Source organism: Amycolatopsis sp. H20-H5, from assembly GCF_035828755.1.
In the GTDB taxonomy this organism is placed as follows: Bacteria; Actinomycetota; Actinomycetes; order Mycobacteriales; family Pseudonocardiaceae; genus Amycolatopsis.
Genome location: NZ_JAYMZS010000058.1, coordinates 1 through 53,475 on the forward strand (window position 1 = coordinate 1; position 53,475 = coordinate 53,475).

The following is a 53,475-nucleotide window of genomic DNA, read 5'->3' on the forward strand; positions in this document are numbered from 1 at the left end:
CCTTGAGGAGTACTGGGCCTACCACCTGCTCAAAGAACATTATCGCCGCCACGAAACCCGCTACACCCACCAGCAAAACGACTACATCCTCGCTGGGTGAGCCCCTCCCTCAAAACGAACCACACCCGTCGAAGAACGCGGTGGCCTCTTCCTCGGACACATCGCCCTCGACCACAGCTGAAATAGCCGCGGCGCCGAGCAGGGCGCTGAACGTGGCCAGGTGAACCCCGGTCGACAGCAGGGGGTCGAGAAAGCAGGCGGCGTCACCGATCATCAGGTATCCCGGGCCGCTGAAGCTCTCCGACGTGTAGGAGTAGTCCTGCTCGACCTTGAAGTCGGTCAGCCGCTTGGCACCTTCGACCATGCCGGCGACCCGTGGGCACTGCGCGAGCGCGTCGAAGTACACCTTGTCGATGCCACCGAGCCGGTCCCGTTCCTCGACGAACGTCGTCCGTTTGGCGACCAGCCCGACGGAATGCGTCCCGTCGTGCAAGGGAATGGCCCAGAACCAGCCGTAGGGCACCGAGCACACCGCGATAGCACCTTCCGGGCCCCGGTCGAGCGGGGCGACCCCGCGCCAGTAGGACCACACCGCGATGTTGCGGAATGCCTCCTGATAGCGCCGGTTCTTGAGGTACTTCGTGGCCATGACGCCACCCCGGCCGGAAGCATCGATCAGGAAGTCGAAGCTGATCTCCCCGGTAACCGCGCGATCCGCAGTCCTGACCCAGCTGGCCGAAACTGGCCTGCCCTGGTCGAATGCGATGTCGGTGACCTTCACGCTCTGACGGACGTCCACGCCGAGTTCGGCCGCGTTGTCGAGCAGGATGCGGTCGAACTCGGATCGAACCACCTGGTAGCTGTACCCACCGGCACCGGTGAGGTGGTTGAAGTTGAGGTCCCAGTTCTCGGGCCCCCATTCGAAATACGCGCCGTTCTTCCGTACGAAACCGTAGTTGTCGATCTTCTCCCGGACGCCGAGCAGATCGAGCACCGGAAGCACCGAGGGCAAGATCGACTCACCAATGTGGTAGCGCGGAAAGGTGGCACTCTCCAGCAGGGTCACCTGCATGCCCTGTTTCGCCAGCAGTCCGGCGGCCGTGCTGCCGGCAGGCCCGCCACCGATCACCAGTACCTGAGTACTCTCCCCCATCAGCGATTCCTCATCTCCGGTCAGCGCTCAACATCGGACGCGACGAACGCTAGATATCGGGAGTCGCCGCCCGCAACCACCGGAAGTGGATGGCCACATTCGGCAAGCTGCGAACGGCCTGCTACTGCAGTGGCCGATTGTGGTCAGCCGCCTCCGGCGATTGCGACGGGTTGCTCCTGATACCTAGTGTCGTGTCCAGCGACGACCCGGTGCCGGGAAATTCGCTTCTGAAGGGGGATCGGCATTGACCGCACACGAAAGCGGGACTGAGCAGTCCTTGGTGACCACTGCTTCGGGCGTAGTCGCTGGCAGGGTCAACGAGGGCGTCTTTTCGTACAAGGGAATCCCACACGCGGCAGATCCGTTTGGCAGCAACCGGTTCGAACCTCCTCGCCCGCCGCAGGCATGGGACGGAGTGCGTGAGGCCTTCGAATTCGGCCCGGCAGCACCGCAGCCCGACACCTTCTCGCTCGTGGACGCCACGCCCCTCTACCCGTGGGGAACCGACTGCCTGACCCTCAACGTCTACACCCCCGATCCAGGGGCAGCCCGGCTGCCGGTCATGGTTTGGGTGCACGCCGGCGGTTATATCTCCGGCAGTGCCTCCACCCCCCGCGCGGACGGGTCGGTCTTCGCGCGCGAAGGTGTCGTCGTGGTCGCGATGAACTATCGCCTCGGTGTGGACGGGTTCTTGTCCGTGCAGGGAGGCACCACGAACGCGGGAATGCGCGACGTCGTCTCCGCACTGCGCTGGGTGCGCGACAACATCGCGCGCTTCGGCGGCGACCCGGATGCCGTGACAGCCTTCGGCAACTCCTCCGGCAGCGCCATCATCTCGGCGATCGCCAAGACCGCCGCCGCAGAGGGGCTCATCCACCGGGCCATCCTGCAGAGCCCGTGCTTAACAGTGGTCGCCGAGGCAGCAGAGGGGCACGCGCTCGCCAAGCGCATCCTCACCGATCTGAAAGCCGAGACCGACCTGCGCGAGCTCCCGCTCCGGCAACTGCTGGGCCGTCGCCAGCGCGGTTTGGACGTCCGCTTCCGCGACGCTCGCCTCTGGCACCCGTACACCTATTGGTTCAGCCCGTACATGCCGGTAGTGGACGGCACCCTGTTTCTCGAATCCACGCTGAGCGAACGCATCCCGTCGTCGGTCGACCTGCTGATCGGCACCAACCGCGACGAGTCCCGCTACTTCTTGATGCGCAACGGGCAGTTCCACTCGGCCACCGAGCAGGACCTCCTCGATGCCCGGAACGCCTACGCCCTGCCTGAGGCGTGCCGCACGGCCGCCGATTTCCTCTACGGGCACCTCTCCCCCGGTGAGCAACTCACCGAAGCGGTCACCAACTGGATCTTCCGCGGCCCCGCCGTCGAGCTCGCCCACTTGCACGCCGCGTCCGGCGGAAACACCTTCGCCTACGAATTCACGTGGCAACAGTCCCCAGCTTTCGACGGCCACTACGGTGCGGCCCACTTCCTCGAGGTGCCTTTCCTCTTCGACCAGCTCACCGATCCCGCTTTCGCGCCCCAGGTCGGCCCCGAGGCTCCCATCGACCTCGGCCGAACACTGCGTCGCAGCTGGGTCGAATTCGCGACGACCGGCGATCCAGGCTGGCCTCGATACGACGAAGACCGCTCGGTCATGATCTTCGACACCGTCTGCCGGGTCGAGCCCGACCCCCGCGAACACCATCGTGCCGCCTGGGACGCCCGATTCGCCGTGTCAACCCGTAGCTGACCATGCCCACGCCGAAGTCCGACGTCCCGTCCGGGGGTATCCCGATGCGTAGCCTGATCATCGACAATTACGACTCGTACACGTTCAATCTCTTCCAGCTGATCGCCGACGTGAACGGTTGCGAGCCGACCGTTCTGAAGAACGATGATCTAGTACTGGCGACCCTGGACCTGACGCAGTTCGACAATATTGTGATCTCACCTGGGCCTGGCAGCCCGCAGACTCCGCGTGACCTGGGATATGTAGGGGCCATACTGGCCAGAGCGGAACTGCCGGTGCTCGGAGTCTGCCTCGGTCACCAGGCGATCGCTCACGCCGCCGGAGCAACGGTCGACCGCGCTCCCCAGCCGCGACACGGTCATCTCACCAAGGTCCGACACAACGGCGGCGCGCTGTTCAGCGGCATCCCGCAGGATTTCACCGCCGTCCGCTACCACTCGTTGTGCATCGACAATCCGCTGCCCGAGGAGATCGAAGCCACGGCGTGGGCGGAAGACGGTGTTGTCATGGCGATCCGGCACCGCACCCGCCCTCAATGGGGGGTGCAGTTCCACCCCGAATCCATCGCGTCGGAATACGGCCGCGAGATCATCGCGAATTTCCGGGCAGTCACCGCCGCGGCATGCAACACCGGAGGCGGGACTCGTGACCGGGCGCCGGCCCAGCCGGCAGCTACCGATCCAGAGCCGCCGACCGGCTCGTCCCGCGATGCTTACCAGCTTCTCGAACTCACGGTCCCGGGTGTTGTGGACACCGAGGCGGCGTACACCGAGCTATTCGGGCAGTCGCAGTTCGCCTTCTGGCTCGACAGCAGTCGTGTCGAGGCGGGATTGTCCCGGTTCTCGTTCCTCGGCGACGCCTCCGGACCGCTCAGCGAGGTACTCACCTACCGGCTCGCCGACCACGCCGTGCTGGTGCGGGATGCGGCGGGCGTTCACGCGGAGAGCGGCACCATCTTCGACGTGCTGGACGGTCGACTCGCCGAACGCCGATTGACCGACCCGGGGCTGCCGTTCGACTTCACGAGCGGCTACGTCGGCTATTTCGGCTACGAGCTGAAAGGCGACCTCGGCGCCAGGCGACGGTACAACGCCGAAACACCGGATGCCGCCTGGATATTCGCCGATCGCCTGATCGCCTTCGACCATGAACTCGGAGTCACCTACGTCGTCGCGCTGCACCGCGGTAACCCGGAGACCAGGAAGTCCGCGCAGGAGTGGATCGACGGCACGGCCGCCACCCTGGTCTCGCTGCTCGGCCGGGCCGACACCGCCGAGGAAATCGACGAAGCGACCGCGGCCGAGGAGGCCGACGACACGGTCGATCCGCGCCCATCACTGGTCAGGGATGCCGAGGGGTACGTCCGTGACATCGAAGAATGCCAGCGCCAGCTCGTCGCCGGCGAAAGCTACGAAATATGCCTGACGAACAAGGTCAGGGTCCCCTTCGACTGCGACGACCTGACGTACTACCGCAGGCTGCGCGCGTCCAACCCGGCGCCTTATGCGGCGCTGCTGCGGCTTGGTGAGGTAACGGTCTTCAGTTCCTCTCCGGAGCGATTCCTGAAGATCGACGCCGACCGCGCGGTGGAGACAAAGCCCATCAAGGGAACAGCACCACGCAGCACCGATCCTGTCCGCGACGCCCACTTGGCCGCCGAACTCGCGAGCAGCGTGAAGACACGGGCAGAGAACCTCATGATCGTCGATTTACTGCGCAACGATCTGGGCCGCGTCTGCGAAATCGGTAGCGTCAGCGTCCCAAGCTTTATGGCGGTCGAGTCCTACGCCACTGTGCACCAGCTGGTATCCACCGTGAGGGGCGTCCTGCGCCCGGAGATCAGCACAGTGGACTGCGTACGCCATTGCTTTCCCGGCGGATCGATGACCGGCGCGCCGAAACTGCGCACCGTCGAGATCATCGACGGACTCGAGACAGAGGCCCGCGGGATCTATTCGGGCAGCCTCGGCTACCTCGGGTTGACCGGCACGGCCGATCTCAACATCGTGATTCGCACCGCCGTCCGGTTCCGCAACGAGCTGAGCGTCGGTGCCGGCGGGGCAATCGTCCTCGATTCCAGTCCCGCCGGCGAACTCGACGAAATGCTCCTCAAAGCCAAAGCCTCGCTGCGGGCACTGCCGTCGCTCGCCTCACAGAGCACCGGGCGTCCGCTGTGACCGAAGGCCAACGCTGGTGCTGGTCCGAATCCAGCGGCAGGTTCTCCACCGTGCCGCCTGACCTACGAGTGGACGTCATCGACTCCTGGCTGGTCACCGACGGTCGGGTCGTCTCGCTCGAAGCGCATATCGACCGTTTCAGCACGGCCTGCGCCTCCACGTTCTCCGTACCGCAAGAACGCACCACCACTTTTCTACGCGCCGCCCTGCGCCGCATCCCCACCGTCGGCCGTTGGTTCCCCCGGCTGGAGCTCGCCATCGTCGACGACGAGCCGAATTTCCACCTGTGGCTCCGGCCGGCGCCACTTCGGACCTCTACCATCCGGCTCCGGGTGCATCACGGCCCCGACCAGCGGCGGCATCCGTCTGTGAAGGGGCCCGACCTGTGTTGGCTGGCTGGCGTGCGTTCGGCGGCCCAGCGTCAGGGCGCCGACGAAGCGGTCATCCTTTCCGAGGACGGCAGGCTGATTGAGGGGACGACGACCAGCCTGCTTTGGTGGCGTGACGACACCCTGTACGCGCCCGATTCCGACCGCCTGGACCTGCTGCCCAGCGTCACACGAATGACCCTCCTGCGACTCGCGGCCGACTCCCGAATTCGTGTTGCTTACGCGTGTCCCCGGCCATCGGACCTCGCCGGCCTCGAAACGTGGGCGGTCAACGCACTGCACGGTGTTCGACCGGTGCTGGAATGGGTCGGCTCCACGACTGCAGCCGGGCCGGCGCCGCGCGCGCACAGCTGGCAGACACGTCTGGACGCACTGGCGTCCGCCTCAGCGTCAATCGCCTGCTCCTAGGTCAACTCGGCCGTGCAGCCCGACGACCACCATGGTCCGACAATCCCGAACTATCGCATCATCTGGTACCCTCGTAGTCATGCGACTACTGCCCGAACCCGCGCCTGAGTCGCTGACGCTTCCGTCCGTGTTGTACGCACTCGGTGATCCGGTGCGCTTGGAACTGGTACAGCGAGCGCTCGCCAGTCCGGGGCTGACCTGTGCGGTCGAAGGCATGGACGTGCCAAAATCGACGCTGACCAGTCACTGGCGGGTGCTGCGCGAGGCCGGGGTGGTCAGGATGGCCGTCGACGGCCGGTGTCGGCGGATCTGGTTACGCACCGACGAGTTGAACGACCGCTTCCCGGGGTTACTCGATTCGATCTTGCGCCTCAGCGCCGACGAGCCCTCGTTGACCTGGACGCCGAACTGAGGGGACACATGCCCACCGCGGGACGACAGCACTGAGGGGAGCGTCGTGCGCATCGGAGAAATGCCGGAACGATCCGGGGCATGCCCGCTGTCCAGCAGGAACTATGAACCGATCGGCCCGCCGTCGTCGTGCCGGGAGAGTGATTGCCGCTGGCGGTTCAGTGCGGAACCTGTCGAGCAGGTCGCACGAACGAAGCTGTCTCGCCGCATACGCTATAGATACGGCCGCCGTCATTGTCCTACCCGCGCACGCGAGAACCCTTGGAAGCCTGCCCTACAGTCGAGCCAAACAGCCGACCGATACACAAATCGTACATACCGGCTATTAGTAGCAATTGCCGGCGCCGGTGAAGTTGAGCTGGGCAGTGGTAACCCGGCGGCCATATTTGTTGATAACCTTCGTCCGGCTCGCAGACCTTACTCGTTCGAGGTACCTGATTCTAGAGTAACTGGTTCCGCAGCGGCAGACTTGTACTATGCGGAACGAAACACGCACAGTTCAGCCGAACTCGTATCCAATGTGCACTGAAGGTCGATCGTCACCGCGGTGGGCCGCAAGAGGAGGATCCACGGGGCTTGGCAAGCTGACCACAATCTTCGATTAATCGCAAATCGCTTGCCGTGGAGTTCTCGAACCTTCGGACACGTCCGATCGGTTTTGCCGTACGATCTGACGCACGTGCGATCGCGGTACGTCCGGGCTTGTTCATGTTTTCCCTGGGGGGGCAATGAGTTATAGCGGATTCGCGACCACGTACATGCGTGACTATCAGCCGGATTGGCGAGCGGAATCAGAGGTGCGCCGGGCCCGCGGCACGCTGGCCCGTGCCGCACCGCTGGTGCCGGACTCAAATATTCGCGAGTTACATGCCCGGCTGGCGGAACCGGCCTTCCTAGTCCACGCTGGAGATTGCGCCGAAACTTTCCGTGACAACACACAGCGGTCGGTCGCGAAGCGTGTGTCGCTACTGCGCACGACATCCGATGTGATCTCGGCGAAGTGCGGCCGCTCGGTAGTGACCGTCGGACGGATCGCTGGGCAGTACGCGAAGCCTCGATCTGCACCGCTGGAGCGTCGGGCAGGGATCACCATGCCGTCCTACTTCGGCGACGCCGTGAACGACGCGGACTTCTCGTCGGCCAAACGGACCCCCGATCCATGGAATCTGGTTCGCGCATATGAACATTCCGGTAAAACACTCTCCTACTTGGATGGCTCAGGTGTGTTCACCTCACACGAGGCGCTCCTGCTCGACTACGAGGAGCCGCAGACACGCCACAGCGCCGACGACGGCCGACTTTACGACCATTCTGCGCACCTGCTCTGGATCGGCGAGCGCACGCGATCGCCGGCCGGACCCCACATCGCCTTCGCCGCCGAGATAGCCAACCCGATCGCGGTGAAGATCGGGCCGACCGCCACCCTGGCGGAACTGCTGTCCCTACATGCCGTGCTCAATCCGGACAACATCCCGGGCCGGCTGGCCTTCATCTTCCGGATGGGTCGTGAACGGGCATACGACCTCAGCCACGCCCTGCTGACCTGCATTGCCGCCGAGGGTTTAGTGGATCGGGTCCTTTGTGACCCGATGCACGGCAATACCGTCGTCAGCCCGGCAGGCGTGAAAACACGTGTTGTCGCCGAGATCGAAGAGGAATTGCGGGCATTCTTCAGTGCCTGCAACGACACGGGAGTCGTCCCGGGGGGACTACACCTGGAGGTGTGCAGCGACGATGTCAGCGAGTGCGTCGAGACCAACGTCGACGATACCTATCTTGCCACGAATTACTGCAGTGTATGTGATCCTCGACTGAATCCGGAACAGACGTTACATCTTGCCCAGGTGGCGGGCAGCCTCATGGCACCACAGCGACACTTCAGCTCATGGCTTGAAGCGACATCAATTTCTACGGCCCGTGCCGGAACGTGAGCGTCGCTCACCGCGGGATTAATAGATATTGGTATACCAGAAAGGATCGCTCGTGCCAACACAAACTCAATCCAACCGGGCAATAGTGCTCACCATGACCTGCCTGGGGCAGTTCATGGTGCTGCTCGACAGCACCATCGTCGGTGTGGCGCTTCCCGACATGCAGCAGAAATTGCACACCGACTTAGCCGGCCTGCAATGGATTGTCGATGCATATGTGTTGCTGGTCGCTATGCTCTTGCTGTCAGGTGGCGTCTTCGCCGACCGCTTCGGCCGCAAGCGGGTGTTCCTGTTCGGCGTGGTGGTGTTCACCATCGCATCCGTGCTGTGCGCCCTCGCCCCGTCGCTCGGCTGGCTGATCGCCGGACGGGTGTTGCAGGGCATCGGAGCCGCGGCACTGAGCCCCGCTTCGCTGGCCTTGCTCGCCGCCGCTCACCCAATTCCGCAGGAACGAGTCAAAGCGATTGGGCTGTGGGCCGGTCTCAGCGGAATCGGTCTCGCGGCGGGACCACTGGCCGGCGGCATCCTGGTGGACGCTTTCGGCTGGCCCTCCATTTTCCTGGTCAACGTGCCGATCGGCGTGGTACTGGTGCTCGCCGCTCTGCCCTCCCTGCGCGAGTCTCGCAACCCCCACGCAAAGGCCATCGACGTCCCGGGAACGGTGCTGTCCATCCTGGGTGTCGGCGCACTGACCTACGGGCTGATCGAAGGCGGCTCCCGGGGCTGGACCTCGCCGATCATCCTGGGAAGCTTCGCCGCCGCGATCGTGATCCTCGCCGCGTTCATCGCCGTCCAAGGACGCAGTGCGGCGCCGATGCTGCCGCTGCGGCTGTTCCGGCAGCGGTTGTTCGCTGTGTCCAACACGGCCATGGTCGTAGTCGGTTTCGCGCTCATGGGTTCGGTCTTTTTCTTCTCGCAGTTCTTCGTCGCCGTGCAAGGCAGTTCAATTCTGGGTGCCGGATTGAAGACCTTGCCCATTTCGCTCGCCATGGTGATCGTCAGCCCGTATGCGGGTCGACTGGCCGCCAGGCATGGCTTCCGGATCGTGATCACCATAGGCATGGCACTGGCCGGGCTGGGGCTGCTGACGCTGGGTGTCGTGGGTGCGGACACTGCCTACTGGGACGTGGCGTGGCGGTTGGTGATCGCCGGCACCGGTTTCGCATTGACCATGTCGCCGTTGACAGGCGCCGCCATTCAGTCAGTCAACCCGCAAGACGGCGGTCTTGCGTCGGGCATCAGCAGCACCTCCCGACAGATCGGTGCTGTGCTCGGGGTGGCGGTGCTCGGCGCCATCGTCCACACCCAGGAATCCGGCGGGGCGTCCTTCGAGTCCGGTCTCAACAGCGCCTTTATCGCCGCCGGTGTAGTCACCTTAGTCACGGCTGCCTTCACTGGCCTGTGGCTGGTGAAGTCCAAGCCTGCGGAAGTTCCCGTTCCACAGACACAACCGACCGAATGACGACACCGTACTAATAACTCTCTGCTCACACCCGCCTGGTGGGGCGGCGGCCTTGTCACCCCAAGGCCGCCGCCCGAAGGCCCTATGGACCACCCCGGGTTCCTTGGAGGCCGTTGGTTCTGGGAAGGATCAGGGCATGGCAGCAGCTAAGAAGTACCCGGTGGAGTTGCAGGAGCGCGCGGTGGGGATGGTGCGTGAGGAGGAGCGGGAGATCGGGCGGGAGCGTGGGGCGATCGCTCGGGTGGCGGCGCAGCTGGGCCTGAATCCGGAGACGCTGCGGGCCTGGGTGGGTCGGGACGAGCGGGTGGCGGGTTCCTCAGGTGAGCGTGTGGTGGAGTCGGAGTCGGCTAAGGATGCGCGGATCGTGGGTATGGAGCGTGAGCTGCGTGAGCTTCGGCGGGCGAATGAGATTCTGCGGCTGGCGGCGGCTTTTTCGCGAAGGAAGTGGACCTTCGACCACCGCGTTGACGAAGTTTGTTGATGAGTATCGCGACCAGTTCGGGGTGGAAATGATCTGCTCGACGATCGGGTTTGCGGTGTCGACGTACTACGCGGCGAAGAAGCGGGGAGGCGCACCCTCTGATCGTGCGATTCGGGATGGGGAGTTGATTCCATTGGTTCGGGAGGCGTGGGCGAACGAGAAGAAGGGAAATCGTTTGTATGGCTCGAGGAAGGTGTGGAAACAGTTGTGTCGCGACGGTGTGAAGGTGGCGCGGTGCACGGTTGAGCGACTGATGCGCGCCGAGGGTCTGGAGGGGGCGACGGCGCGGCGTCGGCGGCCGCGGACGACGATGCCCGGCGATGAGTCTCGGCGGCCTCGTGACCTGGTGGAGCGTGATTTCCATGCGCCTGCGCCGAACCAGCTGTGGGTCACCGACATCACCTACGTCGAGCTGACTGGTGGCGGGTTCTGTTATGCCGCGTTTGTCATTGATGTGTTCTCTCGTGCGATCGCCGGGTGGCAGGTTCTGGATACCTTGAAAACCGAACTCGCCTTGGCTGCCCTGGAAATGGCGTTATGGGCGCGGAAAGATCGACTCGGTGCGGCATTGGTGCATCACGGCGACCGAGGTGTTCAATACACATCTATTCGTTATGGTCAACGGCTTGTTGATTTTGGAATTGAACGTTCCGTCGGCCGTAAAGGTGATTCCTATGATAACGCATTGGCGGAGTCCGCCAATCCTCTCTACAAGAAAGAGGTAGTTGTCCGTGAAGACTCCTGGAATGATGCGGCGGAGGTCAGGTTAGCGACATCGCGATGGGTTTCTGGTATAGTAATGAGAGGTTGCACTCCTGGTGCGGTGATGTTCCGCCGATGGAGTTCGAGAAAACCTTCTGGGGAGGCGGCCTCGCGCAGCCTCCGGCAGCAGTATGAGACCACAGATGATCAGGTCTCCATCAAAGCCCGGGCGGTCCACTATGACCGAGGGCGATATGACGACACTCTGCTCGATGGAGTGTCATGCCCCTTCCGATCGGAGAGACCGGTGCCGGTACGTGCACGGAAAATCATGATGAACAATAGGAGCACGCGCACAAGCGTGCGTTTCCCGAAAGGTCCCCGTCATGCCAGAGAATCCCGCTCCCAGCTGCATACCGACCACGTCCGGTCAGGTCCGCCCCCCGTACATCGCCCACGGGGTAGACGACGAACTGGTCGTCCACGTCTACGAATACACGCTGACACAAGGACCCGCAACCATATCCCAAGCAGCGGACGTATTGCGGCTACCACCGGACGACGTCAAGCAGGCTATGGGCCTGCTCCGTGACCTGCGACTGCTGCAGTATTCCGAAGCATACGACTGCTTCCAGGCCATGAGTCCGGATGCCGCGCAGAACGAACTGGTCATTCCGCTGCAGCAAGCGGTCAACGACAAGCGACGTGAACTTGCGAGCATCCACGAGCGGTTGAACACTCTTTCGGATATCTTCAGCACCCTGCGCCGATCTCATCAGAACACGGACAAAGTGGTCTCCCTGCTCGACCCGCAACAGGCGTGGCTCCACATGACCGACGTCCTGCACAATTCCTCCTCGGAGGTCCTGGCCATGCAGTCGTTCGACCGCAGGCCGAGCGAGAGTTTCCTGCCGACCGAGTTGCCGATGCCACTGAGCGGGATGCCGATCCGCCTGGTTTGCGCGCACTCGGCCCGTGCCAGCACCATCACCCGAGCCCGCCTGCGCCGGATGACCGACTTGGGTGCTCAGGTCCGCACGTCCAACCACATCTTCGACAACCTGGTTCTGGTCGGCGACGACGTGGCGTTCCTGCCCCATCAGGCATCGGACGAGGACATTCCCAGCGTCATCGCCGTCTACGAGCCAATGATCATTGCCCTGCTGCACAGGCTGTACGAGTACGTCTGGCAGTCCGGCACGGACTTCGCAACCGATGCCGTTTCCTACGGGGAGACCCTGACCGATCTCAAGGCCGGCATCCTCAATCTACTGGCCCGGGGGCTGAAGGACGATGTAGTCGCCCGCCGCGTCGGCGTGTGCTCGAGAACTTTACGCCGCCACATTTCCACCATCATGGACGAGCTGGGCGCCGCCAACCGGTTCCAAGCTGGGGTCGCCGCAGCCAGGGCCGGACTCATCGAGAGCTGACCGATCTCGGGTTCGAGGCGAGCACTGCGAAGCGTGGACGATCGCCGGGGCCGGCGTCAGCGGGCCAAGGCTCGGATGGTTTGCAGCTGTCGGATGGGGTCCGTCGATAGAGTGGCTAGCCGCTGCAGGGTCGTCGGCACTTGCTCGGCGGTCCGGCGCAGATCGATCTCCCAGGTGTGAGCGTGATCTGGGATTTGGTGGCCACTAGGTCATCTTGGGGATGAGTCTTGACTGGGGCTGGGGGACATCGTGGATCCGGCAGGATGGGTGGGAACCCGCCGCCGATGGGGACATCGCCGACAGGTTCCCACCGACGGCCGGCGCGGGGGGCATACGAAAAATCGCCGCGGCGAACCGGGCTCGGCCGTGTTTCAAAGGTCAGGTCCGGTAATCTGTCGTGCTTGTCATCGTGACGACGTCTCGTTGGTCAGGCGCGTGAGCGCTCCGGTCGAGCGATATCCACCCAGAAAGGGCTCTGCACCTCCGGAAGCCTCATGGCAGCGCAGCGATGTCGGATCCGGCTGGGCGTTGACAGCCCCGTAGGCTGAGGTTCCCCCCGGGAACCGGGCACCGGGGTTTGTGCCGCGTGGGCGATGTTGTGACGATAGCTCATGCGGGTTTCGTGGGGTGTTCGGTAGTCGAGTGTCGAATGTAGATGGTCGTGGTTGTAGTAGCCGAGGTAGGCGAATACTGCGCGGCGGGCGTCGTCGCGGGTAGCCCAGACTTGGGTCCCGATCTCGGTTTTAAGGGTGGCGAAGAACGACTCCGCGACGGCGTTGTCGTAGCAGGACCCGACCCGCCCCATTGATGGGCCGGTGCAGCGGTGGTGTCCTGCTTGGTCAGCGACCGACGTCGCCGGCGGCTGAGTCCGGCGATCTGACGTTCGCGCATGATCCGTTCAACGCGTCTGTGGTTGACCACGTGGCCGCGGCGGCGGAGTTCGATGGTGACCCGCGGGCAGCCGTAGCGCTTGCGGTGCTCGGTGTGGACCTGCGCGATCTCGGTGGCTAGTTCCTCCTCGGCCGCGGCGTGCGCGGCTCTGACGACAGGCGCGGCCGCGATCCATTCGTAGAACCCAGGACGGCGCACAGCCAAGACCCCGCACAGCAGTGCGACGCCAAACGCGGCGCGGTGTTCGGAGATAAACCGGTAGCTGCAGGTCAACGACCCATCACCTTGGCGAAATAGGCGGCTGCCTTCCGCAGAATCTCCTTCTCCACCTCCAGTTCCGCCACCCGCTTACGCAGCGTCCGCAACTCATCCTGATCGGCACCGCCCGACGCGGCGGACGGCCAGCTTCTCGGCGGTCGTGACCCAGGCGCGCAAGGTCTCGTGGTTCACGCCCAGGTCGCGGGCGACCTGACGCAGCGGACGATCCGAGGTGCGAACCAACTCGACCGCGTCCTTGCGGAACTGCTCGGGATACTTCGACAAGCGTGGCACCAGGACATCCTTCCCTAGACCACTGTCTGGGCTCAGAGTGTCCGGCCCGAAGGGGGAACCTCAAATGATCGCGCGTGACCTGCTTGAGTATGGCGAGAATAACGTATCTGCATGGATTCACACTACCTCCGAAGACGAATTCTTGCGCATTTGCGGTGTCGCTGACTGGCTGACACTTTACGGGCCTACCACGTCCTCGGGTACAAGCATGACACTGGGCAAGGCATCCGCGCTTGCCTCCGTTTTCATCCGAGAAGGCATTCCTCGTGAACTCGCCAAAAAACGCCGGAAGCCCTTGCCTGCCTTGCACCCACAGGAGCAGCATCAAATCTCAGCAGATGGCCGACCTGACCTGAATCTGCAAATGAAGAAAGGGGCTTTCTACGGAATCACAGAGAAGGCCAAACAGTACTGGACAGGTGGCACGTAGAGTACTGTTTTCGGTATGCCGCCCAATCCCGACCTCTCGCATGATGTCAAGTAGATCTTGCTGCGGGTTTTTTGAGCTCGCCGCAGGGGGGCTCGGGCTACTGCTCCGGTTCTTTCGGTTACAAGAGGCAGGGTTGTCCGGGCCAGGTGACGGCGGCGCGGATTCTGAGCCAGTCTGCTGCGGCAGCGTCGACCTGTTTCCAGTTTTTCGATGCGGAACCGAGTTTGCCGGGCGCCATGAATGGTTCGGGCGCCGATGTGCAGTACGAGGTGGCGAAAGGTGCCGATTTCGGCGCGGGCCAGTGTGCAGACAGGCGGTGTTCTCGACGAACACACGCCAGGGCAGGTTCCGCAGCCCGCTGGCTTTGGCCTCCCGAATACAGTCTTCCGCACGAGCGTGCCGACGATGGTTGAGCTCCGCCCAGCGCTCTGTCCAGGGATGACGCCGTGAGAAAGTCGGGGATGATCGCATCGCGGTTCAGGCGTGTCCTGTCATGTCAGCGCCGATATCTACGAACAGCGACGCGATCACTATGAATTCACCAGGTCACCGCGGGGACGCCTTGACAACATTTACCCAAGCAACATTGTCACACCCGTCCGGTAGACGAGGGAATACGATGTCGCCACTGGCATTGGGGGTAGCGGCTGCTAGCTTAGCTGCACATCTGCCATCTGCCCTGGCCAGAAGCAGCACGAATGTGTGCCCGTCGTCCGCGGACGTCGTCGACCCGACTTGCGGGTCTTGAACCATCCACCGGCCGCCGGTGACAGTCAATGGAGCACTGCTGATCAAGTAGTACTGATCGTCGTTCGCATGATCGAACAACCACAGCTTCCGATCATCACTGCCGCCTGCGGTCCCTTCAAGAAGAACGCCAGATTTGCCAACCACTTTCTGTCCGGCTGTAGGAGATTCGATAACGACCTGAGTTGCTGATGGCGGCGGCGCCGTTATTGATACCCCGGACGACGACGGTGTCGGCGGGGCAATTGCGGTCGAGGTGAAAGGTGACTCCTTAGGATTCTCGGCATCAGGCAGCCACATGATGCCGGCGAGCATTACGAGACCACCAAGTAGGGTAAGCACAGTCCCTTCCCCGCCATGCAGTTCGATGGGGCCAATGCGTGCAGCCATGAGAGTGTCATCTCTCTTTTCCCTGACGCTGCGCACGAGGACGGCGATACCTGCGGCCACCATTATGGATCCGACGACGATCACAATTACTTGTAGGGACAACGGCCAACCTTCCGTGTCGCAAAAGGTAGAGACGTTCAGTAGTCGCGCGAGTGGCCTACCCTGTTACGTTGCTCGAGGATGCCCTCTGGACCAGTCAGCATCTCGGACGATGCCCGGGAAGCGGGCCTACACAAGCAGCGAGATCGTCTCCGTCGGCAGCGAGGGCCACCCTGCCTCTCTCGTCCTATCCGACACCCTCGAGTCGCTCTGAGACTGCGGCCTGCCGCCGCTGACAACGACACTACGGAGTGAACTCGGGAGAACCCACCATGCCCCAACGACGAAGCGCTCACGCTGAGAAGTATGGAAATTCGAGCGTCGCCCAGCTACGAACCGCCTCCGACTCCGCCGACTTCAGGTCCTCTCAGAGGTGACCCCGCCGGTGCGGCCGACACCACCCGCACCGAGGCGGGGGCCGTTCGCTGATGATGTCGTCGACGACTTTGCTGCAGGAGCAGTACGCGGAAGTGCTGCTGCGTTTCCGGCGGCGCGCGCTGCCGCTCACCGCCGCCATCGAGGAACTCACCCGGCTCGCCCGCCGTCCGCGAATGCTCGACGACAGCGAACCGCAGAGTCTACTGTCGCGGATCGACCACGCTCACCGCGATGGAACGCTCAAGACCCGCACCGCTGGACCGTGGACCGGCAGGACAGGCCATCGCGGAACGATTCGGTGTCGGCAAGGTCAAACTGCGCAACGTCCGCGACGCCTACTACACGCTCCCTCTCGGACTCCCACCCTTCAACGCCGACGAGCCCCTCCCAGCACCCCTGCCGATCATTACGACACCGGCGAAGATGGGCTGAGCAGCTCCGCGTGACGGACGAGCTCGACGAGCCGCGGAACACCGGTGTCCCCGCCTACCGTTACGGCCATGGCCACCACCGCGGCACCCGGGGAACCTCCGCGGTGACCATTTGGGACTGGACTCCGACGAGTCCGGGCTCCGTTGCCGACACAGTGCCTGGCACCACGCGACACCACCCACAGTCAGGATCGGTGAAACATCATTTTGACCTGCGCCTAGTACTGCCGCAAACGTGCACGACTGCATCCACTGCTTGTTTCCACCGCCGACTACACGTCACCGAATCGTGACACCACATCAGCCACTGGCGATCGTGTCGATTTGTCCAGCGCCTTCATCCGTTCATCATGTTCGTAGGCGCGTCTCTTGGTCTGCTCGCGGTGACGCAGGCAGTCTGGGAGGCAAGTGACAACCAAAACGAAAACAAACGCCAGCACGATGACCAGCGGAGACACGCCGGCTAAGGCCGTGCCCGCGGCAGTGACAACGCCGGCCAAGGCGCCACCCTGGCCGGCCGAGCCAGAAAGCTTACCCACGGCACCCCCTTCCATCGCGCGGAGTGCATGACCGCCCCGCGTCGTGCCGCACCGCTTCGTCGGCGTCGGGCTCAGTGCTAAGCTTCTCGCGTTCACTAACACGAGTCAACAATTAATTTCCCTCGACGGAGGCTCAGAGACATGCTCGACACTGCCCGGCTCTGCCACGACCTCCGCGAGCTCGTCACGATCCTGGCGACTGACCTGCATGAACAGCTTCTGGAAGATCCCGATGCCACCGCTCGCCTTGACTCAGAACAGCAGCGCCTCATCAAAGCCGGACGCTCGGCCGCATCGACGGAAGCAACACGAGACGGCCAGATAGCCCAGATCGCCGTGGCCTGGGTGCTCGGCACCGTGTTCGTCCGTTTCTCCGAAGACAACACGCTGATAGACACAGCCTTCATCGGCGGACCGCGGCAACATGCAGACGCCGACACCTGGTTCCAGAACGATCCCCAGCGCAACGATCGCGACTGGCTCATCGCCGCGTTCGACTACCTGTCCGACAGCCACTCCTCCATGGCCGAGCTGTTCAGTCGGCAGCACAACCCACTCTGGCAGGCTATGCCCTCACCAGCCGCAGCGACGACGTTGCTGGACTTCTGGCGGCAACGCACTGTCGACGGCGATTACGTCCACAACCTGACTGACACAACCCTGGACACTCGGTTCCTCTCCACGCTCTACCAAGAGCTGTCCAAGCAGGAGTCGAGGACATACGCCCTTGTTCCGACACCAAGTTTCGTGGCGGACCACATCGTCGACCTAGCCTTGACACCCGTCCTCAACGAGGGCGGCCTACGTGACCTACGCATCATCGACCCCGCCTGCGGATCTGGCACCTTTCTCATGAGCGCGTTCGACCACCTGGTTGAGCGGTGGACGGAGGAAGCACCGGAACTCCCCGCCGGACAGCGCGTCGGGTTGACCCTCGCCGCAATCCACGGAGTAGACCTCTGTCCGTACGCAGCAACCGTGACTCGATTTCGCCTGCTCGTCGCCGCCCTGCATGCCGCCGGCTACCCGACGTTCAAGGCTGCCAACGGCGCCGATTGGCGGCTCTCCATCGCCGTGGGCGACTCGCTCTTAGGCGCTTCAGATGACGCTCCCTCGACCGAGGACCTAGGCGACTACCCGTTACTCATGGAGCCTGGGCGTTACGACGTTGTCGTGGGGAATCCGCCTTACACGACGGTGAAGGATCGGCAACTTGCACACAAGTACCGACAGCGCTACGACGCCTGCACAGGCGCATACACGCTGGTAGTGCCCTTCAGCCAGCTGTACTTCAGGCTCGCGCGCCCAGCAGGCGAATCCGCTAAGGCCGGCCACGTGAGCCTGTTGGCAGCGAACTCCTTCATGAAGCGGCAGTTCGGACGGAAGCTGATCGAAGACTTCTACACGAACGCTGCGACGTTGACGCACATCATCGACACATCCGGTGCATATATCCCCGGCCACGGCACGCCCACCGTCATTCTGGCCGGACGGAATCGACCAGCGGCCGCCAAGGATCCAGTACTGACTGTCCACGGCATTCAGGGTGAGCCCGCAGTACCCGCCTGCCCGGCTGATGGTCTGGTGTGGCGATCGATCGTCGAAGCCTCCCGCCGTCCGGGCTACACGAGCCGATGGACACAGTCGCTTCTTCTGGAGCAGGACACTTTCTGGAAATTCCCGTGGAATCTCGGCGGCAGTGGCATAGCAGAACTGGTCGAGATGATGACGGCTGACAATCCCACGCTGAACGACGCCGTAGCACGGATCGGCTACTTCGCGAGCACCGGGTCGGACGACATCTTCACTGCACCACCGGGCGCGTTTCACCGTCACGGTACCGAAGAAGGCCCCGAGATCGTCGAGGTGATCACCGGCTCCGAAGTGCGCGACTGGGCAGCGATCCCCCGGGCCGAGGCGTTCTTTCCCCGAAATGAGCAGCTGAAGCCCGTCGACTTGGAAAAATACCCCGGTCATGCACGACGTCTGTGGCCGTACCGCACTGTGCTCGAAAGTCGAGCGAACTTCTCAGGTGATTCCTACCTAGACTCTGGCCGGGTTTGGTACGACTGGCATCAAGTGAGCGGCTTCCCACGGACACACCCACTTCGGATCGTGTTCTCCTGGGTCGCCACTCACAACCACTTCGCCCTGGTGCGTGGTCGAGTAGCGCCGTTGACCTCGGCTCCCGTCATCGAGTTCGCCAACAAGCTTTCGGAGGAAGACGTCGTCCAGCTCGCTGCGACGCTCAACACCTCAGCGGCGTGCTTCTGGCTGAAGCAGCACAGCCAAAGCAAAGGCCGCCCGCGGGTGGATCAAACCGGCACCGGCGAACCGTGGACAGAAATCTACGAGTTCACCCCAGGTCAGCTTCGTAACTTGCCGTTACCTCGGCGACTCCCGAAGTGGCGAGCTGTCGAACTCGACCTCTTGACTCAAACACGTGACGCCCTGCTGCCGGAACGGATCGCGCCGACACGCGATGCATTGGCCTCGGCTCGCCAACAGTGGGAGCTGACTCGAGCAAAGATGATCGCTGTTCAAGAGGAGCTCGACTGGGAGGTATACGGCGAGTACGGCTTGCCGGATACGAGCGACCTGGTGTCACTGGACAGCGTCCCACCCCTCCAGGTCGGCGAACGCGCCTTCGAGATCGCCCTGGCAAGACGAATCACCGCTGGTGAAACCAGCAGCACCTGGTTCACCTCACACGGGACCATTCCCGTGACCACCGTGCCGAAGCACTGGCCAGCCGCCTACATGAGGCTGGTGGAACGACGGATCATGGCGATTGAACAGCGAGCGGATCTCAACACCCTCGAACGGCCAGAATTCAAGCGACGTTGGGCCGCCGAGACGTGGGACAAACTACAGCGCAACGCGCTCCGCAACTGGCTGCTCAACCGCTGCGAAGCCCCGGATCTCTGGTTCGAGGAAGGACAGCCTCGGCCGCGGACCCTCGGCCAGGTCGCCACCCGCCTAGCACACGATCCGGCTACGACCGAGGCGATGGCGGTATACGCGCCCGGAACTCCATTAGCAGAAGTTGTACATAGCTTGCTCGGCAGTGATCAAGTCCCCTGCGCAGCGGCCCTACGGTACCGGGACTCCGGGCTCCGGAAGCGTGCTGACTGGGAGCGGACCTGGATCGCCCAGCGCGCGCAAGATCATGCCCAATCTACTGGCCGCGACCAGCACGCGACAGGCGCGCACGACTCCAATCCCGTCCCTCCCAAGTTCACCGCCGCCGACTTCCTCAAAGTCGACTACTGGCGGCATCGCGGAAAGTTTGATGTTCACAACGAACGCTTCATCTCCTACCCTGCCTCCCACTCCGAGACTTCTTTCGGCTGGGCGGGCTGGGACCACGCGCAACAGGCTGCGGCGCTACGAACACTGATAACAGCAGTTGAAAACACCTCACTCAGCGGTCGCTCAGAACTCATACCCCTTCTGGCGGGATTCAATGAGCTACTTCCCTGGCTAGCCCAGTGGCACAGCGATGACACGCCGAAGTGGACCTCGTTCCTCGATGGAGAACTCGAACGGCACGGCCTCTCCAAAGATGATCTGATCAACTGGCGTCCTCCGAAGCCGCGCCGAGGACGGCCACCCAAAGCAGAATAGTGACCAGACGATCAAGCCATGCGATCCGGCCACGACATCAAGGGCAGTAACGGCATCAGCAGCGGCCATGTCAAGTTTCGGGGTAAAGTCACCGACCAGCGTGCGACAGGAGGCTGGACGGGCAAGACCGAGCCCGACAACACGGCGGCATACACCACTGGACCAGTGATGGGGTTCACTAACATCGCGCTGTCGACCACGTAGTAAACGATGGACCGCCCCGGCTTTGATGGAGACCTGATCATCTGTGGTCTCATGCTGCTGCCGAAGACTGCGCGAGGCCGCCTCCCCAGAAGGCTCCCTCGAACTCCATCGGCGGAACATCGCCACACCAGGAGTGCAACCTTTGATTATTGTACCAGAAAACCCATCTCGATGTCGCTAATGTGACCTCCGCTGCATCCATCCAGGAATCTTCACGCACTATTACCTCTTTCTTGTAGAGAGCGTTGACAGACTCCGCCAGCGCGTTATCATAGGAATCACCTTTACGACCGACGGAACGTTCTATCCCGGCCTCAATAAGTCGCTGACCATAGCGGATAGATGTGTATTGAACGCCCCTGTCGCCGTGATGCACCAGCGCTGCACTGAGCCCATCCTTCCGCGCCCATAACGCCATTTCCAAGGCATCCAAGGCGAGTTCAGTCTTCAAGGTGTCCAGAACCTGCCAGCCGACGATCGCGCGAGAGAACACATCAATGACGAACGCGGCGTAGCAGAACCCGCCACCAGCCAGTTCCACATAGGTGATGTCGGTGACCCACAACTGGTTCGGAGCAGGTGCCCGGAAATCACGTTCCACCAGGTCACGCGGCCGACGAGACTCATCACCAGGCATCGTCGTCCGCGGCCGACGGCGCCGCGCCATAGCCCCCTCCAAGCCCTCCGCGCGCATCAGCCGCTCCACCGTGCACCGCGCCACCTTCACACCGTCACGGCACAGCTGCTTCCACACCTTCTTCGCGCCATACAAACAATTTCCCTTCTTCTCGTTCGCCCACGCCTCGTGAATCAACGGAATAAGCTCACCATCCCGAATCTCGCGATCAGATAACACCCCTTCACGCCTTTTCGCCGCGTAGTACGTCGATACCGGAAACTCGATCACCGAGCAGATCGGTTCTACCCCGAACTGATCGCGATACTCATCGACAAACTTCATCAGCGTGGCGGTCGAAGGTCCACTTCCCTCGCGAAAAAAGCTGCCGCCAGCCGCAGAATCTCATTCGCCCGCCGAAGCTCCCGCACCTCACGCTCCATCTCCGCGATCCGCGCATCCTTATCCGACTCCGGCACTACCACGCGCTCACCCGACCAACCCGCCAACCGCTCGTCCCGACGCACCCAATGCCGCAGCGTCTCCGGATTCAAACCCAGCTGAGCCGCCACCCGAGCTATCGCACCACGCCCCCGCCCGAGCTCCTGCTCCAAGTCACGCACCATCCCTACCGCGCGTTCCTGCAGCTCCACCGGGTACTTCCTCGCTCCTGCCATGCCCTCAATCCTTCCCAGAACCAACAGCCTCCATCAAACCCGGGGTGGTCCGCTCAGCTGTCCACTTGTGCTTGTGCGTCTGGTTCAGCCACAGTTCGTCTGTTGCACGGTCCCGGTGGCTGCCTCTCAGGTCGAGGCGTTTGACAGGCCGACTGCTGGTTACATGCATGAGGATGCATGTGTAGCTCCACGGTTTGTCCGGACTCAGCCGCATCAGGAAGTCGAATGGGTGCCCGAGGTTGTGCCCTCCGATGCGCGCGCGGCCCTCGATCTTGCTAGGTACTCCGTTGCTTTTGATGTTCTTCGGGAACCAGCGCAACCCCTGGTCGAGCTCCGCGCCTACCGTCCCGCTCAGGATGGAGGAAGCCAGTGCGTCGGTTAGATCAGCCATGACACCCCCCTCGCGCTTCACTGAACATGTCCAGTGAATGTCGCACTGAACCTACGGACTGTTACCGCGAGATATCCGATCGTGATGGCGAGTAGGCAGATCGCGGCCTAGCGTGCCGTTAATCTGCCCTGAATGTCCCGCCAGCGAACAATCGAGGAGGGTCCTGTGGACCTGTCCGCGCTGAAAAACGACCAAGTTCACGCAGTGGCCGCGCACCTGGTGGTGGCCGAGGCCATCACCCGAACCCGTCGGCCCGCCGACGTGAAACGGGAGGAGCGCCGATACCGACTGCGCCTGAACGGAAAGCTGGCGCAGGTGATCTCCCGCAGGACCGGGGAGTGGCAGATCACCGACGCCACCCGGCCGTTGTTACATGACACCGAGCTGCTAGTGCTGGTGGACTTCATCCCGACGGCACCCGAATTCTACGTGGCTCCCGCCGACTGGTTCCTCGTCGACGTCAAGCAGCGCACCACAGCGTGCATACAGCCGACGTGGCGCAATGGCTTGAGTGTTGGGATCTGCTGCTGAGCCCACCTCGTGACGGGGAAGTGTCCGCCCATCGCCCTCCAGGACCGAGTGGTCATGGAGGGCGATGACGCGATGCGGTCCACTGGCAATGGTTCGGAAGTTCCCTCTGCTTGCCAAATCGGCGCTCGATCGTCCTGGCCTGCGCGACAATCAACGCGAGCGACATCTCATCCAGACCCGGCACAACCTAAGATCACCACAGAAACGTTGCTACGTCACGCATCCCGCAACACCGGCGCGTCGGCACCTGAACAGTTACGATCGATGCAACATTCGCATGGATCAAGAACGACGATGGAGTTGTGACACTCGTGACCGCCATTCCGGCCAAGAGGTAAAGGTAAAACGACATGCTGCAAGATAACGACGTGGTATCACTTAAGCACGGCATCCCGGCCCAAGAATCGGCCCCCTTGCCAGGCGTCGAAGCGGTCGACCTGAACGCTGGCGCGATCGGCGCGATCGTCGCGGTCTACGACACAGGCACCTCCGAACCTGAGTATGAAGTCGAGTTCGTCCGCGACGATGGCTCAACCCTCGCGTTGATTACCGTGAAGGAATCCGCCATCGAACGTGTTGAGGGATAGCTGGCGGATGCGCTATACTCCAGCCGCGTTATCTGCGCCGAAGGCGCCGCTGTCGTTTGCATCCGGACTCCCGGCGCGTGGGATCGGCCGCATCTGCCGCTTGGTCAACGTAGTGGTATTTTGCAGCACTCATCTGACCCCTAGCAAGGCAGAAAATGGCGCCCAACCGAACCGCTGGATGCAAACCACGGCCATCGCAGACCGCTATCGCTATCGCAACCGCCTCGGCCGATACGGCATCGTCATCATCGGAGAAGACTTCAACGTCGGCGTATTCTCGGTAGACTTGGACCGGGTCGAAGGTCCGACAAGTGGCGTGGTCGGCGGTGCCGTCCGCGGTCAGTGTCGCCAGGGCTTCCGTGATCCGCTGTTGGCTCACGGTGGTGTAGTAGCGCTCGACGGCGTGTTCCGCGACGGCGACGTTCGCGTATGGAGCTGGGCAGGTGCCTTGTTGTCGGTTGCGGCAGAAGAAATAGGTGCATTCGTCGCAGGGGCGGGTGACGGTGTGCTGGATGATCAGCCGTCCGCTGTTGCCTGCTTGGTGGCAGTGTCAGCAGTACAGGGTGCCTTTGAGGTAGTGGTGGTGTACTCGTCGTCGCTCTCCGGAGGTGGCGTGGGCGTCGAGGATGGCTTGGACGCGGTCGAACAGATGCGGGTCGACGAAGCGGCTTGTGCCGACCGGGGAGTTCTTCGCCGTGGTAGGTGATGTAGCCGAGGTAGTAGCGGTCGCGCAGCATCCGGGCCAGCTTGCTGATCGACACCTGTTGGGCTGGGTACCTGGCGGTGGGGCGGGTGCGCAGACCTCGGTGGTAGAGCCGCTCGGACAGTTGGTCGAGGGTGATGTTGCCGGCGGCGAACAGTTCAAAACCGAGCTGGACCAGAGGCGCGCGTTCCGGGTCGACGATGATGGAGCGGATGTCACGGCCGCCGGTGCGGTGAATGTGGTTGAGGTAGCCGAGCCTGGCACGGCCGATCGTGCCGCCATTACGGGCCTTCTGCCCCATCTTGTAGGCGATGTCGGCGCCGGACTCGCGGGATTGGTACTCGTTGAACGTGGCAAGGATGCCGTGCATCAGTTGGCCGACTGGCGTGTTGTCGACCGACTCGGTGGCGGAGATCAGCGTGACGCCGCGCTGCCGCAGGTCGGCCATGACGAGAGCGTCGTCAACCCGGTTACGGGCCAGCCGGGACAGCTTGTAGACGATCACATGGTCGATGTCGTCGGTGTCGCGGATGCGGGTCAGCATGCGCTGGAACGCGGCACACTTGGACATCTCCAGTGCTGACCGTCGTGGTTCGACGTACTCCTCCACGATCGTCAAGCCGAGCTGCTCGGCCTTACGACGGCATGCCTCGCGCTGCGCAGGGATCGATATCCCTTCCTGGTCGTAAATCCCGCTCGACCTGCCGTGTCGACGAGACCCGGAGATAGATCACCGCCTGGCCGTCCGATGGCGCTTCGCCGAGCAAACGGGTCGTTGGCAGCAGGGTACGAGGACGCAACGATAGTGGTCATGGCGGCGAGTCGAGCGACGCTGAGCGTCGACCGCGACTCCACACGTCCGTCGAACGGCTAGAGATCGTCGCCGTTACCGCATCGTCGTCGGCCGCCAGATCGGCTTCGCCACCCTCGTCGCCGACGGGCTGCCTGCCCGCACCGGCGGCTTCACCTTGCTGGCCGTCGTCCTCGGCGCGCTCCGCGTCGGCCTGGGTTTCCCGCTCACCGATCCGATCATCGGCCTGGGGTAGCACCGTGGCCAGTTCGTCCTGCGCGATGCCGCCAGTGAGGTCTCCCGGCGGCTGATGGACGCCGTCGACTCCACCGTTGTCGACCTCGCCGAAACGCACCGCCGCGGCTGTCGTAGGCGCCTCTGCTCGCCCAGAGGCCAAAGCGTCAACCATCTGCTGAGATCTCACACATCAAGCCTTGGGCTTGCTTGAGCCGGGTGCGGGGAAAGCTCGCACGCCCGGTTCTGAGGGGCCGGGGCGAAGCAATGCGTTCCGGCTACCCGACAGACGTGGAAGCGCAGCCGCTGCGCGATCAAGGCCGGTCGATCTCAGCCATCGCTCGACATCTCGGACGTGACCGCAGGACCGTCCGCCGATACCTGTCCGGTGAACAGGAGCCGGGCAAGCGCAAACCCGCAGGTCCGGACCCGTTCGACCCCTTCGTGGCCTACTGCCGGACCCGGCTCGCCGACGACCCGCATCTGTGGACTTCGACGAGCTCGCCGACCTAGGCTGCCCGCGGCGGCTATTCGACCTTCACCTGCGGGCTGCGCGCCACACCTCATCGACCCTGCCCGTCAGAACGGGTCATCCCCACTCTCCCCAACGATTGAGATGGCGACGCACGCCGCGATCGTGGCAGCGTGAGGGTAGGCGCTCTCGGCCCTCATGAGGGTTCGTCCTTCCGCGCGGCGTCGTGCATTGACACTCCTAGGGACCGGCCGCCGTCGACGGTGAGTACGCTCCCAGTGATGTAAGAGGCTTGATCGCTCATCAGAAAGCCGACCGCGTCGGCGATTTCCTCAGTGCGGCCGAATCTCGCGAGCGGGATGAGTCCTAGCATTCGGTCGGCGGCGGCGGGCGAGGACAGGATGTGGGCGGTCGCGCTGTCGGTGGGGACAAAGCCGGGAGCGACAGCGTTCACTCGGATGCCGTGTTCGCCCCATTCCCGGCCGACGGATTTGGTGAAGGCGAGCATGCCGGCTTTGGCCGCGGCGGAGTGCGCGACCCCGGGGGCTCCGGTCCACGCGTAAGTGGTGATGATGTTGCACATGGCGCCTGGTCGACCGTCGGCGATGAGTCGGCGGGCTACCGCCGTCGAGAAGTTGAACGTTCCGTAGAGTGAAATCTCCACCACCGCGCGGAAGCCGTTGAGCGACATGTCGGCGGTGCGAGCGGTGAAGTTTCCGGCGGCGTTGTTCACGACACCGTCGACCTGAGGGAGGTTCTCGACCAGGTCATTCACTGCGTCGGCGTCGCGCACGTCCAACGACGCTGTTCGGCAGGTCAGGCCGTCGGCGGCGAGACTGAGCTCGGCTGCGGTGAGCCGGTCGGTGCTCCGGCCCACGAGAACGACCTCGTTGCCGTCGACGGCGAGCCTGCGGGCGATCTGCAACCCGATGCCCGCAGATCCGCCGGTGACGATGAGTGTTTTCACCGGGCCGATCCGATGCGCTGATCGATCCAGCCGTCCACAAAGGATCCGAGCGCCTTCGTGCGCCGGGAGTAGCGTTGGAGCGGAAACTCCATAGTAAAGCCGATCGCGCCGAAGATCAGGTGTCCGTGCAGCATGACGTCCCACGTGCTGGAGGCGGCATGAGCCAGGGCGGGGAGACCATGCGCGCCCTCCCTGGCGGACAGGACCAGCGCGTCGGCGGTGGTCGCCGCGTCGGCGAGCCTCTGCTGCACCGCGTCGACGTGGGCCAGTGTGGCGCCGAAGATTTCGCGACTGCGCGCGTGCTCGGTCGCGAAGTCGACGACGAAACTGGCCAGCCCGGCGAAATAGCCGACTGTCGCGGCTTCCCAGGCGGTCAAGCGCTTGTCGCCGTCGGTGAGGGTACCTTCGTCCTCGGTTGCGTCCATCGAGTGCACTCCGAGCGAGTCGGCGAACACGACTGGGGTGGAGGAGAGTACCGCGGCCACGCGGTAGCCGCCGGGATTCCCGAGCGCGATCAGTTGGTTCGGCTGGGCGTACATCGCCAACCCTCCGACGAGGGGGCTACCGCCCAATACCTGGACGATGTCATACACGGTCGTGGCCGCCCGGCCGAGCTCGACGGCCGCGGTGGCGAGGAAGGGCAGCGTGTCCTCATCGCCGGAGGTCAGATCGTGCCCCCCGAGGTGACGGAGACCGGCTGAGAGGCTTGCCGATCGGTCGTCGACGTGGCTGCCGGGTCGCCACTCGTCAGCGCCCGCGACGTCAGTGGCGAGCCGGCGCACGGAACGGGCGAAGTCGTCGAGTTCAGTTGACACGGATACCTCCGGAATCGGCGGCCAGGCGCAGCTCGGCCACGACCTCCGCGGTGTGCTCACCGAGCTGGGGCGCCGCCATCGGTGCTGGGCCCGGCACCCCGTTGATCTTGAACAGGGAGCCGAGCAGGTCCACCGTCCCGCCTTGAGTTTGGACAACCCGCCGGACGAGACCGTTGGCGCGGACCTGCTCATCGTCGAAGAGTTGCCGATTCAGCCGCACGTCCCCGGCGGGGACACTCGCTTCGGCAAGGCGGGCCACCCAGTGGTTGACAGGATGCTCGCCGAAGAGCTCGGCGAAGCGGTGTGGCATGGCCGCGCGGGCGGCGTGTTCCTGGTCAGACTTCGGGGGGGCCTGCGGATTGCCGACCCACGGGTCCGCCAGCCCCAGCAGATCGAGCACCCGCTGGCGTTGCGCGGTCGTGAGGCAGGCCAGCGCGAAGAACCCATCCGAAGCTTCGTAACAGCGGTAGTACGGCTCGAGCACGTCAAGGCCGGCGATGTCGGTGGCGATCTGCTTGAGATCCGCGCCCGTGACCACGGGGGTCTGCGAGCCGTCAACGGAGGTATCGCCCTCGGTCCGGACGAAGAGCTGGACCTGGGTGGCCAGCGCCGCGCCGAGGAGTGACACCTCGAAGTGTGGGCGCTCGCCTCCGGCGCGCGAGGCCAGGCCTGCGGTGACGCTGATGCAGGCCAGCAGCCCGGCGGTGATGTCGGAGTAAGGAATGCCACCGCTGCGGCGGGGGGTGGTGTCCTCGGCTCGGGCGTCGGCCATCAGCAGGCCGGAATACGCTTGCGCGATGAGGTCGTAACCCACACGTCCGGCGTGGGGTCCGTCGCTGCCGAACGCCGAGACCACCGCGACGACCGCCTGGGGATTACTCGCGCGCACCGCAGCGTCGTCGAGCCCGAATTGGACGGCTCGCATGGGGGGCATGTTGTGCACGACAGCATCCGCAGAGGCGAGAAGGTCGCGGGACAGTGCGCGTCCCTCGTCCGTCTTGAGGTCGCAGACCACCGAGCGTTTGTTGCGGTTGAGGGCGTAGAACCGGCGGCTCTCCGCTCCACCGAGAGGCTCGTAATGCCGGTACGCGTCACCGGCCGGCGATTCCACCTTCACCACGTCGGCGCCGAGGTCAGCCAGCAACATGGTGGCGAGCGGGCCGGCCACGAATTGGGAGTAATCAAGAACCCGGTAGCCGGCCAGCGGCAACGAGGAGTCGGTCATGGGTGAGGTGTCCTCTCGGGTGTTCACCGGGGAAGGCCGAGGCCCTGCTGAGCGATGACCTTGCGTTGGATGTCGCAGGATCCGCCGGCGAGGGTCATGGACACCGAGGACCGGTGGAACGCCGCGAGGCGGCCCGCGGCCCGAACGGCCGGGCCCCGCTCGACGAGAGCCTGTGGTCCGAGAATCTCCACGATGAGCGCGGCTGCTTTCTGCATGGCCAGGGAGACCGACAGCTTGCACATGGACGAGACACGGGAGACCCGGTCGCCGTTGGCGATCAGCCGGGTGGCTTCGTGACCGAGGCGCCGGCAGGCCTCGAGCTCACCGCGCAGGGCCAGCAGGGAGCGTCGATGAGTTCGCTCCGCGACCTCATCGAGCTGGTCGAGGACCCAGAGGGCTACCCCCACCTTTTCGCTGGTGACCCGTTCGAAATCCAAGGAACCCATGAGCACCGTCCAGCCGCCGTTGACCTCGCCGAGGATGTTGTCGGCGCTGACGTCGACGTCGGAGAGCAGTACCTCGCCGAAGGTGCCGCCGCCCAGCGTGTGATGCACGTCGACGTGCACGCCGGGTGCGTGCATGTCCAGGAGCATCACGGAGAGGCCCTTGTGACGGGGGAGAGCGGGGTCGGTGCGCACGGCCAGGTACATCCAGTCCGCGATCTCAGCGCTGGAGGTCCAGATCTTGTGGCCGTTGACTACCCATTGATCGCCCTGCTTGACCGCTCGTGTCCGCAGAGACGCAAGGTCGGACCCAGCTTCGGGCTCCGAGAAGCCCTGGCAGAACATAATTCGCCCTGCGGTGGCGTCGGGGATGAATCGGGCGATCAGGTCGGGCGTGCCGAATTTCATGATCGTGTTGCCGATGGTCTTGACGGACAGCAGATAACCGCACAGGGGAAGCCAGTGGTATCCCAGCCGTTCCTCTATCTTGACGACGTCGACGGGATCCATCTCCCGGCCGCCGAGGTCACGGGGCCAGCCGAGGCCGATGATGCCTGCCGCACCCATCCGCTCGTAGGCAAAGCGCGAATCCGAGTCGGCGGGGGAACCGTTGTGGAGGTTCTCCCCTCGCTCGTCGAGTTCCTTGCCCAATGCGAATGCCCAGGCATCGACTTCGGAGGCCACGTCGGTCAACCGGCCTGCGGTGTCACTCATCGAGCTCAACTCCAGGGGGTACGGGATGAGGCCCGGCCAGCAGCGCCGACTCGATAGCGTGGGCACGGCCGGGCTGCAGGCGGGCGGTCGGGACGGCGACCGACAGTGCGAGCTGCACGTCGTCGCCGCGTCGGGGGACCGCCACGGCGAAGCCGGCGAGACCGACTTCGAACTCCTCGATCGAACGGGAGAAGCCGGTTCTACGGATGGTGTCGAGCTCCTCGCGTAGTTCCGGCCAGTAGCGGATGGTCTTGTCCGTTTGCCGCTCGTAGGGGCCGCGACCAAGACGATCAAGCACGATGGGATCGTCGAGCTGGGCGAGCAGGCACTTACCCACGGCGGTGCAGTGGGCCTGGGCACGTGAGCCGACCTGAGTCTGCACCCCGAGGCGACTGGTGCCTGGTGCCGTGTCGAGGTACAGCGCATGGGTGTCGTCGAGCATGGCGAGGTTGATGTCTTCGTCGAACTGCTCGTTCAGCGCGCGCATCCATTCCCGCGCGTCGCCGGTGGTGTCCTGGTGAATCGCGCCCGTCAAACGCCGGATTTCGGGGCCGAGCCGAAGCCGGCGAGATCCTGGATCCAACTCCAGGAAACCGGTCTCGACCAGCGCGCGGCACAAGCGGCCCACCGTGGGTAAGGGAAGCTCCAGCACCTCCGCGATCTGGGTCTGCGTCAGAACCGGCCGCTCGGGGGCGAAGCGTCGCAGGATCTGCAATCCACGCACGAGAGTACGAGATTCACCAGATGAAATAGTCTTTCGCACAGCGACAACTATGACCAGCCGGAAACGGGATGTCAAGCATCCCTGCTGGCCGCCGAAAGTGCTACTTTTCCTCCTGGTACTGGTTGTAGCCACCACCTGGCAGCGCCACCGCCCCATCCACGATTACTTTCACCCTATGAAACTCCATGATGCCTATTGACTGTTTCGGATCTCCACGCCTAGCCTCGATGCCTCAGCGCAGAGATCTCGGGTCGGCGCGTCTGGACATGCGTGGCTCAGCTTCGCGAGCGAGTTCCGGACGTGAAAGGAGTGAGATGGACTATTCCGAATATTGGTCGTACTACCACGACGATCTGATCTCCCAGTTCGGCCAGCACCTCGCCGTCGTCCTCGTCGCGACGCTCTTGGGCGCCATAATCGGGACCACCGCGGGAATCGCGGTGTACCGAGCGCCCCGTGCGAGCGAAGTGGTGCTCAAGGCCTGCGGCGTGTTCCTCACCGTGCCGTCGCTCGCTTTGTACGTGCTGCTGCTGGGAGTCTTGGGTCTCGGATGGCCGCCAGTGCTGACCGCCCTCACGTTGTACTCGCTGCTGCCGATCGTGCAGAACACCATCGTGGGCTTGCGCGGGGTCGACGCGACCACGGTCGAGGCCGCCGCCGGGATCGGAATGGGCCGGGGCTGGCGTCTGGCGCGGGTGGAGTTCCCCATGGCATGGCCGGTCATCCTCGCCGGGATTCGCGTCGGCGCCCTGCTGCTCGTCAGTACAGCGGCGATTGGTGCGATCGTGCGGGGGCCAGGGCTCGGTAACGCGATCTACAACGGACTCAACCGCATCGGCACGCCCTCAGCGCTCTACTCAGCTCTGACCGGCATGGCCGGCGTCGTCATTGTGGGCCTGTTGCTGAACGGCGCCTTCTTCGTTCTCGCCAAACTCACGATCTCCAGGGGTCTCCGTGACTGACGCCTTCATCAAGCTCGAGAAACTGACCAAGGTCTTCCCCGGGCACACCGAGCCTGCCGTCGACGAGCTCGACCTGTGCGTGCGCGAGGGCGAGATCGTCATGCTCGTCGGGCCGTCGGGCTGCGGGAAGACCACGACGATGAAGATGATCAACCGGCTGGTGGAGCCCACATCGGGGCGCATCGTGATCGACGGGCAGGACGTGACCGGGGTGAACCCGGATGAACTTCGCCGGCGGATCGGGTACGTCATCCAACAGGGCGGCCTGTTCCCGCACCTGCGGGTGCGGGACAACGTGGCGGCCGTGCTGCGGTTGCTCGGGTGGCCGAAGGCCAGGATCGACCCGCGGGTGGACGAGATGCTCGAACTGGTCGGCTTGGATCCCTCGGTGTATCGCGACCGCTACCCGAAACATCTCTCCGGAGGGCAGCGGCAGCGGGTCGGGGTCGCGCGGGCCTTGGCCGCGGATCCGCCGATCATGCTGATGGACGAGCCGTTCGGGGCTGTGGACCCGATCGCCCGCGAGCACCTGCAGAATGAATTCCTTCGCCTCCAACAGGAGATCCGCAAGACGATCGTCTTCGTCACCCACGACATCACCGAGGCTGTCAAGATGGGCGACCGCATCGCTATCGTGCGCGACAAGTCGGCGGTGGCACAGTTCGACGTCCCGGCACGCGTGCTCGCGAGCCCGGCCGACGAGTTCGTTCGCGACTTCCTGGGTAACAACGCCGAACTGCGCGCGCTGTCGCTGCTCGAAGTCTCGGCTCATCAGTTTTCCCCGTTCCCCCACGTCTCGATGGAGCCCGGGACCACGCAGGGCGACACCGCGCACCGCGGACCGGCCACAGTCGTCCTCGAAGACGGCCGGCCGGTGGGATGGTTGATAGCCGACGAGGGACCCGGGCGTTTCCTGCCGGTGTGCCCGTTGTCGCTGGGTCCCCAAACCATGTTGTCCGACGCGCTCAACCAGATGGTTACCGAGGGAACTCCTGCGGCGCTGCTCACCGACGCGGCAGGGCAGTTCGCGGGTTGCGTGGAGTTCACCGCGGTACAGCGCGCGGTCGCTGGCACCTCGGCCGGCGCAGCCATGGACGAGCGGCCGAGTGAACGGGAGGTGGCCGGTGCCGACGGTCACGCCTGACGCTACTCAGGTCATCACCCTGGTATTGCCGCACCGTGATCGGCGACGTCTGGGGGTGCGGGCGGTCCTGACGACCCCGATGGTTCTGCTAGCCGGGATGATCGCGCTCTACCTGTGGGTGCACGGGCGCCAGTTGGACATTGTCGAGCAACGAAGCCTCACCCGAGCCAATCTGCTCGAGGCGCTCCAGCAGCATCTGGTACTCGTCGGCGTGTCGACAGCCGTCGTTGTCCTCATCGCGGTCCCGTTGGGAATTCTTCTCTCACGCCCCGGGGCTCGCCGGATCGCGCCGATCGTCAACGCGGTCACGGTGGCGGCGCAGTCGCTCCCGAGCTTCGGTCTCATTGTGCTGTTCGCGATCACGCTGGGTCTCGGCCCGCGTTACGCGATATACGCGCTCATCATCAGTGCTCTGCTTCCGGTGTTGAGCAACACCGTAACCGGGCTGCAGCAGATCGATCCCGAGCTGAAGGAGGCCGCCTCAGGCATCGGCATGACGCGCGGTCAGGTGCTGCTGCGCGTCGAGCTGCCGCTCGCGGTACCCATCATCCTTGCCGGGATGCGTACCGCGATCGTGTGGAACGTCGGTACCGCGACGGTAGCGGCCTTCGCCGGCGGCGGAGGCCTCGGCTCGGTGATCACCGTCGGGCTCATCCAGAACCGCGATGTCGTCACCATTGTCGGTGCCACGCTGACGGCGGTGCTGGCTCTCTTCCTGGACCACGTGGCCCGGGTTGTCCAGGAACTCCTGACTCCTCAGGGACTCTGAGTTTCCCACGTGCTTAGTTGTGTGTTTCCGGCAGTGAAAGGATCATCATGAAAGTTCGGACTACGTGGCGCACCACCGGTCTGATGGTCACGCTCGTGGCCTCGGTCGTGGCGCTGGCCGGCTGCGGCGGCGCCGGCAGCGCCGGCGGCGCGGCGTCCGCAGGCTCGGTCGCGTCCATGGTTGATCTGCACGGGGTCACCATCTCCGTGGGATCCAAGGAGTACACCGAACAGAAGGTCCTGGGCAGCGTCCTGGTCGAGTCCCTGCGCGCCGCCGGCGCGACAGTGACCGACAAGACCGGGCTGTCCGGTACCAAGCTGGCCCGCGCGGCACTGGACTCCGGTCAGATCGACCTGTACTACGAGTACACCGGCACGGCCTGGCTGACGATCCTCGGCAAGACGCAACCGATCAACGACCCGCGCGCGCTGCTCGACGCGGTCCGCACAGCCGACAGGGCGAACAATATCGACTGGTTCGCGGTCGCCCCGCTCAACGACACCTACGCAATCGGAGCTACCGCCGATGCCGCGAAGAGCACCGGCGTCACCACCTTGTCCCAGTACGCCGAGCTCGCCACGAAGGATCCGGCCGCTGCCAAGATCTGTTCCAGCGCGGAGTTCGTGACCCGTGAGGACGGACTACCGGGCCTGGAGAAGCATTACGGCTTCACCCTGCCACAGTCGTCCATCTTCCCAGCGGAGAGCACGGTGGTCTTCGAAGCCGCGGCCCAGGGTGAGTGCAAATTCCTCAAACTCGACAGCACCGACGCCCGAATCGTGCAGAAGGGCATTGTCGTGCTACGCGACGACAAGGCGTTCTTCCCCGTCTACAACCCCGCGGTCAGCATGCGTCACGGAACCTACGCTGCCCACACAGCGCAGTACGACAAGCTTTTCGGCGCGATCAGCATGTTGCTGACCCAGGACGCGATCCTTGAGCTCAATGGCGCGGTGGAGCTCAAGGGCCTGCCGGTAGACAAGGTCGTGCATGACTTTCTGCTGAAGAACAAGATCATCTGACGTGTCGTTGCAAGGGCTGGACCTGGCGGCCTTGCCCTCCCCAAGCTAAGGACGTAACCCTGTGGCTCAGATGACCGGCGGTGAGGTGCTCGCGCGCAGCCTGGCCGCACACGGCACCGACACCGTGTTTGGCATTCCCGGTAACCACAACCTCAGCATCTACCAGCACCTGCGGGGAAACAACATCCGTCACGTGCTAGCGCGGCACGAGCAGGGCTGTGGCTACGCGGCGGACGGCTACGCCCGGGTGTCCGGCCGAGCGGGCGTCGCGCTGGTCACCGCGGGCCCCGCTGTGCTCAACGCGCTCGCCGCCCTCGGACAGGCTTACGCCGATTCGATTCCCTTACTGCTGGTCTCACCCGGCATGCCGCTACGCCACCCTTCTAGCGGTAACGGGCATCTCCACGAAACGAAAGACCAACACGCCGCCGTCGACGCGGTCGTGTCGTCAAGCACCCGGGTCACTTCGGTGGCCGAGATCAGCGACGCCGTGAGCCACGCCTTCGCCGACATGACAGCAGGACGCCCGCGGCCCGTGTACCTCGAGGTGCCGATCGACGTCCTCGACGAAACCGCGGATGTCGCGGTCGGGCGACCGGTCCCGCTGGTGAAGCGGACCGCCCCGCCCGACGAACTCGCGCGAGCCGCAGCCCTGCTCGCTGAGTCGGCCCGCCCTGGCATTGTGGTCGGCGGCGGGGCACGCTTCGCCGCGCCGGAGGTGCGCCGGCTCGCGGAGCGGCTGGGGGCTGCCGTGGTGAGCACCACCAACGGTAAGGGCACGCTGCCCGAGGACCACCCGCTGTCCCTGGGCGCAGGGGCGCACCTCCCTGCTGTCGCCCAGTGGGCTCGCAGCCGGGACGTGCTCGTCGCTGTCGGCACCGACCTGGGTTCGTCAGACCTGTGGAACGGTCCCTGGCAGCTCGACGGAGCGCTGGTGCGGATCGATATCGACCCCCGGCAGATCGTGGTCAACGCGCGCCCTGACGTGGCACTGGTCAGCGACGCGGCACCCGCTCTCGGTTCCCTGCTGGGATTGCTCGGCGAGGGCGCCGCCGGTGCGGCCAGTGGACTGGACGCCGCGGACTGGGCCACGCGCATCCGCCTCGAAGCCGCAGCGGAAGGTGCACTCTGGCACGGCGAAATTCGCGCGATGAGCGACGTGTTGGCCCCTGATGCCATCGTCGCCGCCGACTCGGCCGCAGTCTGCTATTACGGGCTGCGGGCCAACCTGCCGCTCTACGCGCCGGGATCGTTTCTGTACCCGACGGGCTACGGCACCCTGGGGTACGGGTTGCCGGCCGCCATTGGAGCCAAGATCGCGGCCCCCGACCGGCAGGTCGTGGCCGTGCTCGGAGACGGTGGCGTCATGTTCACCATTGCCGAACTGGCCGCGGCCGCCGCGGAAGGATTGGCGATCCCCGTGATCGTCGTGGACAACGGCGGGTACGGCCAGATTCGGCACAACATGCGGCGCCGGGGCTACGACCCGCTCGCGGTGGACATCCCCTCCCCGGACTTCGCGGCACTCGGGCGTGCGATGGGATGTCATGGCGTCTCGATCGAAAGTCCCGCTCATCTGGGCGAGGAGCTGGCGAAAGCCCTGGTGGCAGACCGGCCGACGGTACTGCACGTCCTGGAAGGAGATACGTCCGCATGAACCGACCTCAATGGACACGAGAGCGTACCTACATCGGTGGCGCATGGGTAGAGACTCGGGGCGACATCTGTGAGGTCGAGGACCCGGCGACCGAGAAGGTCATCGGGCGGGTTCGACAGGCCACACAGGCCGACGCCACGCAGGCCGTTGACGCCGCCAGGGCCGCCGCGCCCGCGTGGGGCTCGACCACCCCCGCATACCGGATCGCTGCCCTGCGTGCGTTGTCCACGGCGCTGCGCGAACGCGGCGACCTGCTGGTGGACACCCTGGTGGGCGAGGTCGGCACGCCGGTGAGCCTGGCCCGGTCCTCTCACTTAGGCCAAGCGCTGACGGTGCTGGACAGCTACGCCGAACTCCTCGAGACCTTCGCCTTCGAGGACTACCTGGCCAATACCCGGGTGCTGCGGGAATCAGCCGGCGTCGTCGCGGCGATCACACCGTGGAACTATCCGCTCTACCAGCTGATCGCCAAGGTCGCGCCGGCCCTCGCCGCCGGCTGCCCCGTCGTGGTCAAGCCGGCGGAGCTCACACCACTGTCCGCGTTCATCGTCGCCGACGCGGCCGAGGCGATCGGGCTCCCACCCGGCGTGTTCAATCTCGTTCCGGGACCTGGCGGGGAGGTGGGCGAGGTGCTGGCCACCCACCCCGGCGTGGACGTCGTGTCGTTCACCGGGTCCACCCGCGTGGGCCGCCGTGTCGCCGCACTGGCCGCCGACACCGTGAAGCGCGTGTGCCTGGAACTGGGCGGCAAATCAGCGAGCCTGATGCTGCCCGGCGCAGACGTGGAGCGGGCGGTATCGGCCACCGTCGCGAACGTGATGGTCAACAGCGGCCAAACCTGCGCGGCTTGGACGCGGCTGCTCGTGCCCCGCTCCGAGCTCGACCAGTCGCTTGCAGTGGCCGAGGCGGCCGCGAGCAGGCAGGTCGTGGGAGACCCGCGACACGAGGCTACCGAACTGGGCCCGGTCATCTCCGCCGCGCAGCGCCGCTCGGTGCTCAACTACATCGAGCAGGCCGTGGCCGAGGGCGCCACCCTTGTCGAGGGCGGGACCGAACGCCCTCGCGGGCTGACCGTGGGCCACTACGTCCGCCCCACCGTTCTCACCGGGGTATCCCCACAGTCGCGCATCGCCCAGGAGGAGGTATTCGGCCCGGTACTTGTCGTGCTGCCATATGAGGACGTCGGCGACGCGGTCGACCTCGCCAACGCGACGCCCTACGGCCTGGCGGGCAGCGTCTGGGGACCTGACGATGAGCGGGCCTTCAGTGTCGCCCGGCGGTTGCGCACCGGCCGGGTCGATGTGAACGGGGCGGCCTGGAATCCCTCTGCGCCGTTCGGCGGATACAAGCAGTCCGGCAACGGCCGTGAACTGGGTAGCTGGGGAATCGAGGAGTTCCTCGAGACCAAGGCCGTCCAGATGCCGTACGCGGCGAGCGGCTCGCGGTGACCCAGACAGCGCCCCGATGGGCAGCCACGATGGCCGACCAGCTCTTCCCGGAATTTCCATGGAACCGGCTCGCCCCCCTGTGGGCAACCGCGCGCGAGCACGCCGCTGGCCCGATCGATCTGTCGATTGGAGCCCCGGTGGACCCGACGCCCCGCCCGGTGCGCGAGGCGTTGATCCGCGCGGTCGACGCCCCCGGCTACCCGTCCACCGAGGGATCGTCGGCGTTGCGCGACGCGGTGGTGGACTACCTCGCGCGCCGAGGGCACGTCCGGTGTCTCGACGCCGACATGGTGCTGCCCACGATCGGCTCGAAGGAAGCCATCGCGCAGCTGCCGGCGTTCCTCGGTTTCGGCTCCGATGATGTCATCGCGATCCCGGACCTGGGCTACCCGACCTACGAGATCGGTGCGCTGTCGGTCGGGGCGACACTTACTCGCTACGTCGATCCCCTGCGGGTGAACACCGAAGGCCTGGCGGCGCTGTGGGTGAACTCGCCGGGTAACCCAGAAGGGCGGATTCTCGACGCCGCAGAGCTGGAGCTGCTGGTATCCCGAGCCCGCGCCACCGGCACACTGCTGATCAGCGACGAATGCTATCTCGAATTCGGTTGGGACCGCCCAACTATCTCGATCATGCACCCCGACGTCTGTGGCAACGACCCCACCGGCCTGCTGATCATCAACTCGCTGTCGAAGCGATCGAACCTCGCCGGCTATCGCGCCGCGTTCCTGGCGGGCGACCCCACGCTGGTATCGCGCCTGCTGGAGTACCGCAAGCACATGGGCCAGATGGTGCCGTTGCCGGTTCAGGCCGCCATGACAGCCGCGTTGAACGACGATGATCACGTGACGACGCAACGGGAACGCTACCTTCGGCGTCGGCACATACTGAAATCCGCGGTCGAGGAGGCGGGTTTCATCGTGGATCATTCCGAAGGGGGGCTGTACCTCTGGGTCCGCCGCGACGGCGAGGACTGCTGGCAGCTGGCGTCCTGGTTCGCCCGGCGCGGCGTCATCTGCGTCCCGGGAGAGATCTATGGAGTCTCCGGCCGCAACCACGTACGCCTCACGATCACCACCACGGACCAGAATGTCTCCACCGCTGCGGATCGGATCAGCTCGCCTCTGCGGACGGTGCATGACGATGCTGTTGGGGGCGTGGCATCGCCCGCAAGGAACGCGAAGTACGCGCACTCAACCGACGGAGACGTGCGCGATGGCGCCAACTGAGCGTGCCGCGCCGCCACTGACCAGCATTGTGGTGACCCCTGTCACGACGCCGATGCTGTCGGGGAAGTACAGCCTGACCATGCTGAGCAGCAGCACGTTTGCCACGGCGATCGCCCGCCGGCAACGGTAGTCGCGCCGAACCCTGCGGCGATGGCGAGCAGGACCAGGCAGCCCAGCAATACGCGGCGGAGACCGAACCGCCGGGCCAAAGGTGCCGCGGCCGGGGCCAGTAAGCCGAGGCAGAGTAGCGGGGCGCTGGTCAGCATGCCCGCGGCTGTGGTGGACAACCCGGTGTCGCCCTGGATCTCCTTGGACGCAAGCGAAGGCTGGAGATCGAGTCCGGGTACTGGCGGCTGCTGGCCGCCGGAGTGGGCACGGTCGAGGCGTGCTGATTTCGATCGATCCGGACGCGACCGCTGATCCGGCTGCCTGGTAGAAGGCCGCGCTCCGGCCGGATTGTGCTCTCGATCAGTCCATCGCGCTGTTCTTGGTTGACTACGGCTGGCGTGCTTGAACAAGCTATCCCTCAGGCAACACATGCGGTACCGGGAGCGTGACGAAATTGCAGACCGCGACGACGCGATTGCGGCGCTACGCGAGCTGGCGGTGCTGATCGACGAGCGTGACGAGCAACTCCCTGATTTTACGGCAACCTGTCGCTGATGCTGCGCACTCGCTATCGCGTAACTGGAGTGCCTGCCGACCTCGACAACGCGATCGGGTTCTGTCGCTACGCCACCACCCTGCGATCTGCGGACCCGGCCGTACTCATGTCGGGCCTGGCGATCTCGCTGCGACACCGTTTCGCGTGTCACCGGCCAGGCGAGGAGAACATCCTGTTCAAGATCGACGCCGCGTCGGCCGGGAGCTCGGGCGCGATGGTCCAGGACGTGGTGTACCCGCCGGCAGGCGGGGTGGAGGTGCCGCTGGACCTGGCGAAGGAGTTCGAGTCGAAGGGGCGACGTACCAGCAGTCCCTCCAGCGGAGCTTCAAGGCCTTCTACACCAGGCACTACCGGGCCGGGCTGATCCAGATCCTGGAGGCCCTGGAGGTCCGGTCAAACAACACCGTCCGTCGGCCGGTGATGGAGGCGCTGGAGCTGATCAAGAGGTACAAGGCCGACGAGCACCTTGTACTACGCCCGCGGAGAGCACGTCCCGGGTCGACGCGGTCATTCCTCTCGACCTGGCCGACCCTCTATCCGCGCGGCAGGCCGTAGTCGCGTGCTCAGCACCGCCAAGATGAGGAACCCGGCAGCCAGCAGGAGCCAGCCGGATGTGCCGGCGGCGACGGCTATGGTGGCGATCGGCGGCCCGACGACCGTCGCTACACCGAAGCCGAGGCTGAACGTCGCGAGGTGCGTCACATTGCCATCGCGCGGCAGCCGGGTGAGCACCACCGCCATGGTGCCCGAGGTAGTTACGATCTCGGAGATCGTGAACAGCAGCGCCACCGCGAGCAGCACGGCGACCGCCCCGGTCGCCGTGACGGGCCAAGCCAGCGCCGGGATGAGGGCAGTCGCGACTGCCGCCAGCAGCGCGCCGACGACGACAAGACCCCGTGCCCGCGCGTATCGTTCGCTGCCGCGGCTCACCGCGATCTGTAGCAGTACCACCAAGATGGTGTTCACGACCTGAATGAGGCCGACGCTCCACGGCGGTGCGTGCGTGCGCTGCACGATCCACAGCGGCAGCCCAACCTGCAGCAGCAGCGACGGGATTGACAGGAACGCGTAGATCACCGTGATGGAGGCGAACTTCGGGTCGCGCAGCGCGGCGAGCTGCGGGACCGGCTGGCCCCTTTGCTTCCCGCCCGGCAGCCCCCACGACAGGATCCCGCAGATAGTCACGGACGCCGCGGCGAGCACGAGCACCCACCGGAACGCCGAGACGTCGAGGCTCAACACGACCGAAGCCGGAATGGCGCCGGCACCAATTCCCGCGTTGCGCCACGCCTGAAGGCGGGCAAGTGCCTGCACTTCAGTAGAGTCTGGCTCCTCACCGCGGTGGCCGGAGCCGAGCCCGACCGACTGGATCACTGGGTTCACGCCCCGGTTCAGCAGCCCCGACAGCCCGGCAGCGACCATTGCGCCGACGAAGTCGCCGACCGCTGCCAGCCCGAGGAAGGACAGAGCGCGCAGCACGAACAGGACGCGCAGCGCATCCCGGTTGCCGACTCGAGTGGCGAAGCGGCCGATCGGCAGCGCACCGATGATCGACGTGGCGCCGGCGACAGCCAGCACCGCGCCCGTACGCACGTCGCCGAGCGCGATCGCGCGGCCGAGGAACACCGGCACGAGCGTGAGATAGATGCCGAGGGCGAAGGCGTCGCCGAAGCAGATGAGGTAGATCCGCTTGGGGGGGCCCGCGAGGGCGGCCTCGGCTGGCGGGTTTCGGGTGTCTTCAGTCATCGCCCGTGCTTCCAGCGGGAGCCGGGAAGTCGGTGAGTATGAGGGAATGGGCGCGCAGCACGGTGTCGGACGCGACGGTGACCGGCCCCAGCACCGAAGTCCCGACCCCGATCCGCACGCGGTCGCCGATGCGAGGGTGGCGGCGGCCCTGGCTGCTCGTCGGGTCCCACCAGCCGCGTGAGCCGAGCGTGACGTGCTGGTAGATCGTCACGTCGTCCCCGACCACGGCGGTGTCGCCGATGACCACGGCGGCGCCGTGGTCGATGAATAAGCGGCGGCCGATCGTGGCGCCCGGTCGCACCTCCACGCCGGTGATGATCCGGGCAAGGGTGCTGAGCAGCACCGCGGACAACGGCTTTCCGCCGGTGTGCCAACGGTGCGCGACGCGGTGTACAGCGAGCGCCCACCACGGCAGGTGCAGCAACGCCTGCGCGCGGCCCGGGCAGGACGGGTCGTACGCGACGACGGCGTCGAGGTCCTCCAGCCATTGCTCGTGCAGCTTCGGCGGGCGGGGGCCACCGCATGCCGAAGCCGCGGTGGGGTGTGGACGGGGCGCGGCCGTGGTGGTCATCGCGAAGCTACCATCCCGGCCCTGGCCGGGAACCAGAGCAGCTCCCCGACCAGTGTCTCCATCCGCTCGGCGACCGCGGGGCTTAGTCCGCCGCCCGGGCCGCTGGTCAAGTCGGCGGTTGCCACACCGACCGATGTCGGGGAGGCCCACCCGCCGAGCGCGCGGACCACGGGCCGCAGCGCGTCGGCCGCGGCGACCGTGCCCGTGGCTGTAGTGCCGTGCGCGAGCAGACCGACTGGGCGGCCTGCGAACCCTTCGTCGTCGAGCTGGTCGAGCGCGTTCTTGAGCAGCCCGCTGAACGAGCCGTGGTGCACGGGAGTGGCGAGGACGATCGCCTCGGTGCTGCTGACCCGGCGGCGGATCGCCTCGGTCTGGCTCCCGGGCGCGGGGGGCTCGGTGTAGGCGGAGACATCGTGCAACTCGCGGTACTCGACGGCGAAGTCGACGTATTCGAAGTCGCGGCCGGCCGAGCGGATGCGATGGCCCAGCTCTTCGAGGGCGCGCCGCGTGCCGGAGGTGGCGGAGGCGCTACCCAGCAGTCCAAGGATCATGTTTTCGGCTCCTCGAAACGGATGGTGAGGTAGTTTTGGGCGAGATCGATGCGGTGGCGCACCCCGGCCGGGGATCCGCGGCGAAGACGTACCGGCTCATCCCGGTGCCGGGCCAGGACGTCCTCGGCAGGATGGCACCTTTCCTGGTGACCGCCGCACCTCGGTCGGCGCCGCGACAGCGCTCACGGGCACGGCAGAGACGATGAAATCGGTGATCGGCTCAGCGGTCGCCGCCTTCGGGGTAGAAGCGGCCGAACGACCCCGGCCACCCGGTCTCGGTAGGCGGAGTAGCCGATCTCAGAGGGCGTCCGGAAACTGATGTCATGGCGTCCAGTTTGGCGCCCAGGGCCGCGTTGACTGACGGGGACTTTCACACGGTCTGTTCTGGTGAAGGGGACTTTTGCAAGGTTGAGTCGAGGGAAAGGTCCCTTCGGTCGCTACCCCAGGTTTGCCGCGTGCCCTGATGGGAGCCTTCACGGCGTTTAACGCTGTCATGGTGGCCTTCAGGGGCACGCATGTAACGGTCGTGGCGGTATGAAACGGGCGAATGGGTAGATTTTCCGTCCTTTGTGGAGGGTAGACGGCTTCGAAGGCCAGGCGCCCGAGGCTTCGAGCGGCGGCTGCTGCGACAGTTCTCAGACGCCTTCTCAGGCGTGCGCGTCATCCCACTCCTCCACAGTTCCCCTGGCGGCCACGACGGCCACCACGTCACCGCCGCGGCGGGCCGCTAGTTCGGCTGCGACGAGCCAGGCCGCGGCGCCACTGCTGCACGCGGCGAGGTCGGTCTGCCGCCGCAGCTCGGTCATCGCGGCGAGCGATTGGGGGTAGGGAACTACGCGGAAGTCGATCTCGTGGTCATCCCCGATCAGCAGCGGCTGCCGAATGCCGTACCCGAGGCCGCCGGTACCGCCCATGCGCTTGGCGGGCGTCGGGGGCGCTTCGTCGCCGTAGGGCGCCTCGGCCGGGAACACGGCCACGGGCTTGACGTCCGGCCACGCCGGACGCAGCGCCCGGGTGACTCCGAGCAGCGTGCCTCCGGTCCCGCACGCCGCCACCACGGCGGTGGGCGCGGCGCCAGCGGCGGCCAAGCCGCGCGCGATCTCGGCACCCGTCCGCTCCTCGTGCATCGCTGCCGCGACGGGCGCGCAGTGCTGCAGCAGGAACGTGCGGTCCTCGGCCTCGGCGATCCGCGCGGCTGCCTCCATCGCGCCCAGGAACCCGGAGCCCGGCGCCGCGACCGTGACGTCCGCGCCCAGCGAACGCGCGCGTTCGTGACCGGAAACCGCGCTGCCGTGGGGGAAAACCAGATGCAGATCGAGACCGAGCTCAGCGCAGTACTCCGCGAGCGCCAGCCCCATCCCGCCGCCGGTGTACTCGACGAGACGCAGCCCGGCCGGGTCGCCCTCGCACGCGGCGACCGCGTTGCACAGCAGCGCGTATGCCGTGCGCGCCTTGACCGTGCCGGTGGTGTTGGTCCCCTCGACCTTCAGCCAGACCCGGCCGCGGCCGGCGGCCACCGGGACCAGTGGCGTCCCGCCGAGTCCGAGCTGCAACCGCCTCAGCTCCGGCAGCCGGGTCAGCGCGCGGGCCTCGATGCTCGAGAAGTGCGGCTGGGATAGCGACTTCTCAGCGTTGACGGCGATCGCTTCGGTGATCAGTTCGTAGCCGGCGAGCGGGGTGGTCATACTTGCCTCCCGGTCTGCTCGGTGGCTTCGACAAGGCGAAAACCCATGGCGTAGAGGTCCCTCGGGAAGCGGCCGTGGCGCCGTCGGGTGCGGGTCAGGTCGCCGAAGCGCGTGAACCCGCCGCCACGCGCGATGCGGTAGCCGCCGGTGCGGCGGGCGAGATCGTCGGCAACGTGCTCCGCGCCGGGGTAGGGCCGGTAGTCGTCGGCGACGTACTCCTCGACGTTGCCACCCAGGTCGAGCACACCGTGCGCGCTCGCCCCCGCGGGGAAACAGCCGACCGGAGTGGTGGTGATCGGGCCGTGCTCGATCACGTTGGCGTGCTCGGGTCCCGGTGGCGTGTCGCCCCACGGGTATTCGCGACGTGGCTCGTCGGCGCCGCCGCCGGCCACGAACTCCCACTCGACCTCGCTCGGCAGGCGGAACCGGCGGCCGGTGCGGGCGGAGAGCCACGCGGCGTAGGCCTCGGCCTCCGGTGGTTCGACCGTCCACACGGGATGGTTCGCCGCGTGGGCGGGAAAGGCGCCGAAGCGCCACGAATCCGGTGGCGTGCCTTCGGTTTCCAGCAGGAACAGGCGCCACTCCAGGTGTGTGACCGGGTAGCGCATGATCGCCACGGCGGGTACTTCGCGCTCGTGCGCGGGCAGCTCCTTGCTCAGCCACTCCCGCGTGACCCCGACGTGGGCGTAGCGCCGGGCCGCTTCGTCGACTTCCCCCTCGGTGGCGCCCATCCGGAACCGGCCGCCGGGCACGTGCACCAGTTGGGGGTCGTCGGGCCTGATCCGCGGATCGCCGGTCAGCGCCAGCAGCTGCCCGGCCGCGAGCCGGGCGGCTAGCGGCAGCCGCCGGTCCTCGACCCGCAGCGCCAGTTGGGCCGGGTCTGGCACCAGGTCGCGGACGGCGGCGGCCAGCCCGGCGGGCAGCCGGTCGACGAACGCCGCGGGCAGGCCCATGGCGGGACGGTCGTCGAGTTCGTTGGGGTTGCTCAGGGAGTTGGGGTTGCTCAGGGAAAGGCCCGTCGGGGACGGCATGCGAGTTCTCCTTTCACGTCACGCGGGCAGGCGTCCGGCGCCGAGCCGCAGGTGGTGGTTGGGCCGCCGGGCGAGCTCACCCAGTTCGGGCAGCTCCACGACTTCGACGCCGGCGGCCCGTAGCCGCGCGACACCGTCGCCGCGGGTGAACGTCGGCGGCTCCCGCCACGCGGTCACCACACGGGCGATCCCGGCGTCGAGGATGTGCTGCGCGCAGGAGATCGGGCTCGACGCGCGGTTGCCGCACGGTTCGAGCGAGGTGTAGATCGTGGCGCCGGCCACGCGCGGGTCGTGGCGCACGGAGCGCAGCGCGGCCTCTTCGGCGTGGTCGGCCGGCAGATCGCAGCGGGAGTACCCCGTGGCGATCACCTCGCCCCCGCGTGAGACGACCACGGCACCGACTGAAAACGCCGACGCCGACGGATGGCACCGCTCGGCGAGCGCGCACGCCTCGGCCAGCCACCGCCGGTCCACGGCACCCGCCCGGTAGCGCAACAGCACGTGATCACCCATCGGCCGTGCCTCGACGAGGGTCATGGGGGCGTCCGGACCCTGCGGGAACTGGCCGGACCGCAGGAACGGCTGGGCTTCGTGGTCTCCCACGAGGAACGGCGCCACCACCAGCTGGACCTCGTCGACCAGCCCGGCCGCGAAGAACGAGGTGAGCGTGGTGCTGCCGCCCTCCACCATCAGCCGCACTACCCCGCGGCGCGCGAGGTCACCGAGCACGGCGCGCGGCGTCAGTTCTTCTCCGGGGCTCGTCACTTCGACCGAGGGGCCGAACGCGCCGCGGACCGCACCTGTAGCCCCCGGAGGCATGAGCACGAGCGTGGCCGCGAGCTCGGTGCCGGTGCGGAACACATTCGCCTGTGGGTCGAGCGCTCCGCCGCCGGTCAGCACGACCCGCAGCGGTGACGGCGGGCGGCCCGCCGCGACGCGCGTTCGCCGTCGGACAGCGCTGCGCACGAGCAGCCGTGGATCGTCAGCCCGGACGGTTCCGGCACCGACGAGGATGGCGTCGGCACCGGCCCGGACTTCGTCCACGCGATCCAGGTCGGCGGCGTCGGACAGCAGCAGCCGCTGCGGGGAGGCGTCGTCGAGCCGCCCGTCGAGCGACATCGCGGCGGACACCACGACGTGCGGGCGCACCGTGAGCCCGGCGGTGGTCATGCCGTGGCCGAGCGAGGGGGCGCCATCCCCAGCTCGGTGCTGTGCAGTTCGTGCCCGTACTCGCGTTTGGCCTTGAGGTATTGCGCGTTGGCCGCCGTCAGGTGCACCGAGGTGGTCCGCTCGGCGACGACCTCGATGCCGAGCGAGCGCAGCTGGGCGACCTTGTCCGGGTTGTTCGTCAGCAGTTCGACGCGGTCCGCTCCGAGTGCCTGCAGCATTTGCGCGGCCACGTCGTAACGGCGCTCGTCGGCACCGCGGCCGATCAGCTCGTTCGCGCGGAACGTGTCGATCTGCCGATCCTGCAGGTGGTAGGTGTCGATCTTGTTGTAGAGGCCGATGCCGCGACCCTCCTGGCGCAGGTAGAGCAGGATCCCGCCCTCGGCGGCGAGCTGCTTCATCGCCTCGTCGAGCTGCGGTCCGCAATCGCAGCGCGTCGAGCCGAGCACGTCGCCGGTCACGCACTCACTGTGCACCCGCACCAAGGGCACGGCGGGCAGCGGCCCGATGACGCACGCGAAGTGCTCGCCCTCGTCCGCGAGCCCGCGGAAAGTCGCCAGTTGCGCGGTGCGGCCTTCGGCCCGGTTCATCGCGATCGGCACGCGTTGCCGGATGGTGGCTGTCATGTTCGGTCCTTCCGGGGCTGGGCAGCTCGGTCCTGCGGATCGTGCGGGCCCCGGGCCTGCCGGGGACGGGTGGGCAGGAGGCTCAGCGCACTACGCCGGCCAGCCCCTTGAGCGGTTGTGTCTTCGCCGAGGCGTCGAGCACGGGCAGCGTGTGCACGGTGCCGTCGTAGGAACCGGCCAAGAACTCCCCGCGGCGCTCGCTGTAGGCGAGCGAGGAGATGCCGGTCATGCTCAGCCGCACCTGGACCGGCCACGAGTCGGTGGCGCGGTCGTAGACGGCGGCGAAGCCGTTGTAGCTCGCGGTGGCTACGAACCGCCCGTCGGGCGAGGCGGCGACGCACTTGACCGAGTGGTCGTGCGGGGTCGGCGTGGTGAGGGTGCACTGGCCGACGTCCCAGATGCGCAGCTGCAGATCCCGGCTCACGCTGGCGAAGCGCTGCTCGTCGCCCAGGCCCGTGCACCCGTTGGCAATCTTGCTGTGCCCGTCCGAAACGCGCGCGACGACCTCGAGCGTGCCGGTGGACACCCAGGTGGCGCCCGCGTCGGCGGCCACGGAGAACAGCGTGCCGCCGGACACCGCGACGGCCTTCACCGCGTTGTCGTGCAAGCGCAGCTCGGCGGCGAGCCGGATGCCGTCGCCGTCGGTGGTGAAAACCAGGCCCTCGCCGGTGTAGGTGCCGATCAGCGCGTGCTCCCGGCCGTCGTGCTCGAAGCGGACACCGCAGTTGAGCGGGGAGCGGTGCTGGTGCAGGACGCGACCGGTGCGGGCGTCGAAGACGCGGCCCAGCTGCCCGCCGGTCAGCACCAAGTCGCCCAGCGGCGTCAGGAAGTTCGCCAGGCTGCCGACCTCGCCCACGACCTCGCCGCGCTCGGCGTCGATCACCCGGCCGGCGTCGCCGACCGACAGCACGTGGCCGTCGATCTCGGCCACGGCGTTGACCCCGGGCGTCGCTTCGACCTGCTCGTCGTGCCAGCGTCCTTCGGTGACGTCGTAGGTGCGGTAGCTCGCGCCGAAGGTCGCGAACACCAGCGTCTGCGAATCGAGGAACGCGCACGAGCGGGGCCACACGTCGTCCGGCAGCGTGGCGGTGGCCACCGGCTTGGGCCGGTCGCCAGCGACGTTCCACAATCGCATCGTGCGGTCGTAGCTCAGGCTCACCAGCAGCGGTTCGGCGCTGTCGAGCACCAGGCGTTTGATCCCGGCTTCATGCGCACTCACGGTTTCGCGGCGATCGCCGGCGATCGCGGTGAGCAGGCCGTCGTCGTCCCCGGCGAAGATCCGCCCGTCCGGGGCGACGGCGATGGTGTCGGTCTCGACCCCGGCCATGTCGAGCTCCTCCAGCTGCTCACCGGTCTCCAGCGACCACCGGCGAATCGTGCCGTCGTCGCTGGAGGAGACCAGTTCGTCGCCTTCGGTGTTCCACTGCACGGAGATGACGTCTGCTTCGTGGCCGGTCATCGTGACCACGAGCGCGCCGTCGAAGCCGAACACCCGCACGCGGTGATCACGGCTCGCGGTGGCGACGAGCGGACGGGTCGGGTGGAACACGGCCATCTCGACGTCGTCCTCGTGCCCGGTCAGCACGGCGGCCAGCTTGAGGTCGGGGATCGTCCACAGACGTACCGTGTGGTCACTGGAAGCCGACAGCGCGAGACGTCCGTCCGGGGAGAACGAACAGCTGTTGGCGAGGTGGTCGTGCCAGGCGCGCGAGACAGCACGGCGTTCACGGTGTTCCCATAGAATCACGCGGTTGTCGTACCCCGCAGACAGGACGTAATTGTTCCGGTTCGTCGCGACGCCGCTGATCGGACCGTTATGTCCAGATATAGTCACTAATACCTCCCTGGATCACGAGTTTCCCATAGCTTTTTGATGGCGGTGATGTGGCCGAGTGAATTCGTGCGCTGAGGCGCTTCGAATTCACGGACAGTTTTTTCTGTGGCTAATTCACACTGCGAGCTATTTGTTCAAGTACTCGTTGTGGACCTCGAAGAAGGCGTCCGGAAACTGATGTCATGGCGTCCAGTTTGGCGCCTAGGGCCGCGTTGACTGAAGGGGACTTTTGCGAGGTTGAGTCGAGAGAAGTCCCCTTCAGTCGCCACCCCCAGGCTTGCCATGTGCCCCGATGGGAGCCTTCACGGCGTTTAACGCTGTCATGGTGGCCTTCAGGGCACGCACGAAACGGTCATGGCGGCATGAAAGGTGGACTTTTCGTCCTTGTGGAGGGTAGGCGGCTTCGAAGGCCAGGCGCCCGAGGCTTCGAGCGGCGGCGGCTGCGACAGTTCTCAGACGCGTTCTAAGGGGGTCTAGTAGCCGAGTCCTGATTGGATACGTTGTCGATTATAGACTCCTTCGATTTAGTGCACAATAGATTTCCGGGCTTCCATGCTTGTGGTGAATGTCACGCGGTGGATCCATTTGTTTTTCGACGCGCCAAAGGAGAATTTGGCCATTGCATTGTCCCAGCAGATTCCGATGTGGCCGACGGATTTTCGCATGAGGGAGGTTTTGTAGTGATCGGCCATGGACCAGCCGGTCACCATTTTCGAGTAGCAGTCGATCACCGTGGTGCCGGGCTCGGCGGCGGTCAAGTCCCGGCTCACGAGGTCGGGAATGTGGTGGGGCCGGTCGGCTCGGGAGTGGTCGGCCGCCACGGCCGCGGTTGGCGGGCCACCAGGCCCGGCTCGAGCATCAGCTCCCGGACCAGCTCGTCGGACCCCTGTTCGCCAGAGCGGACGAGCACGGCGTGGCTGCGCCGGTACCCGTAGGTGCCGTAGGTGGCCTGGAAACATTTCGTTGGAGAGAATTTTCCCGCACTGCTCGCAGCGGCATCAGACTTCATTCCCGTCCTCATAGCTGATGGTGACGTTGTCTGCGACGAACCGCATGCGGTACGAGACTTCCTCGGTGGAGTTACCGAGCAGCACGTACTCGGCCACACCGCCACCGACCATACCTACGGGTCGGAAGCGGCCGTCGGGTGCGACCAAGAGCCGGCGCTCCACGATCCACTCGGCCGGAACGGCTTGGTCGTCCACCGCGGTGACCAGGCCGTTCCGGCCGTAGAGGATCGCATGCCCCGCGGCGCGGCCCCGGACCGGGTACGTGGTGGTAGGCGCCTCGCCCAGGGAGAGCCGGACCGCGGCTTCGTGCAGGCTCACGCCGCTGACGGCGGCGACCAATGCCTGCAGGTTGCTCCCACCCGGGCGGCAGGCCACCTCGCTGAAGACCAGGTGGTCGTCGTCCATGGCAAACGCCTCCAGGTGCAGGACGCTGTCCTTGGCGCCGAACGCCCCCGCCACCTGGGCCAGGAGTGTCTCGCACGCGGCGACCAGGCGGGGTTCGTCCACGGTGACGCTCAGCACCGGTAGGCCGCGGGTGAAGGAGAGCGTCGAGGTCAGATAACGGGACGGCACTACGGTGTGCGGCTTGCCTCCCCTGACGATGGCGTCGATGTGCACCATGGGGGCGTCGATGAACTGTTCGGCCTGGTGGTTCGTCAGGTCGAGTGCGGGGTCGTCGTCCAGTGCCCGCAGCTCGTCGGCGGCGGACACGATGTGGATGCCCGCCGAGCCGAATCCCGCGCGCGGCTTGATGACCACAGTTCCGTACGTGGCCAGTAGGTCATGTGCGTCGGCGGCGCGGTCGACCGGCAGCCAGTCGGCCACTGGCAGGCCGGCGCGGCGGGCACTGGCCTTCATGATCGATTTGTCGCGGTAGGGCAGGACCTCCTCCGGCGTCGGCCCGGGAATGCCGAGGCGCTCCCGGAGGGAGGCCATCGGCAGCAGGAGCCCTTCGCTGCACGCGAGAAGGTGGTCGAAGGGGCGTCGCCGGTGCAGGGCTTCGATGAGCGCGTCGAGCATGGTGTGGTCGTTGACGTCGAGACAGAGGACCTCTGCGCACTCGCCGTACCGGGCCTGCCCGCTGAATTCGTTCGGCGTCACCAGGGTGACCCGGTACCGCTCCGGGTCGAGTACTGGTTCTCCGGTCGGCAATCGGTAGAAGTCATAGCCGGCTCGGTCGACGAAAAGGATGTTCTCTCGTTCTGTACTCATTACCGACTCCGTTGGTCTGTCAGGCCCGGAACGCAGCGCACCGCTTTTCTCCAGTGGTGCGCTGCTGTCAGTCCCGTGTGCTGCGGGCGAGGACGAGCAGATAGGCCCAGCCGTGGATGTCCCGTTCGACCCGTCGTGTGGTGGTCACGGCGAATCCGTTCTCGGCGAGTAGGGCGCGTGATTCGTCGGGGGTGAATACGCGGGAAAAGCGGCCGTCCTCCAGAACAAGCAGCGAGCCTTCGGTTTCCTGCTCGGGCTGGGCGAAGAGGCTGACGGCGAACAGGCCACCTGGCCTCAGGCTGCGCCGCAGGGCCCCCAGGTAGTCCGGGTAGTCCTCGGGGAGCTGGTGGTGGAGCGACCCGTTGTCGAGGACCGCGTCGTATTCGGCGTCGGCGGACAGGTCGCGTGCGTCGCCGACGTCGAACCGCACCCTGTCGCCCCATCGCTCGCCGACCCGGTCCCACTCCTCTTGCCGCACCAGGTCCACCGCGGTGACGCGGAGTCCCGCGTCAAGGAGCACCTCGGTGTCCCGGAGGCGGCCCGCGCCGACATCGAGGACGTGGCTGTCCGGTGCGAGACGGCCGGTGAGCAGGCCGACGAGGTGGCGCATGGCAGGCTCACCGGTCCACAGGTCACCGCGGGTCCGGTACGCGGTGTCGAAGGATTCCTTCATGACGGCCAGGTAGTCCTCGCGGGGCATACCGGGGTGTGTCGATTCCATCAGCCTATTCGCTCCCAGATAACGGCCAGGTAGTCCTCGCGGGGCATACCGAGGTGTGTCGATTCCGTCCCAAGATCACTTAACGGAAGCGCCGTTGGGTCAGGACGTGTCCACGCATGACTTGATAGATGCTACGAGTTCAGCGACGTGATCGCGATGAGTACGATGAGCCAGAATGCATATCCTGACGGTTTCACGTCCGTTGATTCTGGTACTGGACAGACAGAAGCGGCCGTTGGCGTTGATGCGTTCAAGCAGTTGCCGCGTAGCCTGGTCGGCGTCTCCGGTATCGGAGCTGACGCGGAATACCACGGTGCTCAACTGGGGTCGCCACGGCAGTTCCAGTAACGGGAACTGACTCAATTCACCATAGACATACTCGGCTAGATCAAGTTTCTCGTCAAGTTCCGCCCGGAAGGCGGTGACGCCATGGAGGTGCAGCGGCAACCACACCCTCAGGCCGCGTACCTCGCGACTGAGTTCCGGGCCTATACTTGAATAGTCGGGCAACCCGTCGCTGGTCAGATAGTCTTGCTGATAACTACCTTTTTCGTTATGAGCCGCGTGGAGTTGGCCGGGATCACGAACCAGCAGAGCTCCGGTGCCGAACGCCAAAAAGAGCGACTTGTGGGGATCAAGAGTGACCGAATCGGCAAGATCCACGCCGGCAAGTCGATTCCGGCCGCGCTCCGTCAGGCGGAACAGGCCACCGTATGCACCGTCGACATGGAACCAAAGATCATGCTCAGCCGCGACAGCAGCGATGTCCGTCAAAGGGTCGATCGCACCAGTGTCGGTGGTGCCTGCGGTACCGACGATGAGGAAGGGCCTGAGACCGGCCTCCTTGTCACGTTTGATCATCGACCGAGCCTGATCGGGGTCCATTGTCAGATCACCGCCGCAGGGGACTTCGCGAATATTCCCCTTCCGGATGCCGGCTAGTCGTGCCGCCTTCACAACCGAGTGGTGGGTGTGACGGGTGACATATGCCGTACCCGCCCCGATATCGGGACCGAGGAGGGTTTCACGTGCGGTGAAGAGAGCTGAGAAGTTCGCCATGGAACCGCCAGTGGTGAGAAAGCCGCCACTGCCGGCCGGTAGACCGCTGACACTCTGAGCCAGCCACCTCACAACGCTCTCTTCCAGTGCGATCAGCCCTGGCGAGGTGAAAGCAACCCCTCCGTACCTGTTGGTGCTGCGAGCATAGAACTCACCCAGCGCTGATGAGAAAAGGCCCCCGCTAGGCACATAGGAGAAATTTCCCGGGCTCCCCTTCTCTTCCGCAGCGAGAGTGGCACGGCTGAGTCGGCCAAGCAGATCGGCCAGCTCACCGGCCTCCTGCGGCGGCGCTGTTAGAAATTCCTCAATGATTCCGCGGAGGTCCGCCCCGGTCGGCATATTTCGAACCGGCCGTTCGGCGACACCCCCGACAACTCCCACGACATGGTCGAGCACCAGCCGACCCATCGCATTCATATCACTTTCCGACGGCTCCAGCGGATACTGCTCCGGCATCCCCACCTCCCTCTTGGCTCATTCACCATTTCGTACGATGGCGCCGACTCGAGTAGATTCTCCGCCCAGCTCCATGGTGTTATTGGCCCCGGCGCGGTCTGGTTGAAGATAAATGCCGACGCCCCCTGCGGCTTTTATGTGTTTCTCAGCAGCTCGGCAGTCACCTTGCCATCCCTTCGCTCGTCTGCCATGGGCGACCAGCGAGCCGCACCGGTCGGGCTTTCGCGAACCATGCTCGCAGTGCGGCTGCGACACCGACACCCCACAAAGATCACGCGGCTGAGGTCGTTCCACTGCCGCGGCGACTAGGGGGGTTAGGGGGCAATGCCACGTAGCCTAAGTTGATCAAGTTGTTGACCTGGCAGTTCTCGAGTGGTGCGGCGTGGTGTGATCGTTTCGGGTCGTGTGGCCGGCACGGTCGCCGATCATGGGCGAGGGTGTGATGGTGC

The 53,475-nt window shown here is 65.5% G+C and carries 51 protein-coding genes and 3 pseudogenes; 25 read left to right on the forward strand and 29 right to left on the reverse strand.

The genetic code is table 11. The features are described 5' to 3' along the window. Positions 1-109 precede the first annotated feature (109 nt). Complete coding sequence (locus QMK34_RS27590; protein ID WP_326417390.1) at positions 110-1,153, reverse strand: NAD(P)/FAD-dependent oxidoreductase; 1,044 nt, start codon at positions 1,151-1,153, stop codon at positions 110-112. Positions 1,154-1,433: 280 nt separating this feature from the next. Between QMK34_RS27590 and QMK34_RS27595 the strand changes: the two genes are divergently transcribed. The 8 genes and pseudogenes from QMK34_RS27595 to QMK34_RS27630 all read left to right on the forward strand — a co-directional run bounded on the left by QMK34_RS27595 (position 1,434) and on the right by QMK34_RS27630 (position 12,285). After that, entirely contained in the window at positions 1,434-2,894 is a 1,461-nt protein-coding gene (locus QMK34_RS27595; RefSeq protein ID WP_326417391.1) for a carboxylesterase/lipase family protein, read from the forward strand. Between the two features lie 44 nt (positions 2,895-2,938). Beyond that, positions 2,939-5,071: an aminodeoxychorismate synthase component I gene (pabB, locus tag QMK34_RS27600; RefSeq protein WP_326417393.1), complete on the forward strand. Its 2,133-nt coding sequence runs from the start codon at positions 2,939-2,941 to the stop codon at positions 5,069-5,071. 68 nt (positions 5,072-5,139) lie between these two features. Then, a complete protein-coding gene (locus QMK34_RS27605) occupies positions 5,140-5,868 on the forward strand; it encodes an aminotransferase class IV (protein WP_326417394.1) in 729 nt (242 codons plus the stop codon). A gap of 79 nt (positions 5,869-5,947) precedes the next feature. Next, entirely contained in the window at positions 5,948-6,280 is a 333-nt protein-coding gene (locus QMK34_RS27610; protein WP_326417395.1) for an ArsR/SmtB family transcription factor, read from the forward strand. 757 nt (positions 6,281-7,037) lie between these two features. Continuing rightward, positions 7,038-8,210 carry a 3-deoxy-7-phosphoheptulonate synthase gene (locus QMK34_RS27615; protein WP_326417397.1) on the forward strand — a complete coding sequence of 391 codons (1,173 nt, stop codon included), beginning with the start codon at positions 7,038-7,040 and terminating at the stop codon, positions 8,208-8,210. Positions 8,211-8,262: 52 nt separating this feature from the next. After that, on the forward strand, positions 8,263-9,672 hold the full coding sequence (locus tag QMK34_RS27620; RefSeq protein WP_326417398.1) for a DHA2 family efflux MFS transporter permease subunit: 1,410 nt from the start codon (positions 8,263-8,265) through the stop codon (positions 9,670-9,672). A 136-nt stretch (positions 9,673-9,808) separates the two neighbouring features. Next, positions 9,809-11,050 (forward strand): annotated as a pseudogene (locus QMK34_RS27625) (IS3 family transposase). 191 nt (positions 11,051-11,241) lie between these two features. Then, entirely contained in the window at positions 11,242-12,285 is a 1,044-nt protein-coding gene (locus QMK34_RS27630) for a helix-turn-helix transcriptional regulator (RefSeq protein WP_326417400.1), read from the forward strand. A 427-nt stretch (positions 12,286-12,712) separates the two neighbouring features. On the opposite strand, the gene QMK34_RS47930 is transcribed toward QMK34_RS27630, so the two are convergent. From QMK34_RS47930 to QMK34_RS27635, 3 genes and pseudogenes are all read right to left on the reverse strand, one after another. Further along, entirely contained in the window at positions 12,713-13,090 is a 378-nt protein-coding gene (locus tag QMK34_RS47930; protein ID WP_442785230.1) for an integrase core domain-containing protein, read from the reverse strand. Positions 13,091-13,146: 56 nt separating this feature from the next. After that, positions 13,147-13,374: pseudogene (locus QMK34_RS47935) on the reverse strand (IS3 family transposase); the annotation flags it as partial. Positions 13,375-13,542: 168 nt separating this feature from the next. Next, complete coding sequence (locus QMK34_RS27635; RefSeq protein WP_326417401.1) at positions 13,543-13,728, reverse strand: transposase; 186 nt, start codon at positions 13,726-13,728, stop codon at positions 13,543-13,545. Between the two features lie 64 nt (positions 13,729-13,792). Between QMK34_RS27635 and QMK34_RS27640 the strand changes: the two genes are divergently transcribed. Then, on the forward strand, positions 13,793-14,158 hold the full coding sequence (locus QMK34_RS27640; RefSeq protein ID WP_326417402.1) for a hypothetical protein: 366 nt from the start codon (positions 13,793-13,795) through the stop codon (positions 14,156-14,158). Positions 14,159-14,704: 546 nt separating this feature from the next. On the opposite strand, the gene QMK34_RS27650 is transcribed toward QMK34_RS27640, so the two are convergent. Further along, positions 14,705-15,397, reverse strand: coding sequence for a hypothetical protein (locus QMK34_RS27650; RefSeq protein ID WP_326417404.1), 693 nt, complete (start codon positions 15,395-15,397; stop codon positions 14,705-14,707). Between the two features lie 606 nt (positions 15,398-16,003). On the opposite strand from QMK34_RS27650, the gene QMK34_RS27655 reads away from it, so the two are divergent. Next, on the forward strand, positions 16,004-16,204 hold the full coding sequence (locus QMK34_RS27655; protein ID WP_326417405.1) for a hypothetical protein: 201 nt from the start codon (positions 16,004-16,006) through the stop codon (positions 16,202-16,204). Between the two features lie 271 nt (positions 16,205-16,475). Here QMK34_RS27655 and QMK34_RS27660 read toward each other — a convergent pair whose 3' ends face one another. Then, entirely contained in the window at positions 16,476-16,742 is a 267-nt protein-coding gene (locus tag QMK34_RS27660; protein ID WP_326417406.1) for a hypothetical protein, read from the reverse strand. A 141-nt stretch (positions 16,743-16,883) separates the two neighbouring features. Between QMK34_RS27660 and pglX the strand changes: the two genes are divergently transcribed. Both pglX and QMK34_RS27670 read left to right on the forward strand, forming a co-directional pair. Continuing rightward, on the forward strand, positions 16,884-20,369 hold the full coding sequence (pglX, locus tag QMK34_RS27665) for a BREX-2 system adenine-specific DNA-methyltransferase PglX (RefSeq protein WP_326417407.1): 3,486 nt from the start codon (positions 16,884-16,886) through the stop codon (positions 20,367-20,369). Positions 20,370-20,387: 18 nt separating this feature from the next. Next, positions 20,388-20,573 (forward strand): hypothetical protein, encoded by a 186-nt coding sequence (locus QMK34_RS27670; protein ID WP_326417409.1) that lies wholly within the window; start codon positions 20,388-20,390, stop codon positions 20,571-20,573. A 49-nt stretch (positions 20,574-20,622) separates the two neighbouring features. On the opposite strand, the gene QMK34_RS27675 is transcribed toward QMK34_RS27670, so the two are convergent. Further along, positions 20,623-21,866 (reverse strand): IS3 family transposase gene (locus QMK34_RS27675; protein WP_442785231.1). Its coding sequence is split into 2 segments (ribosomal slippage): positions 20,623-21,578 and positions 21,578-21,866, totalling 1,245 coding nucleotides; the frame shifts between segments, so codons are not numbered across the junction. A 4-nt stretch (positions 21,867-21,870) separates the two neighbouring features. After that, positions 21,871-22,257: a hypothetical protein gene (locus tag QMK34_RS27680; RefSeq protein WP_326417410.1), complete on the reverse strand. Its 387-nt coding sequence runs from the start codon at positions 22,255-22,257 to the stop codon at positions 21,871-21,873. A 165-nt stretch (positions 22,258-22,422) separates the two neighbouring features. Between QMK34_RS27680 and QMK34_RS27685 the strand changes: the two genes are divergently transcribed. From QMK34_RS27685 to QMK34_RS27695, 3 genes are all read left to right on the forward strand, one after another. Then, positions 22,423-22,788, forward strand: a complete 366-nt coding sequence (locus QMK34_RS27685; protein ID WP_326417411.1) for a hypothetical protein — start codon at positions 22,423-22,425, stop codon at positions 22,786-22,788. A 350-nt stretch (positions 22,789-23,138) separates the two neighbouring features. Beyond that, positions 23,139-23,375 (forward strand): DUF4926 domain-containing protein, encoded by a 237-nt coding sequence (locus QMK34_RS27690; protein WP_326417413.1) that lies wholly within the window; start codon positions 23,139-23,141, stop codon positions 23,373-23,375. Between the two features lie 7 nt (positions 23,376-23,382). Further along, on the forward strand, positions 23,383-24,081 hold the full coding sequence (locus QMK34_RS27695) for a hypothetical protein (RefSeq protein WP_326417446.1): 699 nt from the start codon (positions 23,383-23,385) through the stop codon (positions 24,079-24,081). 10 nt (positions 24,082-24,091) lie between these two features. Here the strand turns inward: QMK34_RS27695 and QMK34_RS27700 are convergent. Next, positions 24,092-24,697, reverse strand: a pseudogene (locus QMK34_RS27700) (recombinase family protein); the annotation flags it as partial. A 190-nt stretch (positions 24,698-24,887) separates the two neighbouring features. Then, on the reverse strand, positions 24,888-25,223 hold the full coding sequence (locus tag QMK34_RS47940; protein WP_442785232.1) for a hypothetical protein: 336 nt from the start codon (positions 25,221-25,223) through the stop codon (positions 24,888-24,890). A 170-nt stretch (positions 25,224-25,393) separates the two neighbouring features. On the opposite strand from QMK34_RS47940, the gene QMK34_RS27710 reads away from it, so the two are divergent. Beyond that, positions 25,394-25,615 carry a helix-turn-helix domain-containing protein gene (locus QMK34_RS27710; protein WP_326417415.1) on the forward strand — a complete coding sequence of 74 codons (222 nt, stop codon included), beginning with the start codon at positions 25,394-25,396 and terminating at the stop codon, positions 25,613-25,615. Between the two features lie 155 nt (positions 25,616-25,770). Here the strand turns inward: QMK34_RS27710 and QMK34_RS27715 are convergent, their stop codons facing one another. Genes QMK34_RS27715 through QMK34_RS27735 form a run of 5 tightly spaced genes read right to left on the reverse strand, consistent with a single transcriptional unit; the run spans position 25,771 to position 30,462 of the window. Beyond that, positions 25,771-26,541 carry an SDR family oxidoreductase gene (locus QMK34_RS27715; protein ID WP_326417416.1) on the reverse strand — a complete coding sequence of 257 codons (771 nt, stop codon included), beginning with the start codon at positions 26,539-26,541 and terminating at the stop codon, positions 25,771-25,773. Further along, positions 26,538-27,323: an acyl-CoA dehydrogenase family protein gene (locus QMK34_RS27720; RefSeq protein ID WP_326417417.1), complete on the reverse strand. Its 786-nt coding sequence runs from the start codon at positions 27,321-27,323 to the stop codon at positions 26,538-26,540. The genes QMK34_RS27715 and QMK34_RS27720 overlap by 4 nt, the downstream gene beginning before the upstream one ends. Before the next feature lie 22 nt (positions 27,324-27,345). Then, complete coding sequence (locus QMK34_RS27725; RefSeq protein ID WP_326417418.1) at positions 27,346-28,581, reverse strand: CaiB/BaiF CoA transferase family protein; 1,236 nt, start codon at positions 28,579-28,581, stop codon at positions 27,346-27,348. Between the two features lie 23 nt (positions 28,582-28,604). Beyond that, complete coding sequence (locus QMK34_RS27730; protein ID WP_326417419.1) at positions 28,605-29,738, reverse strand: acyl-CoA dehydrogenase family protein; 1,134 nt, start codon at positions 29,736-29,738, stop codon at positions 28,605-28,607. Further along, positions 29,731-30,462: an IclR family transcriptional regulator gene (locus QMK34_RS27735; protein ID WP_326417420.1), complete on the reverse strand. Its 732-nt coding sequence runs from the start codon at positions 30,460-30,462 to the stop codon at positions 29,731-29,733. The genes QMK34_RS27730 and QMK34_RS27735 overlap by 8 nt, the downstream gene beginning before the upstream one ends. 314 nt (positions 30,463-30,776) lie before the next feature. Between QMK34_RS27735 and QMK34_RS27740 the strand changes: the two genes are divergently transcribed. The 7 genes from QMK34_RS27740 to dapC all read left to right on the forward strand — a co-directional run bounded on the left by QMK34_RS27740 (position 30,777) and on the right by dapC (position 38,693). Continuing rightward, complete coding sequence (locus QMK34_RS27740; RefSeq protein ID WP_326417421.1) at positions 30,777-31,424, forward strand: ABC transporter permease; 648 nt, start codon at positions 30,777-30,779, stop codon at positions 31,422-31,424. Continuing rightward, the gene (locus QMK34_RS27745; RefSeq protein ID WP_326417422.1) at positions 31,417-32,568 is read left to right on the forward strand and encodes an ABC transporter ATP-binding protein; all 1,152 of its coding nucleotides are present in this window, start codon (positions 31,417-31,419) and stop codon (positions 32,566-32,568) included. The genes QMK34_RS27740 and QMK34_RS27745 overlap by 8 nt, the downstream gene beginning before the upstream one ends. Next, positions 32,549-33,337 (forward strand): ABC transporter permease, encoded by a 789-nt coding sequence (locus tag QMK34_RS27750; protein WP_326417423.1) that lies wholly within the window; start codon positions 32,549-32,551, stop codon positions 33,335-33,337. Before QMK34_RS27745 ends, QMK34_RS27750 begins: the two co-directional genes overlap by 20 nt. Positions 33,338-33,444: 107 nt before the next feature. Then, the gene (locus QMK34_RS27755; RefSeq protein WP_326417424.1) at positions 33,445-34,359 is read left to right on the forward strand and encodes a glycine betaine ABC transporter substrate-binding protein; all 915 of its coding nucleotides are present in this window, start codon (positions 33,445-33,447) and stop codon (positions 34,357-34,359) included. Between the two features lie 70 nt (positions 34,360-34,429). Beyond that, positions 34,430-36,016, forward strand: a complete 1,587-nt coding sequence (locus QMK34_RS27760; protein WP_326417445.1) for a thiamine pyrophosphate-dependent enzyme — start codon at positions 34,430-34,432, stop codon at positions 36,014-36,016. Continuing rightward, the gene (locus QMK34_RS27765; protein WP_326417425.1) at positions 36,013-37,464 is read left to right on the forward strand and encodes an aldehyde dehydrogenase family protein; all 1,452 of its coding nucleotides are present in this window, start codon (positions 36,013-36,015) and stop codon (positions 37,462-37,464) included. Before QMK34_RS27760 ends, QMK34_RS27765 begins: the two co-directional genes overlap by 4 nt. A 29-nt stretch (positions 37,465-37,493) precedes the next feature. Continuing rightward, positions 37,494-38,693, forward strand: coding sequence for a succinyldiaminopimelate transaminase (gene dapC / locus QMK34_RS27770; RefSeq protein WP_326417427.1), 1,200 nt, complete (start codon positions 37,494-37,496; stop codon positions 38,691-38,693). A 41-nt stretch (positions 38,694-38,734) separates the two neighbouring features. Here the strand turns inward: dapC and QMK34_RS47945 are convergent, their stop codons facing one another. Then, a complete protein-coding gene (locus tag QMK34_RS47945) occupies positions 38,735-39,232 on the reverse strand; it encodes an MFS transporter (protein ID WP_442785233.1) in 498 nt (165 codons plus the stop codon). Between QMK34_RS47945 and QMK34_RS27775 the strand changes: the two genes are divergently transcribed. Then, positions 39,204-39,356, forward strand: a complete 153-nt coding sequence (locus tag QMK34_RS27775) for a hypothetical protein (protein WP_326417428.1) — start codon at positions 39,204-39,206, stop codon at positions 39,354-39,356. The two genes, QMK34_RS47945 and QMK34_RS27775, sit on opposite strands and share 29 nt — an antisense overlap. Then, the gene (locus tag QMK34_RS27780) at positions 39,356-39,721 is read left to right on the forward strand and encodes a hypothetical protein (protein ID WP_326417429.1); all 366 of its coding nucleotides are present in this window, start codon (positions 39,356-39,358) and stop codon (positions 39,719-39,721) included. Before QMK34_RS27775 ends, QMK34_RS27780 begins: the two co-directional genes overlap by 1 nt. 143 nt (positions 39,722-39,864) lie before the next feature. Here QMK34_RS27780 and QMK34_RS27785 read toward each other — a convergent pair whose 3' ends face one another. From QMK34_RS27785 to QMK34_RS27845, 13 genes are all read right to left on the reverse strand, one after another. Further along, positions 39,865-41,103 (reverse strand): MFS transporter, encoded by a 1,239-nt coding sequence (locus tag QMK34_RS27785; RefSeq protein WP_326417430.1) that lies wholly within the window; start codon positions 41,101-41,103, stop codon positions 39,865-39,867. Beyond that, positions 41,096-41,674 carry a serine O-acetyltransferase gene (locus QMK34_RS27790; protein WP_326417431.1) on the reverse strand — a complete coding sequence of 193 codons (579 nt, stop codon included), beginning with the start codon at positions 41,672-41,674 and terminating at the stop codon, positions 41,096-41,098. Before QMK34_RS27790 ends, QMK34_RS27785 begins: the two co-directional genes overlap by 8 nt. Further along, on the reverse strand, positions 41,671-42,225 hold the full coding sequence (locus QMK34_RS27795) for an NADPH-dependent FMN reductase (RefSeq protein ID WP_326417432.1): 555 nt from the start codon (positions 42,223-42,225) through the stop codon (positions 41,671-41,673). The genes QMK34_RS27790 and QMK34_RS27795 overlap by 4 nt, the downstream gene beginning before the upstream one ends. A 647-nt stretch (positions 42,226-42,872) precedes the next feature. Next, entirely contained in the window at positions 42,873-43,910 is a 1,038-nt protein-coding gene (locus QMK34_RS27800; RefSeq protein ID WP_326417433.1) for a pyridoxal-phosphate dependent enzyme, read from the reverse strand. Next, positions 43,907-44,941, reverse strand: a complete 1,035-nt coding sequence (locus QMK34_RS27805; protein ID WP_326417434.1) for a formylglycine-generating enzyme family protein — start codon at positions 44,939-44,941, stop codon at positions 43,907-43,909. The genes QMK34_RS27800 and QMK34_RS27805 overlap by 4 nt, the downstream gene beginning before the upstream one ends. An 18-nt stretch (positions 44,942-44,959) precedes the next feature. Then, positions 44,960-46,111, reverse strand: coding sequence for a dihydrofolate reductase family protein (locus QMK34_RS27810; protein WP_326417435.1), 1,152 nt, complete (start codon positions 46,109-46,111; stop codon positions 44,960-44,962). After that, a complete protein-coding gene (gene ribA, locus QMK34_RS27815) occupies positions 46,108-46,734 on the reverse strand; it encodes a GTP cyclohydrolase II RibA (RefSeq protein WP_326417437.1) in 627 nt (208 codons plus the stop codon). The genes QMK34_RS27810 and ribA overlap by 4 nt, the downstream gene beginning before the upstream one ends. Before the next feature lie 82 nt (positions 46,735-46,816). Next, positions 46,817-48,568, reverse strand: a complete 1,752-nt coding sequence (locus tag QMK34_RS27820) for a WD40 repeat domain-containing protein (RefSeq protein ID WP_326417438.1) — start codon at positions 48,566-48,568, stop codon at positions 46,817-46,819. Positions 48,569-49,092: 524 nt separating this feature from the next. Next, on the reverse strand, positions 49,093-49,338 hold the full coding sequence (locus tag QMK34_RS27825; RefSeq protein ID WP_326417440.1) for a hypothetical protein: 246 nt from the start codon (positions 49,336-49,338) through the stop codon (positions 49,093-49,095). Then, positions 49,335-49,577: a transposase gene (locus QMK34_RS27830; RefSeq protein ID WP_326417441.1), complete on the reverse strand. Its 243-nt coding sequence runs from the start codon at positions 49,575-49,577 to the stop codon at positions 49,335-49,337. Before QMK34_RS27830 ends, QMK34_RS27825 begins: the two co-directional genes overlap by 4 nt. Then, complete coding sequence (locus QMK34_RS27835) at positions 49,567-50,790, reverse strand: ATP-grasp domain-containing protein (protein WP_326417442.1); 1,224 nt, start codon at positions 50,788-50,790, stop codon at positions 49,567-49,569. Before QMK34_RS27835 ends, QMK34_RS27830 begins: the two co-directional genes overlap by 11 nt. A gap of 67 nt (positions 50,791-50,857) precedes the next feature. Next, positions 50,858-51,511 carry an SAM-dependent methyltransferase gene (locus QMK34_RS27840; protein WP_326417443.1) on the reverse strand — a complete coding sequence of 218 codons (654 nt, stop codon included), beginning with the start codon at positions 51,509-51,511 and terminating at the stop codon, positions 50,858-50,860. 99 nt (positions 51,512-51,610) lie between these two features. Beyond that, positions 51,611-53,026 carry a pyridoxal phosphate-dependent decarboxylase family protein gene (locus QMK34_RS27845; protein WP_326417444.1) on the reverse strand — a complete coding sequence of 472 codons (1,416 nt, stop codon included), beginning with the start codon at positions 53,024-53,026 and terminating at the stop codon, positions 51,611-51,613. Positions 53,027-53,475: the final 449 nt, after the last annotated feature.

Excerpts from the sequence above, each read along its gene's own strand:
- QMK34_RS27730 (WP_326417419.1), bottom strand. The coding sequence starts at position 29,738 with ATGAGTGACACCGCAGGCCGGTTGACCGACGTGGCCTCCGAAGTCGAT.
- QMK34_RS27765 (WP_326417425.1), top strand. The coding sequence starts at position 36,013 with ATGAACCGACCTCAATGGACACGAGAGCGTACCTACATCGGTGGCGCA.
- QMK34_RS27590 (WP_326417390.1), bottom strand. The coding sequence starts at position 1,153 with ATGGGGGAGAGTACTCAGGTACTGGTGATCGGTGGCGGGCCTGCCGGC.
- QMK34_RS27740 (WP_326417421.1), top strand. The coding sequence starts at position 30,777 with ATGGACTATTCCGAATATTGGTCGTACTACCACGACGATCTGATCTCC.
- QMK34_RS27840 (WP_326417443.1), bottom strand. The coding sequence starts at position 51,511 with ATGGAATCGACACACCCCGGTATGCCCCGCGAGGACTACCTGGCCGTC.
- QMK34_RS27695 (WP_326417446.1), top strand. The coding sequence starts at position 23,383 with ATGCGCTATACTCCAGCCGCGTTATCTGCGCCGAAGGCGCCGCTGTCG.
- QMK34_RS27690 (WP_326417413.1), top strand. The coding sequence starts at position 23,139 with ATGCTGCAAGATAACGACGTGGTATCACTTAAGCACGGCATCCCGGCC.
- pabB (WP_326417393.1), top strand. The coding sequence starts at position 2,939 with ATGCGTAGCCTGATCATCGACAATTACGACTCGTACACGTTCAATCTC.
- QMK34_RS27655 (WP_326417405.1), top strand. The coding sequence starts at position 16,004 with ATGGAACGCTCAAGACCCGCACCGCTGGACCGTGGACCGGCAGGACAG.
- QMK34_RS27760 (WP_326417445.1), top strand. The coding sequence starts at position 34,430 with ATGACCGGCGGTGAGGTGCTCGCGCGCAGCCTGGCCGCACACGGCACC.
- ribA (WP_326417437.1), bottom strand. The coding sequence starts at position 46,734 with ATGACAGCCACCATCCGGCAACGCGTGCCGATCGCGATGAACCGGGCC.
- QMK34_RS27835 (WP_326417442.1), bottom strand. The coding sequence starts at position 50,790 with ATGAGTACAGAACGAGAGAACATCCTTTTCGTCGACCGAGCCGGCTAT.
- QMK34_RS27790 (WP_326417431.1), bottom strand. The coding sequence starts at position 41,674 with ATGACCACCACGGCCGCGCCCCGTCCACACCCCACCGCGGCTTCGGCA.
- QMK34_RS27610 (WP_326417395.1), top strand. The coding sequence starts at position 5,948 with ATGCGACTACTGCCCGAACCCGCGCCTGAGTCGCTGACGCTTCCGTCC.
- QMK34_RS27810 (WP_326417435.1), bottom strand. The coding sequence starts at position 46,111 with ATGACCACCGCCGGGCTCACGGTGCGCCCGCACGTCGTGGTGTCCGCC.
- QMK34_RS47945 (WP_442785233.1), bottom strand. The coding sequence starts at position 39,232 with ATGTGTTGCCTGAGGGATAGCTTGTTCAAGCACGCCAGCCGTAGTCAA.
- QMK34_RS27805 (WP_326417434.1), bottom strand. The coding sequence starts at position 44,941 with ATGCCGTCCCCGACGGGCCTTTCCCTGAGCAACCCCAACTCCCTGAGC.
- QMK34_RS27725 (WP_326417418.1), bottom strand. The coding sequence starts at position 28,581 with ATGACCGACTCCTCGTTGCCGCTGGCCGGCTACCGGGTTCTTGATTAC.
- QMK34_RS27630 (WP_326417400.1), top strand. The coding sequence starts at position 11,242 with ATGCCAGAGAATCCCGCTCCCAGCTGCATACCGACCACGTCCGGTCAG.
- dapC (WP_326417427.1), top strand. The coding sequence starts at position 37,494 with ATGGCCGACCAGCTCTTCCCGGAATTTCCATGGAACCGGCTCGCCCCC.
- QMK34_RS27785 (WP_326417430.1), bottom strand. The coding sequence starts at position 41,103 with ATGACTGAAGACACCCGAAACCCGCCAGCCGAGGCCGCCCTCGCGGGC.
- QMK34_RS27640 (WP_326417402.1), top strand. The coding sequence starts at position 13,793 with ATGATCGCGCGTGACCTGCTTGAGTATGGCGAGAATAACGTATCTGCA.
- QMK34_RS27780 (WP_326417429.1), top strand. The coding sequence starts at position 39,356 with ATGCTGCGCACTCGCTATCGCGTAACTGGAGTGCCTGCCGACCTCGAC.
- pglX (WP_326417407.1), top strand. The coding sequence starts at position 16,884 with ATGCTCGACACTGCCCGGCTCTGCCACGACCTCCGCGAGCTCGTCACG.
- QMK34_RS27830 (WP_326417441.1), bottom strand. The coding sequence starts at position 49,577 with ATGAAGTCTGATGCCGCTGCGAGCAGTGCGGGAAAATTCTCTCCAACG.
- QMK34_RS27680 (WP_326417410.1), bottom strand. The coding sequence starts at position 22,257 with ATGGCTGATCTAACCGACGCACTGGCTTCCTCCATCCTGAGCGGGACG.
- QMK34_RS27800 (WP_326417433.1), bottom strand. The coding sequence starts at position 43,910 with ATGACCACCCCGCTCGCCGGCTACGAACTGATCACCGAAGCGATCGCC.
- QMK34_RS27845 (WP_326417444.1), bottom strand. The coding sequence starts at position 53,026 with ATGCCGGAGCAGTATCCGCTGGAGCCGTCGGAAAGTGATATGAATGCG.
- QMK34_RS27615 (WP_326417397.1), top strand. The coding sequence starts at position 7,038 with ATGCGTGACTATCAGCCGGATTGGCGAGCGGAATCAGAGGTGCGCCGG.
- QMK34_RS27670 (WP_326417409.1), top strand. The coding sequence starts at position 20,388 with ATGCGATCCGGCCACGACATCAAGGGCAGTAACGGCATCAGCAGCGGC.
- QMK34_RS27795 (WP_326417432.1), bottom strand. The coding sequence starts at position 42,225 with ATGATCCTTGGACTGCTGGGTAGCGCCTCCGCCACCTCCGGCACGCGG.
- QMK34_RS47930 (WP_442785230.1), bottom strand. The coding sequence starts at position 13,090 with ATGGGGCGGGTCGGGTCCTGCTACGACAACGCCGTCGCGGAGTCGTTC.